This window comes from Agrobacterium sp. 10T429 (genome assembly GCF_056393925.1).
On record NZ_JBFTGV010000009.1, the window covers coordinates 171,012 to 228,682 of the forward strand.

A 57,671-nucleotide genomic window follows, 5' to 3' on the forward strand; every position below is an offset into this window, starting at 1 on the left:
GTCCAGGCTGAAAGAGCCGTCACAATCGCGACGATGACCAGCGGATGCGGCGCCTGCAAAACGTAAAGCAGGGCGTTAATGACGCTTTGGAAAATGAAAGAAAGCCAATCGAAGAAAAAAGCGAGATTGCCGGTCAGCCAGTCAATGGCCTCCTTGGCATATCGGCCGACGGGCAGGCGGTTTTCAGGAGCGCTGAGCCATTCCACGGTAAGACAAGACCTTTCGTGAACCAGAGCAATTCCAGTAAAAATGCGTAACGGTTTTGGGCCCGGAATTGCAAAAAAATAAGAAGAACAGGCATTGAAGGTGATCCCGTTTCACCGGAAATGCCGCTAATGCAGAAACGACGGCCGGCAACAGCATTGCCGGACACCGGGATCGCGCGTGACCCCGGATGCGAGAAAAATTCGCGGACCGAGATCATGCAAAGGACATCGTAATTTCCTGCAGTATCCGGCCTGTTTAAAAGGTTAGGCCGGATACATGCGTTGTCTGCAACCTAGAGGCCCAAGGCCTTCTTGACGGCGGGCAAGGCGTCAGCGCTGCCATCCTTGGTCTTGACGTTGGCAAGCCAGGGTTCGATCGCGGCCGGGTTGGCCTTCAGCCAGGCAGTCGCCGCCGCTTCGCCCTCGAGGCCATCATTCAGGATCTTGCCCATGATCTCGTTTTCCATGGGCAGGGAGAATTCCAGGTTCTTGAGAAAGACGCCAACATTCGGGCATTCCTCGGTGTAACCCTTGCGGACATTGGTGTAGATCGTCGCACCGCCGAGATTGGGGCCGAAAACCTCGTCACCGCCGGTCAGATAGGTCAGCTTGAAATTCGTATTCATGGGATGCGGTTCCCAGCCGAGGAACACGATCGGTTCGCCGGATTTCCCCGCGCGGGCAACCTGCGACAGCATGCCCTGTTCGGAGGATTCGACCACCTCGAAACTCTTCAGCCCGAAGGTGTCCTTGGCGACCATGTCGAGGATCAGGCGGTTGCCGTCATTGCCGGGCTCGATGCCGTAGATCTTGCCGCCGAGATCGCCGCTATGGGCCGCGATATCCTTGAAATCCTTGATGCCGAGTTCAGCACCCTTGGCATTGGTCGCGAGCGTGTATTTGGCGCCGGTCAGGTTTTCACGCAGCGTTTCAACCGACTTGTCGTCGCGGTAAGGCGCGATATCGCCTTCCATGGTCGGCATCCAGTTGCCGAGGAACACGTCGATGTCCTTGTTTTTCAGGGATGTATAGGTAACGGGCACCGAGAGAAGCTTGACGTCGGTTTCATAACCGAGGCTCTTCAGCAGCACCGTGGCAGTCGCTGTGGTGGCAGTGATGTCGGTCCAGCCCACATCGGAAAAACGAACCTTGCCACAACTTGCCGGCTCCGCAGCGCCGGCCGCATTGAACGTTATGACGGAGATTGCTGCGGCCAAAGCCAGACAGCGACTTCTATTTGCAAACATCGCTTGCTCCCTTTTTTTCGTTCCCTTGCCATTATCAATATCTGCCGGACACAATCAACTCGCGTGCATTTGCGTGCTTTGGCCCGCCGTTTGCGACACGACGATGAAAATCTCCGGCTTTTTAGTCCGCGATACGGATAGCTGCGGCATGCGGAAATCTGTGTTTTTCCCGTTGCGGCACTTTTCAACCCGGCCCTTCGCCGTCAAAAGACGCGAAGGTGTACAGGGAGTGGACGATGGCAAAACTCTATTTCAATTATGCGGCGATGAACGCCGGCAAGTCGACCATGTTGTTGCAGGCATCCTATAATTATCACGAGCGCGGCATGCGCACGTTGATTTTCACGGCCGCCTTTGACGACCGGGCCGGCTTCGGCCGGGTCGCGTCGCGCATCGGCCTGTCGTCCGACGCACGGACCTTCGACGCAAACACCGATATCTTCTCCGAAGTGGAGGCCCTGCATGCCGAAGCGCCCGTTGCCTGCGTTTTCATCGATGAAGCCAACTTCCTGTCCGAACACCATGTCTGGCAGCTTGCCGGTATTGCCGACCGGTTGAACATTCCGGTGATGGCCTACGGCCTGCGCACGGATTTTCAGGGCAAGCTTTTCCCAGCCTCCAGGGAACTGCTCGCCATTGCCGACGAGCTTCGCGAAATCCGCACCATCTGCCATTGCGGCCGCAAGGCGACGATGGTCGCCCGTTTCGACAATGAAGGAAATGTGGTCAAGGAAGGCGCGCAGATCGATGTCGGCGGCAACGAAAAATACGTCTCCTTCTGCCGCCGCCACTGGGTCGAAACGGTCAAGGGCGACTGACCGTCTGCGGCCGGTTGCCGCATTTGATTTTTCGCAAGGATGGCTCCCCTGCTCCTGCGCTAAGACCATGCGGACACATTCGCGTGGGATGTGCTTTCTCTCAGGAGCAAAAGATATGCACAACAAAACTGCCACCGTCGCCAGCCTTGCCATCGCTGCTGCCCTCCTTGCCTTTCCCGCCCTGTCGGCCGAAATCGAGGTGAAGATGCTCAACAAGGGCAGCGATGGCCAGGCGATGGTCTTTGAACCGGCAACCGTCAAGGCAGCTGTCGGCGACGTCATTTCCTTCGTGCCCGTCGACAAGGGTCATGATGCGGCTGCCGTCAAGGAAATGCTTCCCGAGGGCGTTGCGGACTTCAAGGGCAAGATGAACGAGACGGTGAAACTGACTGTCGAGAAGGACGGCGCATACGTCGTCAAATGCACGCCGCATCTCGGCATGGGCATGGTCGCCCTCGTTGTGGTCGGCGATGCCGCACCGGCCAATCTCGATGCCATAAAGACCGGCAAGCTGCCGAAAAAGGCGCGGGAGCGGCTGGACGCCGAAATTGCCAAGCTCGGTCTGTAACCGCCTGTCACCTTGTCCGGGCGATACATGCTCCACGCGTAGTTCCGGAACACGGGAACGACCCGCGCGGACCGCAGGTTGAGAAAAGTTTCGCAATCATGTTGTATCCCGGTGGGTAGGGACATATCTGGAAGACAGTAAACGACCGCGGTTGTTGCGAAGCGCCAAAAGGCGCATGGCCGAACCGCGGTTGTTCCTTCCGGCGTTCAGCCCCACGGGCAGAGGAGACTATGACGACATGATCGACCGGATAACCGCTTTGATTCAGGCAGCCTTCAACGCCATCGGCAAGGCCGCCGGTCTCGTCGTCGCCTGGCTTCTGTGGCCTTTCATGGCCGCCCACGGCTGGTACCGCGACCGCAACTGGATCATCAAGGGTCCGATCGCTCTGGTGCTCATCCTTCTGGCCGGCTTTTACGGATACTTCTTCTGGCAAACGCAGGTCTGGACGAATTTCGACCCGGATTATATTTCCCGTTACAAGCTTGCCGAACGCACGGTGCCGCCCGGGCAGGAATTGCCGGCTGCAACACCCACGGCCGCCGCCGGCGCCACCGGTGCTGCCGCAAACACCTCCGCACCGGTATGCCAGCGCTCGGCTATCGTCGATGCCGCCGCCGATCTTACCGATTTTAACGTCAATCAGAATGCATGGATTTCCTCCATGCTGCTCTATCGTCTCGGCCTTTTCGGCATGGACTGGGACAGCACGCCATTTCTGGACAACAAGGCGTCCTTCCAGCGCGGCGTGAACCAGGCGGTGCGCCGCACCGCGGTGGAACTGGTGGATACGCTCGGTCGCGTTCGCGGAACCTCCGGTATCAACAACAATCTCCAGGAAGCGCGCGGGAACATGCAGTTCAGCGAATATTCCTGGTATTTCGGCCTCGATCCGTTTGGCCCCAAAACACCGACACCGAGCTACTATCGCGCCGCCATCCGCAGCTTCCAGGCATTTAACGGTGAACTGACCGCCTGCAAGGCCGTCTTCGATACCCGCGCCGATAACCTCATCCAGTTCATCGACCGCATTGCCGGCGATATCGGTTCGACATCGGCCATTCTGCGCGAGCGTTCGGAAAACTATAATGGCGGCTGGTTCGACACTCGCGCCGACGACCGTTTCTGGTTCGCCTATGGCCAGCTCTATGGTTATTACGGCGTGCTGTCGGCAGCCGGATCGGACTTCGCGCAGGTTATTCGCGAACGCAATCTGACCAATCTGTGGAATGACACCCTGGGACAGACCCGTGCGGCGCTACGCATCCAGCCGGCAATCATTTCCAACGGCGACGAAAGCGGTTGGATCATGCCCTCGCACCTTGCCACCATGGGATTTTATGTTCTGCGCGTTCGCTCCAACCTCGTCGAGCTCCGCTCCGTTCTCGACAGGTAAGTCAACGGCTTGGACGGGCATGAAAATCAGCTTATCAGGCCAAGGCGTATTGTCTTGGCCACCAGCTGCGCGCGGTTGACGCAATCCAGCTTGCGAATGGCGTTGTTCATATAGGTATTGACGGTGTGCTCCGAGATGGACAGAAGCTCGGCAATCTCCACGGAGGTCTTGCCCTGCGCAGTCCAGCGAACCACGTCGAGTTCCCGCTTCGTCAGTGGTGAGGGGAGTTTTGAGCCTGCACGACAAAGCCGGTCATAGGCCTCCAGGGCGTGAAGGGCGATCATGCACAGCTCGTTCAGCGAACCCTGCGACAGGACATCGCAATCGCCTGCGAAATTCATCAGATGCCGGTTTCCGTCCATGCCGTTAACCGGCACCAGAAGACCGGATGTGATGCCCATGCCGCGCAGCAGGGTTGAGACTTCCAGCAGCGAGCCGCAGTTGATGTCCTTATCGTCAAGAGACCAGTATTGCGGCATCATCGATGAAGCGCCGCGCTTTATGACGGGACAATCTGCAAGTTCACCGTCCCGGGTCATCGCATTCACCACCCACACCGGCAGGCTGCTTTCCACCACTATCGGCAGGGCATAGGCATTGCGAATGCTCGGCAGCTTCAGCAACGTCACGTAGGAATAACTGAACGCCTGCATCACCTGCTGCAGCGCCGCCAGCCATTGGGGTCTGTCAATGGCAGCCGAAAGGTCGCGGCAAAGTCTGGCCTGGCGCTCCGTCTTTGGCATTCAGGCGCGACCCGGCGGTGGGTGCAGGACACCCAGAAGCGACGACCCGGCGGCATGGGCAAACAGTGTTGCAACCTTCATATCGGGCGGACCACCTTGACTAAAGTGCCGGTTTTTCGGGTTTATCCTTCGGCTTGGCCATCAATTTCTCCAGGAAACCGAGCATGACCGCCGAGACGACAAAGGCCAGATGGATGATGGTGAACCACATCAACTGGCTGTCCGTATACTGACTGGCGTTGAGGAATATCTGTAGCAGGTGGATCGACGAAATCGCCACAATCGACGATGCGACCTTGATTTTCAGGCTGCCGGCATCAAGCTTGCCCAGAAATGAAACCTCGTCATCCGCCTCATCGAAACGGCTGACGAAATTCTCATAGCCGGAGATCATCACCATGACGATAAGGCTCGCGACCAACGCCGCATCGATCAGCCCGAGCATGGCGAGGATCATGTCCGATTCGTCGTAAGTGAAAACGTTTTTGGCAACCTTCAGGAATTTCAGCACGAAGGAAAATGCATAAACCGCCAGCGCCGCAACGAGCCCGAGATAAAACACGACAAGCAGCCAGCGGCTGGAGAGAATGATCCGCTCGACGAGCAGTTCAAGTGACTTCATTTCCGTATCCGATTACTTTTTTGTATATTGTTGGAGCATGCATTCTTCCGCCATCTAAACTGGCTGCGAATATCCTAGCAAGCGTCAATGTCGGGACTTTGGCCGGAACCCGGCATTTTCGGGCCTCTCCACCGGTCCGGATGCAGTCTCACGGGGCGTCACATTTTTGCCACGCACCGTTATGCTTTAAAACATGATGATAAAAGTCATATATAATATGTTGACAGTTATGATCATGTTTTTTAGTCCTCAGCAATCGGCTTGCCCGTAACAAATCAAAACAGTTTCAGCCGCGACAGCAAGCGCGGCGCGTTTTTGCGCGCCATAGCTTCTGCGCGCGCCTATCCGGGGGTATTTAATGTCCATCTCGCGCACACATTCGGCGCTGGTTTTGTGCACTGCCATGTCTCTTCTGCCCTTTGCCGGACCTGCGCAATCGCAGGATGCCGCGTCGCAGACGAACGACACCACCACGCTGGAGAAGATCGTGGTCAAGGGCAAGCGCGTCAAAAGCGCGAATGCAGCCGCCGACACACCGCTTGCAAGCCAGACGACGGCGGAAGACATCAGGAAGAAAGACATCGGCAGCATCAAGGACCTCGGAAACTCCACCGAGCCGGGTGTCGATTATGTGGATGCCAAGCCCGGCAGGCCCGGCGGCCTGTTCATTCGCGGTCTGGGCGGCGCCCGTGTCGTGACCCTGATCGACAATATTCCCGTTCCCTTCTTCAACAATTTCGCCCGTCAGGGACAGGCCACGACGACCCTGAGTGATACCAGTTCGAGCTTTGATTTTTCATCGCTTTCCACGGTTGACGTTGTACGCGGCGCCGATTCCAGCCGCATCGGTTCCGGCGCTCTTGGCGGCGCACTCGTTCTGCGCACGCTTGAGCCGGAAGACCTGATCGGTGAAGGCAAGGACTGGGGCGGTGTTGCCAAGACCACCTATGACAGCGAGGACAGAAGCGTCGGCGGATCGCTCGCCGTTGCAAAGAAGATCGAAAACACCTCGGTTCTGTTCCAGGGCTCCTACAAGCGCGGCAACGAAACGGACAATAAGGGCTTCGCCGATATCTACGGAACCCGCCGCACCAAGCCCAACCCGGCAGATACCTACGAAAGCAACCTGATGTTCAAGATCCGCCAGGATCTGGAAGGCGGCCACCGCATCGGACTTACGGCCGAGCGTTATTCATTGAGAGATCGCAGCGACATGCGAACCCTTCAAGGCGTCAGCGTATCGGGATCGACTTACCGTATTGGCGACTACAGCGGCTACGAGGATACGGAGCGCGACCGCGTATCGCTCGATTACGAATATGAAGCGCCGTCGACAGACAGCCTGATCGATGCAGCCAATCTGTCGCTCTACTGGACGCGCCTCTCCAAGGAATCCGGCGCTGGCAACCGGCTGACCAACAACTCGCTCTATATCCGCGAAGACAGCATGCGCAACAGCGCTTTCGGCATCGTCGGCGGCCTTGAATCCGGCTTCGAACTCGGCGGCGTGCAGCACACCCTGCGCTTCGGCGGCAACGCCATGACAACCGATTTCAGCCAGGCGCTTTATGCCAACACAGGCGGAGTGACCTCATCGTCGCAGTCGGACATGCCTGACGTGAGCGGCAAGAGCCTTGGCCTCTATCTCGATGACGAAATCGCGTTTGGAAACGGTTTCCGGCTGACCCCCGGCCTGCGCTTCGATTCCTACGATTACGATCCGGATGGCTCGGTATCCAGCAACAGCGGTTACAACACCTTCGGCCTGCCAAGCGGCAATAGCGGTTCGCGCTTCTCGCCGAAGCTGCTCGCCACCTACGACGTGACACCGGAATTGCAGCTCTTTGCGCAATGGTCGATGGCCTATCGCGCTCCGACCATCAACGAGCTTTATCTGAACTTCTCGAATATCAGCTCGGGTTATGCCGTGGTCGGCAACTCCGCACTCAACCCCGAAACCAGCAACGGCTTTGAAATCGGCGCCAATTACGCATCCGGCGATCTGACGGGGAGCCTGACGCTGTTCCACAACAAGTACAAGAACTTCATCGAGCAATACACGACCTCGACGACGCTGTTCCCCGGCTTCGGCGGCAGGGGCAACGGATCGCTCTTCACCTATCGCAACCGCAACAATGTTGAAATCTCCGGCGTGGAAGCCAAGGTCCGCAAGGAACTCGCAAACGGCTTCTTCGCCCATGCGTCGCTTGCTTATGCTTATGGCAAAGACACAGACAGCAACGAATTCATCCGCACGGTGGCGCCGTTCAAGTCCGTCCTCGGCGTCGGCTACGCACAGGAGGCATGGGGCACGGAATTCACCGGCATCTTCTCCTCGCATATGCGTGACGACAAGGTGGCAACAACCTACGACGCACCCGGTTACGGCATCTTCAACCTGACCGGCTGGTGGGAACCGGAACAGACCAAGGGCCTGCGTATTCAGGCCGGCGTCTACAACCTGTTCGACAAGCAATACTGGAACGCCGTCGGCGTTCGTGACGTCAACCCCAATGCCGTCAGCACCGTCAACCAGCCTGTCGACTTCTATACGGAAGCGGGACGCACCTTCAAAATCTCTCTGACCCAGAAATTCTAAACCCGGTCGGAACGTCATCTCCAGTCGGGGCGGCCTTCGGGTCGCCCCCTTTTTATCAGCGGCAGTAGAGATAACCTCCCTTTCGCTCCAGCACGTCGAGATGCAGGTGATCCTGATGGGTCGCGTCACTGCCGGGGGAAAGAACGGTGCGGAAGAACAGGCAGGCGGCGGCTGTAATCGTCCGCTGGAAGGCACCTTCCACCGTTCCATCCTCGCCGCGCGGCTTCATCACCAGCGGATCGCCCTTGTCAAAGGCGATGGTGGAAATATCGACAGCATTGCCCTTGGCATGTTCGGAAATCTTGCCGGTTTCGGCACTGTTGCGGTTGCGGCAAATATAGGTCGAGGCATTGGCAATCGCCGTTACCTTTTTGTCCGGCAGGGCGAGAGCCGCGGCCGGCAGCATCATCTCCTTTGTCCAGCGCGATAGCGCAAGGGCAGTTTCGCAGCGCATGGTGCCAGATGGTTCAAGCTTGATGCCCGGCAGCACCACGGAAAGCTCGATCGGCGCTTCGATACCGCACCCCTGCTCGTCGTCGCGGATCGGCTCGAGCTCTTTGAATTCCGCGCCGATTTCCTTCAATGCGCCAAGGCAGGCCTGAAGCTCTGCCGGGTCTTCCGGCTTCACAGGCTCCGGCGGTTTTTCCTCGGGTTTCGTTGCTTCGACAGCCGGAGCTACCGTCTCACCGCCGTTTTGCCCCTTGTCATCTTTCTTCTTGTCCTCGGCACCCTTCCCTTCCGCGTCGGATTTTCCTTCTTCAGGCGGTTGCGGCTTGGGGGTCGGTTTCGGTGTGTCTTCGGGCGTTTGCGCGCCCTTATCGGCCGGCTTTTCCGTTGTGGCAGGTGCTTGCTGTTCGCCAGGCTTCGGCTGTGGCACCGGCACCTGTGGCGGCGGTTCGGAAGCGGAAATAAGAGCGAGACTCGTCATCAGAAGACACAGGCGATGAAGCATTTTCCGGGGCACTCCTGACTGTTTCGGCAGGACAGGAACGCAACTCGCGCCGGTAAGGTTCATTCCGTCGCCGGAATCCGCTTGCCAAGGCGAATTGTGCAGGCTAACAATTTTCCCATGAACATCGTGTCTATGAACATTGCTAACTGGTGGTGGAGCAGCTTTACGCGGCCTTGACCAGTCATGTCTTCAGACAAAGTCCAAGCCGCCCGAATTTTCAGGCGGCTTTTTTGTTATTCTGCCGCCTGTCATCGGGCCTGAAAAACGGGAAGTGCGAAAGAAATGGTAACGATCATTCAGGATGACGGAGCGGAAACCTACGAGACGAAAGGCGGCATAAAGGTCAGCCGGAAGCGTCGCGCCGCCGAATATGCCAGCGCCATCGACAACTACATCGAAAAGCTCGATGCCCATCGCGGCGCGGTTTTCTCGTCCAACTACGAATATCCGGGCCGCTACACGCGCTGGGATACGGCTATCATCGATCCGCCGCTCGGCATTTCCTGCTTCGGTCGCCAGATGTGGATCGAAGCCTATAACGGTCGCGGCGAAGTGCTGCTCGACTTCATCACCGAAAAGCTGAAGGCGACGCCCGATCTGACGCTGGGCGCATCCTCCGTCCGCCGTCTCGACCTCACGGTCAACGAACCGGACCGCGTCTTTACGGAAGAAGAACGCTCGAAAATCCCGACCGTCTTCACGGCGCTGCGCGCCATCGTCGACCTGTTCTATTCGAATGCGGATTCGGCCATCGGCCTGTTCGGCGCCTTCGGTTACGATCTCGCTTTCCAGTTCGACGCGATCAAGCTTTCGCTCGCGCGCCCGGAAGACCAGCGCGACATGGTGCTTTATCTGCCTGACGAAATTCTCGTCGTGGACCATTATTCCGCCAAGGCCTGGATCGACCGTTACGATTTCGAGAAGGACGGTGTAACGACGGACGGCAAGTCCTCAGAGATCGCGCCCGATCCCTTCAAGACCACCGACACGATCCCGCCCAAGGGCGATCACCGTCCAGGCGAATATTCCGAGCTGGTGGTGAAGGCCAAGGAAAGCTTCCGACGCGGCGATCTGTTCGAGGTCGTTCCCGGGCAGAAGTTCATGGAGCGCTGCGAAAGCAATCCATCGGCGATCTCCCGCCGCCTGAAGGCGATCAACCCTTCGCCCTATTCCTTCTTCATCAATCTCGGTCATCAGGAATATCTGGTCGGTGCTTCGCCGGAAATGTTCGTGCGAGTCTCCGGCCGTCGCATTGAGACCTGCCCGATTTCAGGCACCATCAAGCGTGGCGACGACCCGATTGCCGACAGCGAGCAGATCCTGAAGCTGCTGAATTCGAAGAAGGACGAGTCCGAACTGACCATGTGCTCGGATGTGGACCGCAACGACAAGAGTCGCGTCTGCGAGCCGGGTTCGGTGAAGGTCATCGGCCGCCGCCAGATCGAGATGTATTCGCGCCTCATCCACACGGTCGACCACATCGAGGGCCGTCTGCGCGACGACATGGATGCCTTCGATGGCTTCCTCAGCCACGCCTGGGCCGTCACCGTCACTGGCGCACCGAAGCTCTGGGCCATGCGCTTCATTGAAAGCCATGAGAAGAGCCCGCGCGCCTGGTATGGCGGTGCAATCGGCATGGTCGGTTTCAACGGCGACATGAATACCGGGCTTACGCTGCGCACCATCCGTATCAAGGATGGCATCGCGGAAGTCCGCGCCGGTGCGACGCTTCTCAATGATTCCAATCCGCAGGAAGAAGAAGCCGAAACCGAACTGAAGGCATCCGCCATGATCGCGGCCATTCGCGATGCAAAAGCCACAAACTCGGCCGCTACCAAGCGCGATGCCGCCAAGGTGGGCACCGGCGTCAAAATCCTGCTGGTCGATCACGAAGACAGTTTCGTGCACACGCTGGCGAATTATTTCCGCCAGACGGGTGCCACAGTTTCCACCGTCAGAACGCCCGTCGCAGCGGAGGTCTTCGACCGCTTCCAGCCCGATCTCGTCGTGCTTTCGCCCGGACCGGGCAGCCCGACGGATTTCGACTGCAAGGCGACGATCAAGGCCGCCCGCGCCCGCGAGTTGCCGATCTTCGGCGTGTGCCTCGGTCTTCAGGCGCTGGCGGAAGCCTATGGCGGCGAACTTCGCCAACTTGCGGTACCAATGCACGGCAAGCCCTCACGCATCCGCGTGCTGGAGCCAGGCCTGGTCTTCTCCGGTCTCGGCAAGGAAGTGACCGTCGGTCGCTACCATTCGATCTTCGCCGACCCTTCCACCCTTCCGCGTGATTTCATCATCACCGCGGAAAGTGAAGACGGCACAATCATGGGCATCGAACACGCCAAGGAACCGGTAGCCGCCGTTCAGTTCCACCCGGAATCGATCATGACTCTCGGCCAGGATGCCGGCATGCGCATGATCGAGAACGTCGTGGTGCATCTCACCCGCAAGGCGAAAACCAAGGCAGCGTAAACATCCTGCATCGGCGGCGTCACTTCGGCGCCGCCGGGCAAGCCTCAAACAGCGCGACTTCGAGATCGCCTGCTGCCTAGCTACGCGGCAGCGATGTGGAAATGCACAGCGCGAATTTCTTCAAAAGTTGCATGTCGAAGTGGCCTTCCCGGCGCAACATCCACGTCAGCGCTTCGTTTGCCGTCCACGGCTTCTTGTAGGGCCGAACCGAGGTTACGGCGTCATAGACATCGCAGATCGCCGCAATGCGCGCGTGAAGACTGATCTCGTTTCCGGCGCAGCCGCTGGGATAACCGCCGCCATCAATGCGCTCGTGATGATTGAAGCAGACATCCAGAACCATGGCCGGCATCTGCTCGTTGCGAGACAAGATATCCCGGCCGAACGTTGGATGAAGATTGATGATTTCCCGCTCGGTGGCGCTTAAACCTTCCGCCTTGTTGAGGATCGACGAAGGAATTTCCACCTTGCCGATATCGTGCAGCAGGCCGCTGATGCCGAGCAGATCGACCGTTCCCTTGTCCAGCCCGAGATAATTGCCAAAATGGATCATCAACCCGCTGACGGAAACCGAATGCACGAAGGTCGTCTCGTCCTTCGACTTCAACCGGGTAACGCCGATGAAAATCGCCGGGTTCGACTGGACCGCATCGGAAATCTTGCCGGCCGCCGCTGTCATGCCCTTGAGCGACACGCAGCCACCGGCTTCGGCAACGGCAAATGTCTCGGCAATGGCATCGGCGGCGGAGCGCACGGCATGGGTGATGGCAGCCATGGTTTCGGGGCCATTGTTTAATCGCGGCGGGACGGTTCCAGAGTACGGCCTACCCTCGATATCGTTTCCCTTGGCCGTATTGATGATGATGCTTTCAGCGCCGCTCAATTTCAATTGACGCATCAACTCTTCATGGCGCAGAAGAAATCGATATCGCTGCAAAAATTCGCTGTTCGAAAGCGCTCCCTCGACCGCTTCGATAAACATGCCAACCGTCAATTGCTGGGTAGAAATTCGTTTGAGCATCAGACGCTTTTATTTTCCTTCCCGGGAATGGTAACCTCCGCTGGCAATTGCTGAAAAGACCGGGACCAACCGGTATCCCTCCAAGGGTAAGTTACGCATTCCTAACATTGTTCAATTTTGGAACTTAAACATAAGATAGCACGAATATGAAAATTTTTTACTCTGGATATATTTAAAACACAAAGAATCAATTCGATTAAGTCAAGAAACAACCTAAGAATGTAAATACTGAAAATTCTCGCGAACGACGTAAACCAGGAGCCGAAGAAAAGCCGCATGAATTCGAAACTTGAAACGCGCATCGATCAGGGTACGGGCCGTGAACCGGCAGATATAGTTCTCAAGGGCGGACGATTCTTCGACCTCGTAACTGGAGAACTTGTTGCCTCCGACATCGCCATCTGCGGCGATACCATCGTTGGAACTTGCGAAAGCTACAAGGGTCGCCGGGAAATCGACATTTCGGGGAAAATCGTCGTTCCAGGTTTCATCGATACCCATCTCCACATCGAATCATCGCTGGTGACGCCGCACGAATTCGACCGCTGCGTTCTGCCCTACGGCGTTACTACCGCCATCTGCGACCCGCATGAGATCGCCAATGTTCTGGGCGCGGAGGGGCTTCGGTTCTTCCTGGACAGTTCCATGGAAACCATCATGGACATCCGCGTGCAGCTCTCGTCCTGCGTGCCCGCAACCCATCTGGAAACCTCGGGCGCCGATCTGCCGATCGAAAAACTGCTGCCGTTCCGTGATCATCCGAAGGTTATCGGCCTTGCCGAATTCATGAATTTTCCGGGTGTCATCCACAAAGACCCGGTATGCATGGCAAAACTCGAAGCCTTTCAAGGACAGCATATCGACGGACACGCGCCGCTTCTGTTGGGAACGGCGCTGAACGGATATCTGGCAGCCGGCATCCGCACCGAACATGAGTGCACCAGTGCTGCCGAGGCTTTGGAAAAGATCCGCAAGGGCATGCATATTCTCGTGCGCGAAGGCTCTGTCTCAAAAGACCTGCACGCCCTGATGCCTGTTATCACCGAGCGTCTGTCGCCTTATCTTGCGCTTTGCACCGATGACCGCAACCCACTCGACATCGCCGAACAGGGTCATCTCGATTATATGATCCGCACGGCAATCGCCAACGGCGTGGAACCGCTCGCCATCTACCGCGCCGCCTCGATTTCCGCCGCAAAGGCCTTCGGCCTGCGCGATCGCGGTCTTATCGCACCGGGCTGGCGCGCCGACCTCGTGGTGATCGACACCTTGCAGAACTGCAAGGCCGGCATGGTCTTCTCCGGCGGCCGTATCGTCGATGACGCGCTGTTTGCCACCCGCAAGCCGGTCGCGCCCGTCGGTCTTGACAGCGTCAAGGCAAGACCCGTGCTCGCCGCCCATTTCGGCGTGCCGGTCGCGCAAGGCGAGACCCCGGTGATGGGCGTTCTCCCCGGCAAGATCATCACCGAACATCGCCGCTACACGCTGCCGACGGACGGCAACCAGACGACTGTCGATCTCGCAAACGACATCATCAAGGTCGCCGTCATCGAGCGCCATGGCAAGAACGGCAACCACGCCAACGGCTTCGTGCAGGGCTTCGGGCTGAAGAAGGGCGCCATCGCCTCCACTGTCGGTCATGACAGCCACAATATCTGCGTTGTCGGCGTTAACGAGGACGACATGGCGCTGGCCGCCAACCGGCTCGGCGAAATCAAGGGCGGTTTCGTGGTGGTCGAAGACGGCAAGGTGACGGGCGAGATTGCGCTCCCGGTCGCCGGGTTGATGAGCCTCGAACCTTACGAAACGGTGCGAGACACGCTCCACACCCTGCGAAAGGCAGCCTATGCGCTCGGCACGACGCTCGAGGAGCCCTTCCTGCAGGTGGCTTTCCTGCCGCTACCCGTCATCCCGCACCTGAAGATTTCCGACATGGGCATGGTGGATGTGGATCGGTTTGCACTGATCTGACGATGGAGTTTATCGGCTGGAAACAGCGTAATCTGCTTATGCCGCGTTTCTGAGACGGCGCGAGCCGTCTCAGGTTTTCGTTTCTGCAGGCTAGGTCATGCAATAATATTTGCCCGCGACCCTGCCAAAATAGGCGTGGCGCAAGTTCCCGGATTAAGCAGAAAAGAGCCGAGCGACGTCCACATGAAAATGCCGGTTCAGACAAGGCGAAACGGACGGATTGCTAAATCGGCTGACTTACAGCATCGGCAAGTCATGAATGCGATGGCAGCAGCTTGCGGAAATAAACCACCCGTTCGGTCTCCTCAAACCCCAGCGCCGCATGCATGCGGTGTGAATCGATATTGGCAATATCGGCATCGGAGGCAAGCTCGCTCACGCCCTTGCTGATCGCCCAGCGGGTGACCTCGGCGATCAATGCCGCGGCAACGCCCTGACCGCGGAATTCCTCCTCCACATAAACGCCTTCGAGAAACGCAACAGGCGAGGTATCGCATCCGTTGACATAATCCCACCGGAGGCTGACGTCGGCAAAACCGATGGCCATTCCGACCAGATCATAGGCAATGAAACCGGCGTCGTTGTCGGAAAGGTTCTGCAATTCCGCCCTGTGTTCGGCAACAGAGGCATCGGGCCATAAACGGTGGCGCAAAAGGGACCAGTCATCCAGAGATGCTGCGGCGTGCCTGATGGAAAATTGCAGGCTCAAGCGACGACCCCGCAAAACACGTCCAACCCCTCAAGCTTCACGATCCCGGCGTCGAACAGCGGCTCAAAACTTGGCATCGGCAGGATATCCGTGACCTCCATACCCTTCGGGACAGGAAATTCCACCGCCTCACGGGTCAGGTTGAAAACGAAAAGTAGTTTTTCGTCACCCTTGTGGCGCGTGAAGGCCAGCACATCGAGATTGGTCTTGATGAAGTCCATATCGCCGTCGCGCAATGCTCCATGGGTTTTGCGGAAGGACAAGACCGCGCGGTAGTGGTTAAGAACCGAGTCCGGCTTGCGCTCCTGCGCATCCGCCGCCTGCATGGCGTGGGCATAGGGCACCGGCAGCCACGGCTTTTCCGCGCTTGAAAAACCCGCATTCGGCTTGCCGGTTTCCCACACCATCGGCGTGCGGCACCCGTCACGCCCCTTGAAGGCGGGCCAGAAGCGAATGCCGTAGGGGTCACGCAAATCCTCGAAGGCCAGTTCGGCCTCGGTCAGGCCCAGCTCCTCACCCTGATACAGACATATCGAGCCGCGCAGGCTGGCGAGAACGCAGATGGCGAGCTTCGCAACCTGCGTCTGCTCCTCGGAGCCTTCGGAAAACCGGCTCAGATGGCGCACCACATCGTGGTTGGAAAAGGCCCAGCAAACCCAGCCATCCGTCACCACCTTGCCAAAGGTCTCGACCGAGCCCCGCAGGTGTTTTGCGCTGAAATCCGGGCCAAGCAGATCGAAGGTATAGCACATGTTGAGTTTGTCATTGCCGGATGTGTAGGCCGCGACCGTCTTCAGCGAGCGTGCGCCGTCCCCCACCTCGCCCACGGTGGCGCGGCCCTCATATTCATCGAGAAGCGCGCGGAAGCGCTGGAGGAAGGCCACGTTTTCTGGCCGCGTCTTGTCGTAGAGATGATCCTGCATGCCGTAAGGATTGACGTCGGACGCATCGAGGCCAAAGCTTTCGTCGTCCAAAAGCGGCGGGTTGTCGCGCAACAGCTTGTCGTGGAAATAGTGATTGACGGTATCGAGACGAAAACCGTCCACGCCGCGATCGAGCCAGAACCGTACGGTTTCCAGAAGCGCATCCAGAACATCCGGATTGTGAAAATTGAGATCCGGCTGCGAGGCGAGAAAGCTGTGCATGTAATATTGCTTGCGCACGCCATCCCATTCCCATGCCGGCCCGCCGAACACGGAAAGCCAGTTGGTGGGCGCCGTGCCATCCGGTTTGGGATTGGCCCAGACATACCAGTCCGCCTTGCTGTTGATGCGGCTTGCACGGCTGTCCACGAACCAGGGATGCTTATCGGATGTATGCGAAATCACCTGGTCGATGATGACTTTCAGCCCCAGCCGGTGCGCCTCGGCCATCAATGCATCGAAATCGGCAAGCGTGCCGAACATCGGATCGACATTGCAATAATCGGAAACGTCATAGCCCATATCGGCCATGGGGGAGGTGAAGAAAGGCGAGAGCCAGATGGCATCGACGCCGAGCGAGGCGATGTAGGACAGCCGCTTCGTCACCCCGGCAAGATCGCCGTAACCGTCCCCGGTCGTATCCTGAAAGGATCGCGGATATACCTGATAGATCACCGCCCCCTTCCACCAGTCCGATTGCGCTTGGGATTTGTGGACCGGGGCATGGGTTGTCGGCATGAGCGATCTCCTGATGAGGGTTGGTCCGAGAATATAAAGCAGCTGTCCCTGCGTAAACCGGAACTTCGCAAATGCCCAAAATCACCTCGAAGCGGGCTTGTCAGGCACCTCCTGTCGTCGTAATCCCGAAGGTAAAGTAAGTGGAGGATGACGGCGTGGGCGGACGGTTTCTGTCGATTGGCGAATGTATGGTGGAACTGTCGCAGGCCGGAAACGGGCTGCTGCGCAAGGGTTTTGCCGGTGATACCTTCAATACGGCATGGTATGCACGTGCCTGTCTGCCAGAAGACTGGTCCGTCGATTATTTCACGGCACTCGGCGACGATCCTCTTTCGCAGGACATGCTGGCCTTCATTGCAGATGCCGGTATCGGCACGGAAAAAATCCGCCGCATCAAGGGCGGCACACCCGGCCTTTACCTCATCAACCTCAAGGATGGTGAGCGCACCTTCAGCTATTGGCGCAACGCCGCCGCAGCAAGGCAACTCGCAGCAGATGCGGACCACCTGCGCAAGACGGTGGAAAGCGCCGACGTCATCTATTTTTCTGGCATCACGCTCGCCATTCTCGCTTCGCCCCACGATGTAGATACTTTCCTTGCGGAACTGCGCCGCGCCAAGGCAGCGGGCAAGCCCGTGGTCTTCGACCCGAACATCCGCCCGCGCCTCTGGTCCGACAAGGACACGATGCTGGAGACGATTACCAACGGCGCACGCGCCGCAACGCTGGTAATGCCGAGTTTCGATGACGAAGCCAGCCATTTTGGTGACACATCCGTCGAGGCCACAATCGAGCGTTACCGTGCGCTCGGCGTCGCCAACATCGTCGTCAAGGATGGCGCAAAGGGTGCGACACTCGATTTCAGCGGCGCACGCAGCCACGCTCCGGCGGTAGAAGCCGTGGATGTGGTGGATACGACAAGTGCAGGCGACAGTTTCAACGGCGCGTTTCTCGCCCGATATGTAACCGGCAGTTCGCCGCATGACGCCGCCGTCTTTGCCGCACGGGCAGCGGCAACCGTCATCGGCCATCACGGCGCGCTGATCAGCCCCGAGCTTCTTCCGCTGGTCGGATGATGCCAGACGGAACCGGCTTCCTGATACCTGTGCTTGTCACAGGGATGACCAAGAGAGCGCATTACGGACAAGAGCAAGCTTGTATGTGCAAAGGACACTTCTCTACCCTCATCCGCCCTGACATGATCCTGTAACACGCACGCCGCATATACGGGCGGAAGCCGGGTGGTGGGGAATCGCCCGTGCGCAGTCGAGCAGGATCGGTGTTTCATGACGAGAATCACGATTGTCACAGATGCCTGGCACCCGCAGGTCAACGGCGTGGTCCGTTCCATCGAAAATACCAATACGGAACTCGCGCGGCTGGGCGTGGATGTGCACATGGTGACACCGCAGAGTTTCTACAGCATCCCCTGCCCGACCTATCCGGAAATCCGCCTGTCAGTCGCCGGCTATCGCCGTGTCGCGGCGGAGATTGAAAAAAGCCAGCCCTCCTTCGTCCACATCGCCACCGAGGGTCCGCTGGGTTTCATGGCGCGGCGCTGGTGCGTGAAGAACAGGATGCGTTTTTCCACCAGCTATCACACCCGCTTTCCCGAATATGTCGCGGCGCGCTTCCCCATCCCGGAAAGCTGGCTTTACGCTTTCGTGCGCTGGTTTCACAATGGCGGCAACACCTGCATGGTGGCGACGCCAAGCCTCGAGACCGAGCTTGAGGCCCGCGGGGTTCGCAACTTGAAGCGCTGGAGCCGCGGCATCGATGCCGAACTGTTCCATCCACGTCCAAAAACGTCGCTGCCTTTCGATCTGCCGAGACCGATCTTCATGACGGTCGGTCGTGTGGCGGTGGAAAAGAACCTGCCTGAATTCCTCGACCTCGAGCTGCCCGGATCGAAGGTCGTGATCGGCGATGGCCCGGCCCGCCATGAATTGCAGGAAAAATATCCGGACGTGCTGTTTACCGGCATCAAGACCGGGGAAGAACTCGCGGCTGCCTATGCGCAGGCCGATGTCTTCGTTTTCCCGTCCAAGACCGACACATTCGGCAACACCATTCTGGAAGCGCTGGCGAGCGGTGTGCCGGTGGCCGCCTTCCCCGTTACCGGGCCGATCGACATTCTCGGCGGCAATCCCGGGGCAGGCGCGCTGAATGACAATCTTCGCGACGCGTGTCTTGCAGCGCTCCATTGTTCATCGCAGGAGGCCCTGGCGCTTTCCAAAAGCTACAGCTGGGAAAAGGCATCGCGGCAATTCCTCGACAACGTCATTCACGCCGCCGGAAAATCCCTGCCGCTTTTGTCCCGCTCACGACTTGCCTGACGTTGAGACACATTGATCCCCGACATTTTATCGGGGAACGGTGGACGAAACAAAGCAGGAGTGTCACAAGACGATCTGGACGCGACCGCCGTTATCTTTAGAACGGGGTCGGGCTGCTGATTGACGTCAGGCGGCTGCCGCGAGATCACGCTGGCCGTCCTAATTTCACAAAGACTTATCCCGTCTCAGATCACCACACGCCGACGAGCGCCTGGCCGGAAAGCGGCACCGTCCGCGCCTTGCCGTTCCGCTCCGTGACCGAAAGCGACGGGGACATCTGTTTCGGCGACTTGCGGAACCAGTTTGCGGCGACGCTTGCCAGATCGCCGATCATCGCCTGTTTGTGCCAGTCGGCAAAACGCCGCGCGGTGGCTTCCGGCTCGGAGCGGTAGAAGAAATCGCCGGAATGATCGAGATCGTTGATGGAAGCCGCCATGGCCGATAGCGGACGCTGAAACATCTTCGGGGGCACGGAAAGTTCGCGTGCGCTCTGCGAAAAAGCGGGCGCCATGAAATCGATCGCCCATCCGTCCGCTTCGACCCAGCAATGGAAATTATCGCCAGCGCCCGTTACGTAACCATCGTCACGATGGTCCGCAAAAAGCATGACCGTTCCACCAAGATTATAAGCGGCAAGCCCGCCCTTCGGCACAGCTTTCACCTTGTAATGCTGCTGAAGGATGAAGGCGCCGAAGGTGCTGAAATACATGCAGGCCGTAGCCGGGTCGGCATTGTCGTTGACGAGCAGGCTGTTGATGACGCGGTAAATCCGGTGATAGTCGGTCTGCTTGATCAACATGGTTTTTTACTCGCCGGTTTTATGGTTATCGGAAGGCAACGGGAGAGACCGGTTCACCGTCGATCTCGATATTGGTGAGACCTCGGCCCCACGCGACGTCATCCTCGGGCTTGTCCCGAGGATCTACCTCCCGAGTCGCAAAATCGAAAGTTTGCAGATTCTCGGGACTAGCGCGAGAATAACGGAGGAGAGGTTTTCAGCAGCCGATTACCGCCTCTTCTTCGCCTTGCTCTCGAATGGATTGTCCGAGCCACGATAATGCACGCGGATCGGCACGCCCGGCATGTCGAAATCCTTGCGCAGACCGTTCACGAGGTAGCGCGTGTAGCTCTCCGGAATGGCTTCCGGTCGGGTGCAGGAAATCATGAAGGCCGGAGGGCGCGCCTTTACCTGCGTCATGTATTTCAGCTTGAGGCGGCGGCCGGAAACGGCCGGCGGCGGATGCTGCGTGGTCTGCGCATCGAGCCAGCGGTTGAGCTTGGCGGTCGAGATGCGGCGGTTCCAGATCTTGTCGGTATCGATGATGTTCTGCATCAACCGGTCAAGGCCATAGCCCGTCTGGCCGGACATCGGCACGGCGCGAATGCCGCGGGCCTGCGGCAGAAGCCGCTCGGTCTTTTCACGCAGATCGGCCAGAAACGCCTGCGGATCTTCAACCAGATCCCATTTGTTGAAGGCAAGCACGGCGGCGCGGCCTTCGCGGATAACGAGATCGACCAGCTGCAGGTCCTGCTTTTCGAACGGAATGGTGCTGTCGAACACGATCACCACCGTTTCGGCGAAACGAATGGAGCGCAGGGAATCCGCGACCGAGAGCTTCTCCAGCTTCTCCGTCACCCTGGCCTTGCGGCGCATTCCGGCCGTGTCGAACATCTTGATGGTGCGGCCGCGCCAGTCCCACTCGACGGAAATACTGTCGCGGGTAATGCCCGCTTCCGGGCCGGTTAGCAGGCGGTCTTCACCAAGGAAACGGTTGATGAGGGTGGACTTGCCCGCATTCGGTCGGCCGATGATGGCGACACGCAGCGGCTTGGTCTCGTCATAAACAGGCTCTTCTTCTTCCTCTTCCTCGCTGCCGGGCTCAGTGCGCGGAAGAACGATATCGGTCTCCGCCTCATCCACTTCAGGCGGGAAGGCAACGTCTTCGCCGATCGCCTCGACGATGGCGTCGCGCAGGTCGATCATGCCCTGGCCATGTTCGGCCGAGATGGCGCACGGATCGCCAAGACCGAGCGTAAAGGCATCGTAGAAGCCCGCATCGGAACCGCGCGCCTCGGACTTGTTGGCCACCAGAACCACCGGCTTGCCACGACGGCGCAGCATTTCGGCCAGCGTTTCATCGGCGGGCGTCAGGCCTGCCTTGGCGTCAACGACAAAAAGGGTCACATCGGCTTCGTCGATCGCCGCTTCGGTCTGCGCCCACATGCGGCCCTGAAGCGTCTCCGGCCCGGATTGCTCCAGACCGGCGGTATCGATGATGGTGAAACGAAGGTCGACAAGCTTCGCGTCGCCGGGGCGGCGGTCACGGGTCACGCCCGGCGTATCGTCGACAAGCGCCAGCTTCTTTCCGACCAGACGGTTGAAAAGCGTGGACTTGCCGACATTGGGGCGCCCGACTATGGCGACGGTGAAGCTCATTGATCGTTAATCCTTGGAGGTGGGAAAGCCGTGTTAGACAGCTTTGCCCGAAGCAGTGATATTGTCGAGCATGATCTGCGCGCGGTTCGTCACATTGCGTGGCGCCTGCGCGTCGCTGACGATCTGCTCGAACCATTGTTTGGCCTTGGTGAAATCGCCAGCCTTGTAGGCGGCAAGACCAAGGGCTTCGCGAGCCGATGCACGCATGGTCTGGCCTTCGCCGCTCAACGGCTCCGCAAGTGCAACGACCTGATCATACGTACCGTTGTCAACCAGCAGCCACGCCGCGCGCACCTTCGCCGTATCGCGGAAGACCTGCGGGGCAGACGTGTCGTTGCCGATCGCGGTGAAGGCAGCGATGGCGCCGGCCGCGTCGCCCTTCTGCGAAAGCAGCGTCGCAGAACGGAACTTCGCCAGTACCGGATAATTGCCATGACCGGAGGTTTCAAGATCGGCAAAGGCCTTCAGCGCTTCGTCCGTCTTGTTGTCGGAAGCAAGCTTCAGCGCCGCAATGAACTGGTCGCCGGAATTGGAAGCGCGGCTGGTGTTCCAGTATTCGTAGATGCCAGCACCGGCGGCGCCCACAACCACGAGAACGGCGGCGCCAACGACCACGATACCGTAGCGGCCCCAGAAACGGGAAAGCTGCTCGGAACGGATCTGCTCGTTCACTTCGCGGATAAAGGTATCATTTTCGTTTGCCATCAAATTCTCCGTTACCCGCGCGGAGATCGTCGCCGATCCATCCGTTCGCGGACATACCAAGCCGCTTACCCGGGTCAGCAAAAGTCCGGCCGACGGGTCATGGTCGGCCTTCTAGCCTATTTTGCCTGATATGTAAGGGGGAAACGTTGATTTCCTACATGGCGATGGGCTGAACGCCGATCAACCATTCGTGCAGTTTCAGGATGAAAGCGCCCCAGAGAACGATGCCGCCGACGATGGCCACCAGATCGTAACGGCCCGAGACGAAGGGACGGACCACTTTTTCACCCGCTCTTTCCCGGCGCTTCAGCGAAATCCGCATCACTACACCCCAGGCGAGGAACGATGCAAAGAGAAGAATCGAAGAGGTCTCTCCATTCGCCAGAAGATGGGCGAGCGCCCAGATCTTGACCGCCAGAATGAGCGGATGTTTTGTTCTGGTTGCGATGTGGCCAGCCGGGATGAGGCTGGCGATAAGACAGATCATCGCGGGCAGCATCAGGGTCACGGCGAGGTGGCTCGTCCAGACCGGCGGGTTCCACAGAACGCCGGTTTCCTGTCGCGCCTCGCCAAACGCATAGATGACGAGACCGAGCGTTATGAGGCTTGCGAGAGAATAGACGCCCTTGAACGGTCCTTCTCCCATCTTCGCGATCATCTGCGCGCGAAATCGCGGCGCAAACACCTTCAAAAGATGCGTCAGGAAAAACAAGGCAAGACAGAGTACGAGAAAAAGCATGGAACACGGTCCCCCGGTGGAACGGAATGCGGCCTCATTACCGCGACGCAGAAAAGGAATTAGGCTGAAAGACGTAAAAAAGCCAGTTTATTCAAAGCTTCGCCTTATTCCACCCGCAAAAGGCAGCGGTGTTTCACATGACGGATGCCTGATGTTTCGCCCATTGACTGCTTTTTCCCTGTCGCTATGCCTTGCCCTTCCCGCTTTTGCCGAAAATGCAGAGAAGCCGAAGCAACTCGTCATCGTTTCTTTCGACGGTGCGGGCGACAATTCGCTGTGGGAAAGAAGTCGTGCGACGGCGAAGGAGGTCGGCGCGCATTTCACCTATTTCCTTGCCTGCACGCTGGTGATGGACCGCAAGACCAGCGCTAAGACCTATCAGGGCCCCGGCCAGAAGGCCGGGCGCTCCAATGTCGGCTTTGGCCAGTCGCCGGAAGAGGTGGAGACGCGGCTGCGCAACATCTGGTCGGCCTATCGCGAAGGTCACGAAATCGGCAATCACACCTGCGGGCATTTCGATGGCGGCCAATGGACCGCCGAGCAATGGGACGGCGAGTTCACCACCTTCACCAGCACGCTGGAAAATGCCTGGCAGATGATTGGCAAGAAGGGTGAAGAACCCGAAGGCTGGCGCGACATGGTGAAAAACATCAACGGTTTCCGCGCGCCCTATCTTTCGCAGGGGCCGGCGCTGACCGCGGCTCAGAAGAAACACGGCTTCGTTTATGACGCCACCAGCATCACCAAGGGACCGGAATGGCCGGTGGAGCGCGACGGCATCGAACATTTCGGTCTGCCGCTGGTTCCGGAAGGCCCCGGCAATCGCCCGATCATCGCCATGGACTACAACCTCTTCATCCGCCACTCCATCGGCATCGAGACGCCGGACCGCGCGCAGGAATTCGAGGACCGCGCCTATGCGGCGTTCCGCACCGCTTTCGACAAGCAGTATAATGGCGAACGCATCCCTCTGCAGATGGGCTTCCATTTCGTGAAGATGAATGGCGGCGCCTATTGGAACGCCTATGAGCGGTTGCTGCGCGAAGTTTGCCGCAGCGACGATGTTGCTTGCGTGAGTTACGCCGAGGCCATGCCGATCATCAAGGCGCGCAGGAAGCAGAAGACAGAGGGCTAAGGTCCCCGGATACAATGCAAAAGGGCGGCCAGTCGGCCGCCCTTTTTGTTTTCCGTCAGGGCTTGTTGGCCGCCAGCTCTCCGGCTTCCGCTTCCCGCTGAAGATAACGCTCGTCGATTTCAGGCAGGGGCTTGTCATCGATCGCGGCCTCGAAAGCCACAAGACGTTTGTGGATGGACAGCAGCTCGATGATCGTGGTCCAGGAATTGACCAGATACTGGAACGAATTACTGACCTGACCGAAGGCCGTGGCGATCTGCTGGTAGATACCATAGGTGATCTTGCCCGCCACTATGGTGGGAACAAGCATCAGGAGCAGGAACACGGCATCGGCCTGAATGTAGAAATACCGCGCGACGTTGAAGTAGAGGTAGTGCCAGTACATGCGGAAATAGTTTTTCCGCACATTGGAGTAAAGCTCCTTGACAGTCGGCGGCTGGGCGCGGTCGGCGTGATCCTCACCGTAGACCAGTTCCTTGCGATAGGCCGCTTCCACACGCTGGTTGCGGAAATTCAGGCCGGGCAGCTTGATGCCGACCGTCGCCAGAAGCACGGTGCCGAACACGGACCAGACAATCGCCAGCCAGAACAGCGCGTGCGGCACTTCGCCAAGGATCGGCAATTCGGAGACGTAGGACGACAGCGCAAACAGGATCGGCAGAAACACAACAAGCGTCATGACCGAATTGATCAGGGTAATACCCAATCCCTCCAGCGTGGAGGAGAACCGCATCGTATCTTCCTGAACGCGCTGCGAGGCACCTTCGATGTGGCGCAGCTTTTCCCATTTTGACATGTAGAAGTCGTTCATCGCGGTGCGCCAGCGGAAGATGTAATGGCTGGTGAAGAAATCCGTGAGGATCGACACAGCCATGCTGAGAAAGGCGATCTTGGCGAAGACAATCTGAAGACTGTAAAAATCCCAGACTTCGATACCCGGCTGTTTTGACAGCGCATTTTGCAGGAGATCGCCGAAAGGCCGCCGGAAATTGTTGATGACGACGGAAATCTGAACGCCGAAATAGGTCACCGCGATAATCAGCAGCGATCCCCATATGGACCAGAACTTCCAGGGGTGATCCTTGGCGAGAACGGTCCAGACAGCCCCGAACAACACCAGGCACAATGCCAGATAGGCGTAGAAGAACAGATTGGCGGGAACCAGAAAATAGCTGAGATCGTAAGGTTCTTGCTCGGGCATCACGTAGCCCCAAGACCTGCCTAGCCCTTCAACGATGAAGTACCATCCAAGAATGGCGACAAAAGCCCAGACGATGGCGGAGGTGAAGAACAATTTAGGTTTGGGAAAGAAAGAATGAAACACGTTTCGAACTCACGCGCGTTTGAAGTCAGCCATTATTGGCGAAGCACTAGATGGCCCGAACCTAGGGCAGAAATTTGTGCACAGCAACGAAGAAGCGACGACCTTAACAAGATGTAAGGCGCAAACGGCGGATCGATCCCGCAAGGAACCCCTGAAATCGCCCCTTGTGAGGCGCGAAATGCCCGGGCGGATTTAGCGCCGCCGCTCCGTGGCGAGAACCGGCAGCATCAGGAGAATGCTGGCGACAAGCACGGCAGAGGCGAGAATACTTGGTGCAGTAAAACTTCCCGTCACCTCGGCAATCCAGCCGGCGGCGAGTGGTCCGACGATCTGTCCAGTACCGAAGGCTGCCGTCATCAGGGCAAAGGCGCGGCGTGGGCTTGGGCCTGCGAATTCCCGGCCGAGCTGAAGGCCATAGGCGGTGATGACCATGAAGGTCAGCCCCAGAAGCAGACCGCCGGCAAGCACGCCCGGAACGGGTGGCAGCATGACGGAAGCGAAGACGCCGACGGCTTCCACAGCAAGCACGATCACGAAAGCGCGCTTCAGCCCCTGCGATTTCAAGACTGGCTTCCAGAGGAAAAGCGAAATGGCGGCGGCACATCCCGTCACGAACCAGGCCAGAAACTCCACGAAAGCGCCAGCAGCAGCCATGCGGGCAATCGCAACAATGAAGGTGGCGGTGATGACGTAACCGAAGCCGAACAGCCCATAGGCGAGCGTCGTCAGAAAGAGCGGCTTCGTCCATTTGAGCGGCGGCTCCGACAGCGCAGAGGCATGCCGGGGTGGCCCGGCGGGCATCACCCGCCAGACGAGAAGAAACGTAGCGAAGGAAAAGACGGCACCGGCAATCCACTCCTCCCGCCAGGAGGCACCGCCGCCATCAAAAACGACGCCGATGAGATAGACCACAAGCGAGGAAATCGCGATGCCGGCACCGACGCCGCCATAATGCAGCGCCTGAATATGGTCCTTGCCGGCTTTCATGGCGTGGCCGATGACGATCTGCGACGTGAAGATCATGGTCATCGCACTGGCAACGCCGGCGAAAAACCGGATCAGGGTGAAGGCCGCAACGGAGTTGAAGGCGGCCATGGCAAGCAGCAAGGCGCCCGTGGAAACCAAGCCGCAAAGGGCGACCAGCCGTTCCCGTCCCGAGCCCCATGAATAGGCGGCGAGAACCGCCCCCGCGAGATAACCGGCGAAATTTCCAGCCGCAACAATCCCCGCATCCCCCGCCGATAGCGGAACATCAGCCATCATGCCGGGAAGAATGGGGGTGAAGGAAAAACGGCCGAAGCCCATGGCGGACGCCATCATCAAGGCGCCGGCGAAACCGAGTGCAGTCAGATGTTTGGGGGAAAGTGGCTTGTCGATGCTCATGTACGGCTTATCGCAACCGCACTGCCACGGAACAAGCGAGTTATTTTGATCGGCAGCATAAGCCGTCTTTGTTGGTACGAGATGCAAGATCCCGTCGCCTGCGCATCCCCTCACTCAACCAGCGTCAGCACCAGCGGGCCGTTCTTCGTAGCAACCACGGTATGTTCATACTGCACGGTCGGCGCGCTCGGATCGCTATAGAGCGTCCACGGATCGTCGTCGCCATCTTCGGCCCAATAGGCACCCGTCGACAGGAAGGGTTCAACGGTGAAGACCATGCCCTCCTGCATGATGCGCCGCTCACCCTTGTCCGGCCAGGTCGCCAGTTCCTTCGGCTCCTCATGCAGGGAGCGGCCAATGCCGTGGCTCGCCAGATTGGTGATCAGCGTGTAGCGGTTCTTTTTTGCAAAGGAGCCGATGGCATTGCCGATATCGGCAAAGGGCCGACCGGTTTTCACCTGCTGCAAGCCCGTCCACATGGCGCGCTTGCCATCGCGGCACAGCCGCTCGATCTCCTTTTTCACCGGCGGCACGGCGAAAGACGAACCCGTATCGCCGAAGAAACCGCTCTTCACCGCCGAGACATCGATATTGACGAGATCGCCCGCCTTGATGATGCGCGGGCCGGGAATGCCATGCGCAACCTCTTCGTTGACGCTGATGCAGGTCGCGCCGGGAAACTGGTAGCAGAACTCCGGCGCCGATTGCGCGTCGTTATCCTCCAGTACCTTTCGGCCGATCGCATCCAGTTCGGCCGTGGTGATACCGGGTTCCAGCGCATCCGCCATGGTCTGCATGGCCACGGCGCAGATGCGACCGATATCCTTTAGCAAAACCAGTTCTTCGTCGGTGGAGATGACCATGTTTCTGTCCGTCGTTCTAAATGGCGAGTCTGAAGACGCCCGCCTTGGTAATAATCAGGCCGTGGCTTTCACCGGATCGGCACTCCCCGTCAATTCTTTTCTGACAACAGGCGCGACTTTCGTACCATAAAGCTCGATGCCGCGCATGATCTGGTCATGCGGCATCAGGCCGATTGCCATCTGCAACAGGAAACGGTCGTTCTTGAAAACGCCATGCGCCTTGATGATCTTTTCCGCCACCAGCTCAGGTTCGCCAAGGAAGAGGTTGCCCTCCGGCCCACGCGCCGCATCGAAATGCGCGCGGTTTGTCGGACCCCAGCCGCGCTCGCGGCCGATGCGGTTCATCACCTCTGCCTGCGGTCCGTAAAACTGGTCCGCTGCCTTGTCGGTGGTGTCGGCAATGAAGCCGTGCACGTTGATGCTGGTGCGCAGCCTGGTCTTTTCCTGCCCCGCCCGGCGTGCAGCTTCGTGATAGAGATCGAACAGCGGCGCGAAGCGGCGATATTCGCCGCCGATGATGGCAAGCGCCACCGGCAGCCCCATGGCGCCGGCCCGCGCCACCGATTGCGGCGTGCCGCCAACCGCGATCCAGACCGGCAGACGCTCCTGAAGAGGACGCGGATAGACCCCGCGCCCATTGATGGCGGGGTGTTTGGTGCCGGACCAGGTGACGATTTCGTTCTCGCGCAGCGCCAAGAGCAGATCGAGCTTTTCCGCAAACAGCACGTCATAGTCTTCGAGGTCGTAACCGAACAGGGGGTAGGATTCGATGAAGGAACCGCGCCCGGCCATGATTTCGGCTCGGCCGTTCGACAGGAGATCGACGGTGGAGAATTGCTGGAAGACCCGGACCGGATCATCCGAACTCAGAACCGAGACAGCGCTCGTCAGGCGGATATTCTTCGTCTTCACCGCCGCCGCCGCAAGCACGGTGGAGGGTGAGGACGCGACATAGTCCGGGCGGTGATGTTCACCCAGCCCAAACACATCCAGTCCGACCTGATCGGCAAGCTCGATTTCCTCAAGCAGTTCGCGCAGCCGGCGCGCACCTTCCGGCCCACGGCCATCGGCGGGGTTGGGATTGACATCCGCAAAAGTGTAAAGACCGAGTTCCATAGACGATACCTCTGTTTGATTGTCTGAGAGATAGGCACGGACGGCCCTTCAGACAAATGCAAAATCTGGCGTAAAATCTGGATGCTTAGCTTCGAAAAAGTGGATGGGCGCCGGCGCATTATGCCCCATGCTGGCCTCCCCCGAAATCGCGCCCGAAATCGCGATTGCCAGCCCGCCCCCTTTGGGCATAACCTGCTTAAATATGTGCGAAGTAATGCAAAAAGGGGAAAGCATGCATCGGACAGTTATCGTGACAGGCTCCACAAGTGGCATCGGCCTTGGCATCGCACAGAGATTTGCGAGGGAGGGCGCGAATATCGTGCTGAATGGCTTCGGCGACGAAGACGAAATTGAAAAACTCCGCCTCTTGCTGGAAGCCGAAAGTGGCGGGCGTGTGCTCTACCACCCGGCAGATATGACGAAACCGGACGAGATTGCCGATCTTATCAATTCCGCGCATGAAAAGCTTGGTTCGGTCGATGTGCTCGTCAACAATGCCGGCATTCAGCACATCGCTCCGATCGAGGAGTTTCCGACGGAAAAGTGGGATTGGATCATCGCCATCAATCTGACCAGTTCCTTCCATACGATGCGCGTTGCGATACCGCTGATGAAGAAGGCCGGCAAAGGCCGTATCATCAACATTGCCTCTGCCCACGGTCTCGTCGCCTCGCCGTTCAAATCTGCCTATGTGGCAGCCAAGCACGGCATCATGGGCCTGACGAAGACGGCGGCGCTCGAGCTTGCGCAGACGGGCGTCACCGTCAACGCCATCTGTCCCGGTTATGTGCTGACGCCGCTCGTCGAAAAGCAGATACCGGAAATGGCCAAGGTGCGCGGCATCAGCGAAGAGGCGGTGAAGAACGACGTGATGCTGGAATTGCAGGCGACAAAGCAATTCGTCACCATCGATGACGTGGCGGCAGCGGCGCTGTTTCTGGCAAGCGATGCCGCCAGCAACATTACCGGCACGCATATTTCCGTCGATGGCGGCTGGACAGCGCAATAATCGATGACATCTCTTTCCGTTTTGGAAACAATGAATTGCCAAAACGGAAATCGATATGCGCGCGCGGGCGTGCATAGTTAGCAGATTGGGAACCGGCTCAACCGGACAAAAAGCAAGGCAGTGCATGAACGACGCGATCAGCTTCATCCTCAACAGCGAAACCATTTCGCTTAAGGGTTTCGGACCAACAGACACGCTTCTCGATTATCTCCGCCTTCAAAGACGGCTGACCGGGACGAAAGAAGGCTGTGCTGAAGGTGACTGCGGCGCCTGCACGGTGTTGGTCGGGCGGCTTGTTGATGGCTCGCTGCGTTATGAAGGCGTCAATGCCTGCATCCGCTTTTTGGGCTCGCTGCATGCAACCCATATCGTGACGGTGGAGCATCTGGCCGGCCGCGATGGCACGCTTCACCCCGTGCAGCAGGCAATGGTGGATTTCCACGGTTCCCAATGCGGTTTCTGCACGCCGGGCTTCATCATGTCGCTCTACGGCCTGTGGCTTGCCAGCGAAAACCCGTCCCGCGCCGATATTGAAAAGGCGCTGCAAGGCAATCTCTGTCGATGCACGGGTTACGAGCCGATTGTGCGGGCTGCCGAAAAGATTGCAGCCGCCCGCCCGAGTGCGCTGTTCGACCCGCTGCAACGCGACCGCACCGATATCATGGCAAGGCTCTGGGCGATCCGCGCCAATGAGACCATTACGGTCACCCGCGGCGAAGATCGGACCATCATCCCGGCAACGCTTGCTGAATTGACCGATATCTATGCCGCCGAGCCGAAGGCTACCATCGTTGCCGGTTCCACCGATGTCGGCCTGTGGGTGACAAAGCAGATGCGGGCGCTTAACCCTGTCATCTTCATCAACAACCTCGGCGATCTGCAGGGTATTGCCGTGGATGAGAACGGCGTGACGCTCGGTGCCGGTGTCACCTACAGCCAGGCCTTCAAGACCATTGCAGAACATTTCCCGCCGCTTGCCCGGCTGTTCGATCGTCTTGGCGGCGAACAGGTGCGCAATATGGGAACCATCGGCGGCAACATCGCCAACGGTTCGCCCATCGGCGACACGCCCCCGGCCCTGATCGCGCTCGGCGCCACGCTCACCTTGCGCTCGTCTCCCGGCAGCCGCACCTTGCCGCTGGAAAGCTATTTCATCGATTATGGCAAACAGGACCGGCTGAGCGGCGAATTCGTCGAAAAGCTCTTTATTCCATTCCAGAAACCCGAAAGCCACTATGCCGTCTACAAGATTTCAAAGCGGCGCGACGAGGATATCTCCGCTCTCTGCGCCGCCTTCCATCTGACGCTCGAGGCCGATGGCACGGTCGAAGACATCCGCGTCGCCTTTGGCGGCATGGCCGGCACGCCGAAACGCGCCGCACATCTGGAGGCGGCACTTCTCGGCAAGCCCTGGTCTCAGGAAACGATCGATGCGGCGCGCGATGCGCTGGACGATGATTTCACCCCGCTGACCGACTGGCGCGCCACCGCCGAATATCGGCAACTGACGGCCAAGAACCTGCTGACACGGTTTTTCCTCGAGACATCAGGGGAAAAGCAGGAACTTGCCCGCTTCTCGCTGGAGGAGGCTTGAACCATGGACACGACAAGCTTCGATAAGACCAAGACCGAAATCGACGGCCCTGTACACGCCTCGCTCAGGCACGATTCCGCCCATAAACATGTGACGGGCGGCGCCGAATATATCGACGATATTCCCGAACCCGCCGGCCTCGTTCACGGCGCGCTTGGCCTTTCCGACCGGGCCCATGCCGAAATCGTCTCGATGGACCTTTCCGAAGTGGAAGCTGCGCCGGGCGTGTTATGGGTGATGACAGGCAAAGACGTGCCCGGCGAAAACGACGTCTCCTCCGGCGGGCGTCATGACGAGCCGCTGCTGGCCGAAACGAAGGTTGAATTTCACGGCCAGCCGATCTTCGCGGTCTTCGCTGAAAGCCGCGATATTGCCCGCAAGGCCGCCCGCAAGGCGAAAATCGTCTACAAGGACCTGCCGCATTTCACCGATATCGACACGGCGATTGAAAATGGCGGCGCGCTCGTCATCGATCCGATGACGCTGAAGCGTGGCGATGCGAAGCTCGAAATGGACGTGGCACCCCGCCGCCTGACCGGCACGATGCGGATCGGCGGGCAGGAGCATTTTTATCTCGAAAGCCACATCGCCATGGCCGTACCGGGCGAGGACGATGAGGTGACGCTGTGGAGCTCCACCCAGCATCCAAGCGAAATCCAGCACATTGTCAGCCACATATTGCAGGTACCGTCCAATGCCGTGACGGTTCAGGTGCGCCGCATGGGCGGCGGTTTCGGCGGCAAGGAAACGCAAGGCAACCAGTTCGCAGCTCTTTGCGCCATTGCCGCCAAGAAGCTGAACCGGGCCGTGAAAATCCGCCCCGACCGCGACGAAGACATGACCGCCACCGGCAAACGCCACGATTTCCGCGTCGATTACGAGCTAGGCTTTGATGAGGAAGGCCGCATCCACGCCGTTGACGCCACCTATGCCGCCCGCTGCGGTTTTTCCTCTGACCTTTCCGGCCCGGTCACCGACCGCGCGCTCTTCCATGCGGATTCCAGCTATTTCTACCCGCATGTGCACCTCACCTCGCGGCCGTTGAAAACCCACACCGTCTCCAACACCGCTTTTCGCGGTTTCGGCGGCCCGCAGGGCATGCTCGGGGCTGAGCGTTTCATCGAGGAAATCGCCTATGCCGTCGGCAAGGACCCGCTCGATGTCCGCAAGCTCAATTTCTATGGCGAGACCGGTTCGGGCCGCACCACAACCCCCTATCATCAGGAGGTCGAGGACAACATCATCGCCCGCGTCGTCGAGGAATTGGAAGCCTCCAGCGAATACCGCGCGCGCAGGCAGGCAATTGTCGAGTTCAACAAGACCAGCCCGATCATCCGCAAGGGCATTGCGCTCACCCCGGTAAAATTCGGCATCTCCTTCACCATGACCGCCTTCAATCAGGCGGGCGCGCTGGTGCATATCTATAATGACGGTTCGATCCACCTGAACCATGGCGGCACCGAAATGGGCCAGGGCCTCTACACCAAGGTGGCGCAGGTGGTGGCCGATGCCTTCCAGGTGGATATTGGCCGGGTGAAAATCACCGCCACGACCACGGGCAAGGTGCCCAATACGTCGGCAACAGCCGCCTCGTCCGGTACGGACCTTAATGGCATGGCCGCCTATGACGCCGCCCGCCAGATCCGGGAAAGGCTCATCAAATTCGCCGCCGAGAACTGGAACCTGCCGGAAGAAGAGGTTGTCTTCCTGCCAAACCGGGTGCGCATCGGGCTTGAGGAAATTGCCTTCAACGATTTCATCAAACGAGCCTATTTCGCCCGCGTCCAGCTTTCCGCCGCCGGTTTTTACAAGACGCCGAAAATCCATTGGGATCGTGCCGCCGGCCGCGGCACGCCGTTTTATTATTTCGCCTACGGCGCGGCCTGTTCGGAAGTGTCGATCGATACACTGACCGGCGAATACATGATGGAGCGCACCGATATTCTCCACGATGTCGGCAAGTCGCTAAACCCGGCCATCGATATCGGCCAGGTGGAAGGCGCCTTCGTGCAGGGCATGGGCTGGCTGACGACGGAGGAATTATGGTGGGACGGCAAGGGGCGGCTGCGCACCCACGCTCCCTCCACCTACAAGATCCCGCTTGCCTCCGACCGGCCGAAGATTTTCAACGTTCAACTGGCGGAATGGTCGGAAAACGCCGAGCCCACCATCGGCCGCTCCAAGGCCGTGGGCGAACCGCCTTTCATGCTGGCGATCTCGGTTCTCGAAGCACTCTCCATGGCCGTCGCGTCCATCGCCGACTACAAGGTCTGCCCACGCCTCGATGCGCCGGCAACGCCCGAGCGGGTGCTGATGGCGGTGGAACGGTTGAAGAAGGTGTGAGGGGAGACATAATGACGTCCCTCTCCCGCTTCCTCGCCAGCTCCGGACCTGCAATCCTCGTGGAAATCGAGGCCGTGAAAGGGTCATCGCCGCGCGAGGCGGGAACCTTCATGCTGGTAAGCCGGAAGGCGCTGTGGGAGACCATCGGCGGCGGGCAGTTCGAATATATGGCGATAGACCATGCCCGTGCCATGTTGAAGAACGGTACGACCGAAGACGGCATGGATATTCCGCTCGGCCCCGAAATCGGCCAGTGCTGCGGCGGCCGCACCCTGCTCCGCTTCCGGCTGGTAACGCCGGACATCGCGGCAGCACTCGAGGCAAGGCTTAAGGCTGAAACCGAGCAGCAGCAGGCCGTCTTCATTTTCGGGGCGGGCCATGTCGGCAAGGCGCTGACAGATGCTCTGTCGCTTCTGCCTTTGACACTGACCGTGGTGGAAACCCGTGAAAACGAGTTGCGCGATCTTTCAGCCGGTGTCGTATCCGTGCTGACCCCCATGCCGGAAGCGCTGATCGCGAAAATTCCCGTAAACGGCGCTGCGATCATCGTCACCCACGATCACGCACTCGATTTCCTGATTGCAAAGGAAGCGCTTGCCCGCGACGATCTCGCTTATGTCGGCATGATCGGCTCGAAAACCAAACGCGCCACCTTCGCCCATTGGCTGGAGCGGGGGGGAGAACCCGCCACCCGCCTTCAAAAACTCATCCTGCCGATCGGTGGAAGTAGCGTCAGGGACAAGCGCCCCGCCGTCATAGCGGCCCTTGTGGCAGCCGAGTTGCTGCAAGCATTTTCCGCTGCCGAAACCCGTCGCACCGAAAATCAGCGCGGCCATCCTCAAGACCAAGATCACGCCTGATCCCGTCGGGCAGGCTTTCATCTACCAGATTATCCGGTCGAAGGCTTTCAAGGGAAAACCGTTCCGCGGTCCGCAGACCCGCGCGCAGGCGGGACCACGCGCGCAAGAGTGCTGTGCGCATGTTCGTCTCCATTTAAAAAATGTCAGAAGCTCAGTTGATGAATTGAGCTAAAAATGCTCTGTTTTCAGGATAAAAACCAATGAAACCTTTGGCAGTTGGCATAAAGAGAACTTATCCATAAAAATGTCCCGCCAGTTCCCCCTGAATGCCCTGCGCGTGTTCGAAGCCGCCGCCCGGCATCTCAGCTTCACCAAGGCCGGTGAGGAACTGGGCATGACGCAGACGGCGGTCAGCTATCAGGTGAAACTGCTGGAAGAGAATGTTGGCGAGCCGCTCTTCATCAGAAAGGCGCGGCAGGTTGTGCTGACCGAGGCCGGGCAGAAACTGGCGCCGAAAGTTGCGGAAGCCTTCAACACTTTACGGGAGGCCGTCGACAATGTCCGTGACACCTCTGACACCACCCTGACCATTCACTCCACCGCGACTTTCGCATCGCGCTGGCTTTCGCGGCATCTGGGAGCTTTCCAGCTTGAACATCCCTCGATCGCCGTGCGGCTCGACACATCAAGCGCATTGATCGATTTTACGCAGTCCGATTGCGATGTCGCCATCCGCTGGAGCAGCGACGATGGCAAAGGACTGATCTATCATCAGTTGCTGCGGGGCGTTTACACGCCGATGCTGCATCCGAACCTTGCCGAAAGCATCGGTGGATTGAAAAAGCCGGAGGATCTTCTGCGCCTGCGCATCATCGATCCGGGTGACATCTGGTGGAGCCAATGGTTCCGGGAAGTCGGCATCGAAAATCCGGGCCTCGACCGTTATCCGCGCAGCCGCCTCAGCGTGCAGGCTTTCGAAGCCGCAGCGGCAATTGCCAGCCAGGGGGTAGCCATGCTCACCCCTGAACTTTATGCGGACGAGATTGCCCTCGGCCGCCTTTATCAACCCTTCGAGCACCTCAGCAACGAAGGTAAGAACTACTGGCTCGTCTACCCTGAAAACCGCAGGAACATTCGCAAGATAAGGCTGTTTCGCGACTGGATACTGAAGCGGATCGACGAAAACCGGCCGCAAACATCTCAATACCCCATATCAGGCGCATAAAAGCAGCGCGGCGTGTCCTCGTCCGGGAACAGACAGAGATGATATTCTCCATCCTCGGATCGTCTTGCCTCACGCTGCGACCAGCTGAAGACATGGCGCCGCGTCACCAGACGATGATCGCCGGGCGCAAGCGAGACCTCGTAACCATCCTGCGTGACACGAACACTTCGCGTAGGGATCATCTGGCAATCGCCGGTTTCGGCGTCGCCATTGCAGCAGTAGCTTTCATATTTGAACCCCTTGTGGGATTCATGCGCAAGCGCCGTGGCGTTGAACGCCATCAGCAGGAAAAGAACTGTCAGAACAAGGCGCATCGGCACGGTCTCCGTTGAAAACAACGGCGGCTGCCGGAAGGTCATTGCGTCACTTCATTCAAAATCCAAGCATAAACGCATACCCGGACGCAACGGCACCGGGAACTGCAACACCTGCCCCTGATCTGCCCCCGCCCCCAGGGTTCGCAGCACCCGCTTTCGGAATGAACCGCCAGCGAAAACATGTCATTGAAGCCCTGCGCCTCTGACCGAAAACCGGAAAGAACATGCGCAACATAAATGTGTCAGAGTGCCCTTCGAAGCGTCCATTCGGACGCAGGTCGCTCCAAGGCCCCGCAGCCCAATAGTTTTGCACATCAGCAGACTGCTCAACGGATAATAGCTGAGTCGCGTTAGCCAGCTAAGCACAAACTCAGCAGCAGAACGGCTCCTTGACGATTGGGCGGAGCCGGAAGCGGGGCGTCGCCGCGCCTGCGCCAAAGTTGTGGACACGAGCGTACGGGATTGTGAACAATCATGGTGCGGTGTTTGCTTTTCCCTTTCCTAACGGTCAAATTTCTCGCAAGGTGCGCTGCACAAGGATCAGGGGAACCGAATGTACGAATATGCCATTGCGTGGGAATGGATGGCCTTTGCCGTCCGCTGGCTCCACGTCATCACCGCCATCGCCTGGATCGGCTCGTCCTTCTATTTCATCGCGCTCGATCTTGGGCTGGTCAAACGGCCGCATCTGCCGCCGGGGGCCTATGGCGAGGAGTGGCAGGTGCATGGCGGCGGCTTTTACCACATCCAGAAATATCTGGTCGCCCCGGCCCAGATGCCCGAACACCTGACATGGTTCAAATGGGAAAGCTACGTCACCTGGCTGTCCGGCTTCGCCATGCTGTGCATCGTTTATTACGGCGGCGCCGACCTTTTCCTCATCGACCATTCGGTGCTGGCGCTCACTCAGTTCCAGGCCATCTGTCTGTCGCTGGCATCGCTTGCCGTCGGCTGGCTGTTTTACGATTTCCTCTGCAAATCGCCGCTTGGCAACAACACCTGGGGCCTGATGGTGGTGCTTTACGTCGCGCTGGTGGCGATGGCGTGGGGCTATACGCAGGTCTTCACCGGCCGCGCCGCCTTCCTGCATCTCGGCGCTTTTACCGCCACCATCATGTCGGCGAATGTGTTCTTCATCATCATTCCCAATCAGAAGATCGTCGTTGCCGACCTGATCGCCGGGCGCACGCCGGACCCGAAATATGGCCGCATCGCCAAACAGCGCTCATTGCACAACAACTACCTGACGCTGCCCGTCATCTTCTTCATGCTGTCGAACCACTATCCGCTGGCCTTTGCGACCGAGTTCAACTGGATCATCGCAGCACTCGTCTTCCTGATGGGCGTCACCATCCGCCACTGGTTCAACACCACCCATGCCCGCAAGGGCAAGCCGACATGGACCTGGCTGCTGACCGCGCTCATCTTCATCGTCATCATGTGGCTTTCCACCGTGCCGAAGGTGCTGACCGGCGAAGAAGAACAGAAGGCGGCAACGCTTTCGCCGATGCAGCAGCAATTCGTCAGCGACGCCCATTTCGCGAGCGCCCGCGATGTCGTTCAAGGTCGCTGTTCCATGTGCCACGCCGCCGAGCCGGTGTGGGAAGGCGTGCCCTTCACACCGAAATCTGTGAAGCTCGAAACCGACGCGCAGATCGCCGCACACGCCCGCGAAATCTATTTGCAAGCCGGCCGCAGCCATGCCATGCCTCCCGGCAACATCACCGCCATCACCCCGCAGGAGCGCAAAGTGCTGACCGCATGGTACGAAAGCGCCGTTTCCTCGGGCAAAGACGCCAAGGAAAAAACCGAATGAGCATGGTTCTGCTGCGTGGCCGCCTGTTAAGCTTCCGCCGCGCGCCGCTCGCAATCGACGATACGCAAAGCTATCTCTACATCGAGGATGGCGGCCTGCTTATCGAAAACGGCAAGATCGCCGCCATTGGCGACTATGCCGATATTCGCAAGCAGGCACCTGATGACATTGAGGAGAAGGACCACCGCCCTCATCTCATCGTGCCGGGCTTGATCGACATGCACCTGCATTTCCCGCAGATGCAGGTCATCGGCTCCTATGCCGCCAACCTTCTGGAATGGCTGAATACCTATACTTTCCCGGAAGAATGCCGTTTCGTCGAAAGCGCGCATGCCCAGCGCATCGCCACACATTTTTACGATGAGCTTCTGCGCCACGGCACCACCACGGCTGTCGCCTATTGCTCCGTGCACAAGACCTCAGCCGATGCGTTTTTCACTGAGGCCCTGAAGCGCGGCATGCTGATGGTGGGCGGCAAGGTGATGATGGACCGCAACGCCCCGCAGGGCCTGCTGGACACGCCGGAAACCTCCTATGACGAGACCCGGGCCGTGATCGCCGACTGGCACGGCAAGGGCCGCAACCACGTCGCCATCACGCCTCGCTTCGCCATCACCTCTACGCCGAAACAGATGGAAGCAGCCGAGGCGCTGGCGCAGGAATTTCCCGATCTCTTCATCCAGACGCATCTTTCCGAAAATCTGGACGAGATCAAATATACCTGCGAGCTCTACCCGGAAGCGACCGATTACACCGACATCTATGTGCGTTACGGCCTGATGGGCAACAAGACCCTGCTCGGCCACGCCATCCACCTCTCGGAACGTGAGGCGGACGTGCTGTCGGAAACCGGTGCGGTCGCCGTGCATTGCCCCACATCGAACCTCTTCATCGGCTCCGGCCTCTTCCCGATGAAAAAGCTGCAACGGCGCGAAAAGCCGGTGCGCATCGCAGTCGCGACCGATATCGGCGGCGGATCGAGCTATTCCATGCTGCGCACCATGGATGAGGCCTACAAGATCCAGCAATTGCTGGGCGAACGCCTGAACCCGCTGGAAAGCTGGTATCTGATGACGCGGGGCAACGCCGAAGCGCTTTCCATGGTCGACCGCATCGGCACGCTGGACGCAGGCACGGATGCCGACATCACGGTTCTCAACGCCTCTTCCACGCCCGCCATGGCGCTGAAGATGGAAGTGGTGAAAAGCCTGACCGAAGAACTGTTCCTGATGCTGACCATGGGCGACGACCGCACAGTCGTCGAGACCTACGTCGCCGGCAAGGCGATGAAAAGCGCGCTTGCATAGTTCGGTTTAGGCCGAAACATCAGGTCGTCGCCTCATCTATATCAGTACATATTCAAACGAGCGGGCGTCGCCTGTTTTTCTCTCCCCGCCGGGGAGAAGAAACAGGCCGCACTCGCCCGTTTCATATGATTGCCTGACAGCCCAAGTCAGCCGAAATGCGAATGACCTCTGGAGTGTGCCGTGCCGGATTTTGAGACAACCACAACGCTCATGATTGTCGCGACATTCATCGTCGCGGGCGTCGTCAAGGGCGTCACCGGCATGGGCCTGCCGACCGTTGCCATGGGCGTTCTCGGCCTTTTCATGCCGCCGGTCGTTGCCGCTGGCCTGCTCATTCTGCCCTCCTTCATCACCAATATCTGGCAATTGCTGGCCGGACCCGATTTCAAGGCGATCGTCTCGCGACTATGGCCGATGATGATCGCCATTGCCGTCGGCACGCTTCTCGGCATCCGGCTGATGACATCAGGCACCGGCGTCTGGACCACCTCGGCGCTCGGATTGTGCCTCGCGGCCTACGCAGCCTACAGCCTTCTTGCAAAGCCCTTCGCCGTTCCCGCAAGGCTGGAACCGAAACTCTCCCCGGCCGTCGGGCTGGCGACCGGCCTTCTGACCGGCGGCACCGGAATTTTCGTGGTCCCCGCCGTGCCCTATATCCAGTCGCTTGGCTTCAGCCGCGACGATCTCGTGCAGGCGCTTGGCCTGTCCTTCACCGTTTCCACCGTTGCGCTTGCCGCCGGCCTTGCCTCTCAGGACGCCTTCCGCGTCGAGCACATGTCGCTTTCCGCACTCGCCGTCCTGCCAGCGCTTCTCGGCATGTGGCTTGGCCAGAATATCCGCCGCATCGTCACTCCCGCGACATTCAGGCGCTGGTTCCTCATCTGCCTGCTTATGCTAGGTGGTGAATTGTTCCTGCGGGCTTTCTGGAGTTGATTCAAGCGCAGTCGAACCGTCACTGCTTCAGAGGCGCAATCAGATTATAGGCGACAATTTCTTCGTCTTCCGTCCCCTCATCGTAAATCTTCGCCACCGTGGCGCGCAGATCCGGCGAATAAACCGCTGTCCATCGTTCTTCCTCTTTGCCGTTTTTACGAATGTCGTAGGTCACATAAAACACCTCGTAATTGCAGAATTTAATCGGAAAGGCGCGCCGCTTCGTAACTGCAAGGGTCAGTGACCACTTATCCTCGATTTTGGTAGTTTCGAGGGGCAGAAATTCAAAAGTGCGTCGAGCGCCAACTTTCAGAGGCCAGAATGCTTCCAGATTTGACGTAAAGTGCTGGCTGTAATTGCCGTCATCGCCCGAACGCGCCAGCTCGATTAACCCCCGAAAGAGAAAAAGCCTCTGTTTGCCTGCGCCTTGAAAATCATTCTCCACCAAGACGATCGGTCCGGATCGCCTGAATTCGCTGCGCACCTGACCGTGGGCAAGAACAAACTCATCTCCATCATTTTTACCGGAGGGGCACTCGGCGGCGAAAACAATCGCGGGCGAAATAAGAACTGCGATAAATAATCTGAGTAAATAATTTAACATATTAAAATACGCTATTACTTGAGAAACCATCTGAATTATTATCGAAATACAGTATATTTCAAGCATAATTCCTAGCCATTTGCGAGTGCAAAAAGCACTGCTGCAAAGACGATTGCCATCGCGTAAACGCGATTACCATGTTATGTGAAGCCATCATTCAAATGTGAAGGCTTTATCCATGGGCAAAATCCTCACCATAGCGGACCTGAAGAAACAGGCTCAGTGCCGTGTGCCGAAGATGTTTTTCGACTATGCCGATAGCGGCGCCTGGACGGAAGGCACCTACCGCGCCAATGAGGAGGATTTTTCCAAGATAAAGCTACGCCAGCGTGTGCTGGTGGATATGACCGACCGGTCGCTCGCCACCGAAATGATCGGCCAGAAGGTTTCGATGCCGGTGGCGCTCTCCCCCACTGGACTAACCGGCATGCAGCATGCCGATGGCGAGATGCTGGCGGCAAAAGCGGCGGAAGAATTCGGCGTGCCTTTCACGCTTTCCACCATGAGCATCTGCTCCATCGAGGATGTCGCCTCCGTCACCTCCAAACCTTTCTGGTTCCAGCTTTACGTGATGAAGGACCGCGACTTCGTCAATAATCTGATCGACCGGGCGAAGGCAGCGGGATGCTCGGCGCTGGTGCTGACGCTCGACCTGCAAATTCTCGGCCAGCGCCACAAGGACCTGCGCAACGGCCTCTCCGCCCCGCCGAAATTCACCCCGAAACACATCTGGCAGATGGCGACACGGCCAAGATGGTGCCTCGACATGCTGCGCACGCAACGCCGCAGCTTCGGCAATATCGTCGGCCACGCCAAGAACGTCTCCGACCTCTCGTCGCTCTCCTCCTGGACGGCCGAGCAATTCGATCCGCGCCTGTCGTGGAAGGATGTCGAATGGATCAAGGAGCGTTGGGGCGGCAAGCTCATACTCAAGGGTATCCTTGACGAGGAAGATGCGCGCGCCTCGCTCGATACTGGCGCGGACGCCATCATCGTCTCCAACCATGGCGGTCGCCAGCTCGACGGCGCGCATTCCTCGATCGCCATGCTGCCGAGGATCGTCGATGCCGTTGGCGACAGGGTGGAGGTGCATATGGACGGCGGCATTCGCTCCGGCCAGGACGTGCTGAAGGCAGTAGCACTCGGCGCCAAGGGAACCTACATCGGCCGCCCGTTCCTCTACGGCCTCGGCGCGAATGGCAAGCAGGGCGTGACGACGGCGCTCGAGATCATCCGCAAGGAAATGGATATCAGCATGGCGCTTTGCGGGAAGCGGCTGATTACGGACGTCGATCGCAGCATTCTGGCGTGATGGTGACGACACGGCATACAACGTAAAGATCGAAGCCGATGCTTCGGTAAGAATATCGCCTTTACGCCGCCTCCCTCAGTCCTGTGCTTGTCACAGAGATCCAGCGAGCCCAAGCCCTTGGGCTGAAAGGACTATTCTCGTCGCGCAGACGCGCGCCGGCTGGATTCCTGTGACAAGAACAGGAATGAGGTGGAGAAGTCCGCTCAATGCCCCACCGTCTTCGAAAACACATTGACGATCACCACCCCGGTTACGATGAACCCAAGACCAACCACCGCAGCAATATCGAGCGTCTGGCGGAACACGAAATAGCCAATGCCGGAAATCAGCACGATGCCAAGCCCGCTCCAGATCGCATAGGCAACGCCGACCGGCAGCGCCCGGAGCGTGAACGACAGGAGATAAAAGGCCGCACCGTAAAACAGCGCCATCAGCACCGTCGGCAACAGCTTGGTGAATTGCTGCGATTGCTGCAGAAAGGAAGTTGCGATGACCTCGCAGACGATAGCCGCGACAAGCGCCCCATAAGTCAAAACAGCCGCGTTCATCGTTCCACTTCCTTTTTCGTCTGGGCGATCATCCGGGCCCTCAGAGCCGCCCTGTCGCCACCCGCTTTACCGTCGTCGGCCAGTAGATCGGCAAACCAGATGCCGTCAGCCGCAAGCCGCACCATCTCCAGGACCACCCCGTCATCCGTTTCTTTATGACGGGCAAGGCGCCCCTCAATCCAGCTGTTCCACATGCGCCGAAGCGACGGTTCACCGACCATGGAAACCGAGATCGCTGCCCATTGCCTGCCCGAATCCCTGCCCCGATCCGAGAAAACCGCGTTCACATAGGCCCTTGTGAAGCTCCCAAAAGCTTCACAATCCTGTGAGATGAGGTCGTCGATCTCAGCGTCCAGAGCCGCCAGAAGGTCAGTCATCACCGCTTCCAGCAGCACCTGCTTGGAGGGAAAATGATGAAACAACCCACCCTTCGTCACCCCGGCGGCATCGGCCACTGCCTGCACGGAAAGCGCCGCAACCCCCTGCTCGGCAGCGAGTTTCGCCGCGCAATCGAGAAGATTGCGGCGCACGATCTCAGGCTGCTTTTTGCGTTCATGTGCATTTGTCATGGTCTCAAACATACCGGATGGTTGGTTTCTTTGCAAGGAAATTGTGAGGGCGACGGCCGACTTGAATTTCATACTTAATTAAGCATGAAAGCGATCTCTAAAGTTTTAGCGGTTTTGTTGCCGGAAAGTGTCAGTAAAACTTCGCCCATCGCGGCGATCGAACAAAAAGGGGTGGACCATGTCGGGAACGATCAAACGGGGAATGGCGGGCGCATGGGTATTCGCACTCGCCTTCTTTTGCGCGATCCTCTCATTGCAGGCATCGCCTGCGCAGGCCGGTTATGCCCATTTCATCATGGATGCCAATACCGGCAAGGTCCTCGCCGCGCAGAACGCCGATGTGCTGAACCACCCGGCATCGCTGACCAAGATGATGACGCTCTATATGACCTTCGAGGCGTTGCACGCCGGCCGAATTCGCTGGGACCAGAAGATAAGGATGTCCAGGAACGGCGCAGCCGTCATCCCCTCGAAGCTTTATGTGCGTGAGGGCCAGACGTTTACGGTCCGCGAAGCCGTCTACGGCATGATCGTCAAATCCGCCAATGACATGGCGGAAGGCATGGGTGACCATCTCGGTGGGTCCGAGGCACAATTTGCGCAGATGATGACCCGTAAGGCCCGCCAGCTTGGCATGACCAAGACGGTTTTCCGTAACGCCTCCGGCCTGCCCAGCAAATCGCAGGTGACGACGGCGCGCGACATGGCGAAACTCGGACTTGCGCTGCAGCGCGACTTTCCGAAAGAATACGGCCTCTTTGCCATGGAATCTTTCAGCTTCCGGGGCAAGCGCATCCGTGGCCACAATAATCTGATGTATCGCTATCAGGGCATGGACGGCATCAAGACCGGTTACACCAATGCGTCGGGCTTCAACCTCGTCAGCGCCATCAATCACAATGGCCGCCGTGTCGTTGGCGTCGTGCTGGGCGGCAAGACCGCGCGCAGCCGCGATGCGCAGATGGCTGCTCTGCTGGACAAGGCGATACCGCAGGCCTCGAGAAGCCGTAATACCGAACAGCTGGTGGCAAGCGCCAATGTCAGCCGCACCTTCGATGTGCCGCCCGCAGCCGTCCCTCCGGCAGCCGTACCATTGCCGATGTTTGCCGAGCGTCGCGCCGATCCGATCGCCATGCAGATCGCCACGGCGAACAGCCAGATGGCGGATATGATCCAGGTCTCTGCCATTCCGAAACCCGCACCAGCTGCACAAATGACCGGCCAACGCAGCCGCTGGGAAGTACAGATCGCCGCCACCGACAGCGAAGCTGCCGCCCGCTCGCTGCTCGCCAATGCGCGCTCCAACATCGCCGGCAGCTACTCCGGCATCGCGCCCTATACCGAAGCGGTGCAAAGCGGATCGGCAACGCTCTACCGCGCCCGCTTTACCGGCTTTGAAGACCAGTCCTCGGCGGTTTCCGCCTGTAAGGAGTTGAAGGCGCAGTCTTATGCCTGCGTTGTCATGAACAGCGAAGGGTGAGTTCTACCGCTTGAGCCAACCGTTTTCCAACGCATCGGCCAGATACGGAATGCCGTTGACCTTCGCCATCTCGGCCATGGCAAGATTATCGTAGCGTATCTGCCGGAAATAGACCTGCCAGCCGCGTGCGGTTTCTTCGAGCACGGCGTAGCTGGCAAGCGGATGACCGACTTCGACATGATGGTCGAACGGCGTGCCATCCTTCCAGCCGGGGCAGCCGACGCTGCCGGGATTGACAATCAGGCGGCCATCGGAGAGCTGCACGGTGCGGGCGATATGTGTGTGGCCGCACAACATCAGCGGCTGGGTGATGCCATCAGCCATGGCCTCGATTTCGGAAAGCGGTCGCAATTTCAGCACCCCTTCCGTCGAAAGCGTTTCCAGCCAGTATTCCAGATCACCGCGCGGCGAGCCGTGGCAGCAATAGGCGACGTCCTTGAAAACCATGCTGAACGGCAGGGTGTGCAGCCAGTCCAGATGCGCGGCGGTCAGCTGCGCATGCGCCGGCCTCTCCCAGCTGCCCATCTCTTCCGGCGCGCGCTCGATCAATTCGCGATCATGATTGCCGAGAACGCTGGGTATCCAGTTGCCAACCAGCACATCGCCGGTAAAACCCGCTTCCAGCGGACCACTGAAGCAATCGCCGAGATTGACGATGTCCTTGATGCCCAGCCTCGCGATATCCTCAAGCACGGCCTCCAGTGCGGCGCAGTTTCCATGAATATCGGCAATGGCGGCAAAGATCATGGCGGTCAGCTTCCTCGATAGGTGGAGTAACTATAGGGCGAAAGCAGAAGCGGCACATGGTAATGGCCGCTCTCGTCGGCAATGCCGAAACGGATGGGGATGATGTCGAGAAAGGCGGGTTCCGCCAGGGTGACGCCCTTGCCACGCAGATAATCGCCCGCAAGGAAAACCAGCTCGTATTCCCCTGCCTTGAAACTGTCGCCCACAAGTAGCGGCCCGCCATCAACGCGGCCATCGCTATTGGTCTTAACCGTCTTAATCTTCTCGCGACGATCACCCGAGAGCCGGAAAAGTTCGATCGTCAGCCCTTCGGCGGGCGTGCCATGGGCGGCATCGAGGACGTGGGTGGTCAAACCGGTCATAGGCTGGGCTCCGCGATCATGTAGGGCGCATCGAAAAAATGCTCTTCCAGATTGTTACCCGGCCCCTCGCGATCGGCAATCAGAAAATCCGAAACCGCCAACAACGGCATCAACGGGTAATGCCATACGTTGCGGCGGTAGTTCACGCCCTGATCGCCGCGCGCCAGAAAAGCCTGCGGCCGACCAGGCTTACCGCCCTCGTCCTCGGCAACGACGACAAGGAAAGGCCTGCCGGACAGCGGCGAGAAACTCTGGCTGCCGAGCGGATGCCGCTCCATCATCTCGATTGTATGGGGAAAGGTACGCGGCTGTCCGCGGAAAATATTGAGGATGATGCGCGCACCCTCGCCCGCGGCCTCGGGTGCCGCAAGCGCATGATGCCGCTCGGTCTGGCCGCCATTGATGTGGCGCATGGAAGAGGGTGTAATTTCGATCACATCACCGAAGGATGCGAACGCCTCTTTGGTGAGAGGCTTGATCTCGAGAAAATCAGTCAAATGTCATTCACCTTGGGCATGCCAGTTTCGGAGGAGTGAGAGACGCGCCTGCAAATCCGGAATGCTCTGCGTTATCGTTTTCCAGAACACCGAGAGTTCCGCCCGAAAATAATCATGCACTACCAAATTGCGCATACCCTTCATCTTTATCCAGGGGATTTCCGGGTGCTGCTGTAAAAACGCGGGGTAATGTTTGTCCAGTTTTGCGACCGCCTCGCCAATCAGGGCAAGGCACATCATCACCGCCATCTGGGTTCGCGTATCGGAAGAAAAAGTGGCCTCATCCATATCCTGAATGAAATCCCGTATTCGGGAGGCGGCAACATCCATCTCCTTCAGGTAGAGCAGAAGTCGATCCGTACTCATACTGCTTTGGCTTCCATCAGAACACGCGCCCGGATATCCGAGTGCAGGCCGCCTGAGGTGACGACGTCAACCTCGACACCGAGGATAGTCTTCAGTTCCTCCAGCAATCCGCCAAGATCAAACAGCGTCGTGCCCGGCAACGCATCCACCAGAATATCCAGATCGCTGTCCGGCATGTCTTCGCCACGGGCGACGGAACCGAACACGCGCGGGTTTGCCGCGTTGAAGCGCTTCGTCGCTTCGCGGATCGCTTCCCTGTTCTTTTCCAGCACCTCGGAGGGTCTCATGGCCTCAATCTCCAGATAGCACGAGTATAGCGGAACGACCGCCGCTCGCCAATTCAACCCTCGGGCAGCATCGAGGAAAGGCGCAGCCAGGCGATCTTTTCCACCTGCGCCGTCGCCGTCGCAAATTCTGTCGCCGCATCATTGCCGATACGCGTCTCGAAGGCGGAGAGAATATCGTGCCTGTTCAGCCCCTTGACCGCAATGATGAATGGAAAGCCGAATTTTTGCGTATAGGCGGAGTTCAGCTCGGTGAAGCGCGCATGCTCCTCGGGCGAAAGCCGGTCGAGCCCTGCGCCCGCCTGTTCATTGCGGCTATCGGCGGTCAACTCACCTGCTATTGCGAGCTTGCCGGCAAGATCAGGATGCGCGCGCAAAACACCCAGCCGTTCCACTTCGGAGGCGGCACGAAACTGCGCGCATAATGCGCCATGAACCGCCTTCGCCGTTAACTCCAGACCTGCGCCTCCGACATCATAGGCCCGTTCGGCGATAAAAGGCGAATGTTCGAACACACCGCCGAAACGGCTGACAAATTCATCCCGCGTCAGCATCAGAGCGTTCCCGGCTTGTGGTTTTCATGCCAGTGACGAGCGATCTCGATACGCTGCGGGATCCACACCTTTTCATGGCCCAGCACATATTCGATGAAACGGCGAAGGGCTGCGGCGCGGCCGGGACGGCCGACGAGACGGCAATGCAGGCCGACGCTCATCATCTTCGGCGCGCCTTCAAGCCCTTCCTGATAAAGAACGTCGAAAGCGTCTTTCAGATAGGCGAAGAACTGGTCGCCGGAATTGAAACCCTGCGGCGTGGCGAAACGCATATCATTGGTGTCGAGCGTGTAGGGAATGATCAGGAACGGTTCATCCTGCAATCCCTTCACCCAATAGGGCAGATCGTCGGCATAGGAATCGGACGAATAGAGAAAACCGCCCTCTTCCATGACGAGACGCAACGTATTGTCGGAAGGCTTGCCCTGATACATGCCAAAGGGGCGCTCGCCCGTCAGCTCCGTATGCAGGCGCACGGCTTCGGCAATATGCTTGCGCTCTTCCTCCTCGGAAAAATCCTTGTATTCCAGCCAGCGATAACCGTGGCTGGCGATTTCCCAACCCGCTTCCTTCATTGCCGCAACGGCTTGCGGGTTGCGCGCCATGGCAGCGGTCACGCCATAAACAGTTGTGGTGACGCCGAGATCGGTGAACATGCGCCACAGCCGCCAGAAACCGGCGCGGGAGCCATATTCGTAGATCGATTCCATGTTCAGGTTGCGCTGGCCGGGCCAGGGCTGCGCGCCGACGATTTCCGACAGCAGCGATTCCGACGCCTTGTCGTTGTCGAGAATGCAGCTTTCGCCGCCCTCTTCGTAATTGATGACGAATTGCACGGCGATGCGCGCGCCGCCCGGCCATTTCGGATCGGGACTATTGCGGCCGTAGCCCACCAGATTGCGGGAGTAATTCTCGGAAATCATTCAGCCACCCAAAACACCTCTCCCGACGCGGAACCCGCTTCTGGAAGACATGAGCAAAACAACCATCCGAAGGTGTCTGCCCGACACGGGTAAACACGACACGCTTCAGACATGCGATGCACGGACGGTAGCATCCGCATTCGGAATGTCGAGAGCAATTTTGCCGACATTCCGATGCTTTTTTGTGTACGATTTCTGCGGGGCGCTTCTCAGGCGATCTTTCGGGCGGAAACACGACCCATGGGGTGCAGCGAGTGCACCCGGAAAGGCGCACCGGGTTCATCCTCGATGAAAAGCGCAAGGCTGGAAAATGACAGAGGCCGAGTGAGCAGCGGCTCGAAAACCTTGCGCACGGCACGCTCGATCCTCTGGCTGCTGGAAGGCTCGACACCGCCCGTCAGCGACATCTGAAAACGGAACTCGTCCATCACATGCGGACTGCCCCAGCGATGCAGATTGGTCAGCTGCGAAGCCGAAAGCCGGTCGGGATCCGCCCGCTCGATTTCCGCCTCGGAGAGCGGCGCGCGGTAGCGGTCGAATTCCTGCACCACACGGGCTGCGAAAAAATTCAGCACTTCGCAGGGGCGCTCGGGAACGAGGCTGAAGACATTGTCATGCCGCGCTACTATAAGTTGTGGCAGCGTGAAGGGGTCCTGCCTGCCGGAAAAATACATCAGGTCGCGCAACAACGCGGCCTCGGAATGACCTTCGGCAAGACGGAACGGGGCTTTTATGGTGCCGTGGAAACCATAACGGCGCGGCAGGGCGGTATGGTAGGAAATCTCCTGCATGCCGAGATCGATCGTGCCCGGCGGCTCCACCGCATGGCCTGAATAGGCATCGCGTCCCAGCCACGCGGCAGCCGCCTGCGTCAGCGGGTCGTTGGGGGAAGGCGTGAAATGGATGGCGTATCGCATGCGCTATCACCTCGCCGCAAATGCGGCCAAACGGGGCTCTTTGCAGGCCAGCAAGTAAGCGATTTGCGTGACAGATTAACGACGTGGACCAAACTAATCAGAAGTTTCTAAAGTCCGGACAGCAATACTCACGTGTTCTTGAAGGCGAAAACCGGAAGGCACGTCCGGCGTGTGGCCACATACGGCCTGCAACGCAGCATCGGCAAGACAGTGGGCAAGGCCGAAGCTGACCTTGAAGCCGCCCGATAACGCCACGAGCCGCGGATATTCGGAAAGTGCCCCCACCATCGGGTCCCGTCCAACCGCCTTCGGCCGCAGTCCGGCCCAGCGTTCGATCACCGGCGCACGGCCAAGCGACGGCACCACGGCGCATGCATCCGCGAGCAATTTTTCCAGCTTTTCGTCGGTGCTGAATGGATCGGAAAAACAATCTTCGCTGGTACTGCCGATAGCGACAGTGCCATCCTCATGCGGCACGATGTAGAGACCGTTCAGAAACACGACCGGCATGGCCGGATCGGCCGCAGCATCCAGAAGGGCGGCCTGCCCCTTCACCGCCTGTCCAAGCACAATGCCGGGTTCCAGACCGATGGCATCGCGGATTAGCGCGAAGGAACCATGGCCGTTCGCGACGATGACATGATCGAAGGCGACCTCGTCGCCCGACGACAGCACCGCCCGCCCTTTATCCGGATCGAGCGAGACGACGCGGCACTGTTCCGCCACCCGCACATGCCGGGCGTTGCGGAGGAAAGCCGACAGAAGGGCGATCATCGCCCGGGGAGAAACCCGTGCGGCCAGCGTATCCAGCACGAAGCCCGCTTGTCCCGCCGCATCGTCCACCCATCCGGCAACGGAAGGGCTGTCACCGACATGCCAGTGGAACCGGCGCCCGTCTGAAAACCAGTTTTCCCCGGCATCCCGCTGGTGCCGTTCGGCAATGCTGCGCAAATGTGGTTTCGGCAGGGGAATGATCCGGCCGCAACGCCGGTAACCGGCGGAAAGCCCGGTCTCGGCTTCCAACTCGGCGATCTGTTTTTCCAGCGCAACGAGAGCGTCGAACTGGAATTGCTTCTTGTCCGACCAGCGGTCCGGCATATGCGGCATCAGTGCGCCCAACAGCCCGCCGCTTGCACCATCTCCAAGACAGCCCGCTTCCAGCAGCAGGGCGTTTATGCCCATCCTCTCTGCCTTGACGGCAGCCCACAGTCCCATAATGCCGCCACCGACGATGAGGAGCGGCACCGAGCCAGGCAATCTTGGCGCTCGCAATCTTGGTGATTGACCAGATTCGAAAGCGGGACTATCGGCATTAGTCATGACACATTCCAAGGAAAACACCGCAGATATCGGTTCGGCAGCCGACAATCCGCCCGCCGCGCTCGACTGGCGTGAGGGGGATATGCCCTATTCGCTAGCCTTTGACGATCATTTTTATTGCCAGACGGATGGCAGGCTGGAATGCGGCCATGTCTTTCTGTCCGGAAACGGCCTGCCGCAGCGCTGGCTTGAGCGAGAGAGCATCTTCCGCATCGGCGAACTTGGCTTCGGCACCGGTCTCAATCTCTGCGAGACCTGGCGTAAATGGAAAGAGGTGCGCAACGGTCACTCCAAGCTGCATTTCATGTCCTTCGAACTCTACCCGATGAAGGCGGACGAGATCGACCGGGCGCTTTCCCGCTGGCCGGAAGTTGATACCGAACGCAAGGCACTGGTCGCCCGCTGGCCGGCGGACCCGAAAGGCGAGGTCGATATCGAACTGGACGACCAGACGCGCCTGACAGTGGTGTGCGGGGAAGCGCTCACCGGCATTTCCGGCAGAAGCGAAGGCTTCGACGCTTGGTTTCTGGACGGTTTCGCCCCTGCCCGCAATCCCGACATGTGGTCGCTGGAAATCATGCAGACGCTGTTCGGCAAAACGGTACCGGGGGGCACATTCGCCACCTATGCCGCCGCTGGCTTCGTCCGCCGCAACCTCATAGCCGCCGGTTTTGAACTGGAGCGCCGCAAAGGGTTTGCCGGAAAGCGTGAGATGCTGTGCGGCACCAAGCCATCCCACTGAGACGGCTCCCACAGCAGCAACCGGCCTTCACTGTCAGGCGGTCGGCACGTCGCGGCGTGGCATCGCGTCTCCCAGCCATTGCGCGATCTTGTCCTCGAGAATTTCGGGGCTGATGGGCTTCGACAGATAATCATCCATGCCTGCTGCGATGCAGAGCTCGCGGTCCGCGTCCTGTGTATGCGCGGTAACGCCGATGATCGGAACATGCCGGCCGTCGGCAGCCGCCTGTTCGGCGGCGCGGATTGCCAGTGTCGCCTGATGCCCGTTCATCACCGGCATCGACACATCCATAAGGATGACGGCGGGATTGTGCTCCTCCCACGCCTGAACGGCCTTCTTGCCATTGCCGACGATCAGGAACCGCAAACCCGCCTGCTGCAAGATCTGGGTAAAGACGATCTGGTTGACGTCGTTGTCCTCGGCCACCAGCACATCCACAAGGCAGGGTCGGCGCCGGTCTGGAACCGTCGTCGGCGGTGACACAACCCGCCGCTTCTTGTCCGTCGGGCCATTGTCTGGCCGCACCGGCGCATCGCTGCCGCCTGACCCCAGCCCCTGCGGATCCTGCCGGGCGCGTTTCTGCCGCACATCCCGCACCACATCGAACAGGGTGGAACGCAACAGACGCGCCCGCGCCGGCTTCATCAGATGTGCCTGCACGCTGAGATCGGTGAACAGGCTCTCGTCACCCACGACATCCATAGACGTCAGGAACACGATGGCGATATCGTCGAAACGGCTATCCGCCCTGATCCGCTCGACCACATCCAGCCCGTTCATGACAGGCATGTGATAATCGAGAATGATGGCGTCGATGGCAAAACCGAGGGACGCAGCCTCCTGCAGCACGGCAATGCCCGATGGCCCGTCCTGCACAGCATGGCCGTCGATTCCCCAAGTCTTCAGTTGCTCCGTCAATATGCGGCGATTGACGTCGTTATCGTCGATGACGAGTACGCGTATATCCTCGATCGCCATGGCAAGAAGCGGAGCGTCGCGCCGTTTTTCCGTAACGTGAAACGGAATATTGACCTCGAAGGTCGATCCCTTGCCGACTTCGCTCACCACATTGATCGTACCGTCGAAAAGACCGACAAGACCGACCGTGATCGCCAGTCCCAATCCCGTTCCCTCGTGCCGCCGCGTCGCTGAACCGTCGACCTGGCTGAATTTGTCGAAGATGGTTTCTAGCTTGTCTGCAGGAATGCCGATGCCGCTATCTTCGACGCGCAGCGACAGAATGGTCTCCGACGCTTCCGCCGACTGCGCCGAAAGTTCGATCAGCACATGCCCCATTTCCGTGAACTTGACGGCGTTTCCAACAAGATTGGTGACGACCTGGCGGAACCGCCCGGCGTCCCCCATGACCTTGCCGAAAACCGATGGATCGATCCGGACGACAAGTTCTATGTTCTTTTCCAGCGCCGCTGAGGACAGGAGGGAAACGACATCCTCCACCGCTTCCGCCGGATCGAAAGGCACGCTGCGCAGCTTCATCTGCCCGGCCTCGATCTTGGAGAAGTCGAGAATGTCGTTGATGATCGTCAGGAGCGCATTGCCGGATTTGACGATGATATCGGTGAAGGTTTTCTGGCGTGTATCCAGATTGGATTTGGCCAGAAGTTCCGCCATGCCGAGCACGCCATTCATCGGCGTGCGGATTTCATGGCTCATATTGGCAAGGAATTCAGATTTGGCGCGATCTGCCGCTTCCGCGCGGGAAAGCAGCCGCTGCAACTCCTCCTCGCGCATCTTCATCTCGGTGACGTCGGTGACGATGATGAGCCAGTAATTGCCGGAACTGTTGGTCGCTTCCAGATTAAGCCACGTCTTTCCGGCAATATGGATCAGCCAGGAGAACGGCCTGTTGGCGGCTATGTGCTCTCTCCAGGCGGTCAGCGTCGCGGCCGCCTCCTCTTTGGTGCCAAAATCTCCGCGCCCGGCACAATGGGCAAAAAACCCCGACCAGTTGCAGCCCTTTTCCAGCAGCTGCGGCGGCACGTCGAACATTCGCGCCACAGCCTCGTTGGACATGATGATGGTTCCCTGCTCGACCAGCACCAGCCCCTGCGCCATGGCGCGCGTGGCGCCCTGCATATATTCGCCGACACGCTCAAGTTCGGCCTTTGCCTCACTGATCTCGGCGTCGCGCATGCGCACGTCGGTCACATCGGCATAGGTGCTGAGGATTTTTCCGCCGTCGAGGCGGGTCTTGGAAATGACGGTGACCTTGCCGCTTTTGCTGCGCACCTCGCGCGGCGTGAAGACCTTGTCGTTGAGCAGCCGTTCTGCGCGCTGGTTGTAGAGCTCCTCGAAGGGTATATCGCCATAGTCATAAAGGCCGCTTTCGAAATTCGCCTCCATGAATTCGCGATAGCTTTTACCGACAAGCGACTTCTCGCCGCCGATTTCGCCCCATAACGTGTCGAAGCACGGATTGACATATTCGATGACGAGATCCGCGTTGAGGAGCAGTACGCCAACCGGCAGGGCATGAAGAACCGTTTCGAACTGGCGATGCAGCGCTTCGGCCTGCGCCTGCGCCGCGATCAGCGCATTTTCCCGCTCCTTCAGCAGGCTGACATCGGTGACTGAACCCACCAGATAATATTCGTCATCGGGCGTCGTGACCCGGCCGAGCCGGGTTATGACCGGAACGGCGCCGCCATCCGAAAGCGGAATGGTTCCCGTCTTTTCAATCGCCTCTCCGGTTTGCAGGATATGCTCGTTTTCCCGCTGGAACTCTGCGCCCTCCTCCGGAAACATCTCGCATTCGGTCTTGCCCAAATAGTCGGCGAGGCTGCCGCCCCGGAATTTCTCAAAGGCCGCATTGGCAAAGGTCAGCCGCCTGTCCTGGTCCCGCAGGAACACGCCCACGGGCAATTGCTCAAGCGCGGCGCGCAGCAGCCAGGTCTCGCGGATCTGCTTGCTAAGCAGGGTCTCATGCGCCTTGAACTCCGTCACATCGACGCGAAGCCCCACCAGCATGCCGTTTTCCAGCCGCTTGTTGACCATACGCACCCAGCGGCCATCGGCAAACTGCTCCACCCTTTCGAGATAGGGCAGGGAAAAATCCCGCAACTGCTTCTGCAGCCATGCCTGGTAATCCGGATCGTCCGATTTCACGCTGCGGTAGCCGCTCGAGAAATAGACCGCCTCCATTAGCGTCTCAAGCCGGGTGCCGGGCTTTAGCTGGAGGTTGAAATCGCTGTAGAATTCCACAAAACGCGCATTGCAATAGACGAGCCGGTTTTCACGGTCATAAATCACGATGCCGGCATCGATGAGGTCGATAACGCCGCTGTCGAACAGCAGGTCGGCGCTGCCGCCGTCCGAAACACCCTTCACGACAGAGGGCATTTCTTCGAACACCTCAAACAGGAACAGACTGCCGTCATCGCCGGTGAAACGTTCGCAACGCAGCTTGTAAGGCCCTGAAGACGCTGCACCATGGCATGAAATCACTTCGTCCGTGGCAAAGACCAGCGAGCGGCGCTCCCTGTCCTCGCGCTCGGCATCGCGAATATCGGCGGAAAGGGCAAGGCTGGTGTGGCCCGTGAACGCGGCGGGCGGACGCCCCATGACCCGGCCATAGGCTGCATTGACCATGAGGTAGCGAAGCTCGCTGTCCTTGATGCACGCGGGCAAATCCAGGGCGGCGATTGCCCCGTAAGCTTTTTCCAGCAACCCGCATCCTTGGGTCAAGCGATACTCCACACCGTGCAGTTCCATCCTTGTCGAATCAAATATTTCCAGACGTCGTTGCAAAAACGTTATGTGAGAAAACCGCTATTTGCTATGTGCGGAATGGTCGCTTTACCCTTTTTTAACCATAATTATTCGCAAGCCTCCGCGCCTCGCCGGCAATCGCCAGCCTGCCTTCTGCATGGCAGCCATGCGCCGCGAGACGGCAGCGTTACAAAACTATTGCTTGACTTTACGCCATAAAACGCCCACATGCCGGTCAAGCTTTCACCTTCGGCAGCCGCGTGAGCTGCAGCACATGACCAAGATGACTTGGCCCGCATGAAGGAAAAGCGCAACGAATACAGAAGACGGCGTTTTGCCGCACTGATGCGCAGAAAGTTATTCCAACCCACAAGTTCCCAATTCACGCGGGGTTCTTGACGCCGAAACCGCCGGACAGCAGCAACTGCTCCGGACGATTGGTTTTTGGCGCCCCGAAAGGCATTACTATTGACCAGTTTTAGCGAACTCGGCCTCTCTGAAAAGATTGTGGCCAGCGTTACCCAGCTCGGCTACACAACCCCCACCCCCATTCAGGCAAAGGCCATTCCGCTGCTGCTTGAAGGCCGTGATCTCATCGGCCTCGCACAGACCGGCACGGGCAAGACGGCAGCATTCGGCCTGCCCATCATCGAAATGCTGATGAAGCAAGCCGACCGCCCGGCAAACCGCACCACCCGCACCCTCATCCTTGCACCGACCCGCGAACTGGTGAACCAGATCGGCGAAAACCTGCGCTCCTTCGTGAAGAAGACGCCACTGCGCATCAACCAGGTTGTCGGCGGCGCGTCGATCAACAAGCAGCAGCTTCAGCTCGAAAAAGGCACGGACGTCCTGGTGGCGACACCCGGCCGTCTGCTGGACCTCATCGCCCGCAACGCGATCTCGCTTTCCAAGGTCACCTATCTGGTGCTTGATGAAGCCGACCAGATGCTCGATCTGGGCTTCATTCACGATCTGCGCAAGATTTCCAAGATGGTTCCGGCCAAGCGCCAGACCCTGCTGTTTTCGGCAACGATGCCGAAGGCGATTTCCGAGCTTGCCAGCAACTTCCTGACGGACCCGATCAAGGTCGAGGTAACACCTCCGGGCAAGGCCGCCGACAAGGTCGAGCAGTACGTGCATTTCGTCGCCGGCAAGAACGACAAGACCGACCTTCTGAAGAAGTCGCTCAACGAAAACCCGGATGGCCGCTCTATCGTTTTCCTGCGCACCAAGCACGGCGCGGAAAAGCTCTACAAGCATCTGGAACATATCGGCTTCAAGGTCGCTTCCATCCACGGCAACAAGAGCCAGGGCCAGCGCGAGCGGGCACTGAAGGGCTTCAAGGACGGTGAGATCAAGGTTCTGGTCGCAACCGACGTCGCTGCCCGCGGCATCGATATTCCGGCCGTGACGCACGTCTTCAACTATGACCTGCCGGAAGTGCCCGACGCCTATGTCCACCGCATCGGCCGTACCGCCCGTGCCGGCCGCGACGGCATTGCCATCGCGTTCTGCGCACCGGACGAAACACGTCTGCTGCACGATATCGAAAAGCTGATGAAGATCGATATCCCGGTTGCATCCGGTGAACGTCCGGCCGGTCTTGCCAGCCCGACGCGCCCGAACAACAACAACCGTGGTCGCAACAACAATGGCGGCCAGCCGCGTGGACCCCGCGAAGGCGGACGCCACAATGGCGAGCCCCGTCCCTCGCGTCACCACGCCCCGCGTGATGCGGACAATGATCTGGAAGTCACGTCAGACTTCAAGCGCGTGAAGACGGCGGAAGGTGACGCAGGTCGCCCGGCCGGCCCTCGCAAGCAGCGCCGCCCTGCCCGCAAGCCCGGCGGCAGCGGTGGCAACCGTCACGCTCCTGCTGGCGGCAACGGTCAGGAAAAGCGCGCTTCCGGCAACGGAAACGGCAATCGCGGCCGTAACCGCTAAGTAACTTAACTCTGCGCGAGCCGATTCCCCGGTATCGCGTGTCTACCTTCAAACCCCGCAAGCGCAGGCTTGCGGGGTTTTCTTTTTGCTCTCAACCGCCCTGCGCCAACGACCGGCGCCGCGACGGCAGGGTCATGGCCAGCACTCCGGCAATCACGCAGACAAGACCCACCCACATGGCAGGCGTCGGCACTTCTCCAAGAAACACCATGCCAATGGCGACACCGATCGGAACCCGCAGATACGCCTGCGACGTGGTACCGACCGAACCGAGCGTCTGCATCAGCCGGAAATAGACCATGAAGGCGAGCGCGGTTGAAAAGACGCTGAGGCACACAAGTGCGGTGAGCGACGCCGGAGATGGCGACAATGTCCAGGGCCGGTCAACGATCACGCTCACCGG

The 57,671-nt window shown here is 58.9% G+C and carries 52 protein-coding genes (2 of these 52 cut by a window edge); 21 read left to right on the forward strand and 31 right to left on the reverse strand.

Features of this window, described 5'->3' with window-relative positions:
* A protein-coding gene (choW, locus tag AC1DCP_RS19825; protein WP_003513593.1) for a choline ABC transporter permease subunit crosses the window boundary here: on the reverse strand, positions 1-206 show its 5' end (the start). The gene continues 646 nt to the left of window position 1, outside the view; 206 of the gene's 852 nt are visible here — the first part of the coding sequence; it begins with the start codon at positions 204-206; its stop codon lies off the left edge, out of view.
* A 293-nt stretch (positions 207-499) separates the two neighbouring features.
* Positions 500-1,453, reverse strand: a complete 954-nt coding sequence (locus tag AC1DCP_RS19830) for a choline ABC transporter substrate-binding protein (RefSeq protein WP_065687133.1) — start codon at positions 1,451-1,453, stop codon at positions 500-502.
* 236 nt (positions 1,454-1,689) lie between these two features.
* Here AC1DCP_RS19830 and AC1DCP_RS19835 point away from each other — a divergent pair, with 236 nt between their 5' ends.
* From AC1DCP_RS19835 to AC1DCP_RS19845, 3 genes are all read left to right on the forward strand, one after another.
* The gene (locus AC1DCP_RS19835; RefSeq protein ID WP_003513599.1) at positions 1,690-2,271 is read left to right on the forward strand and encodes a thymidine kinase; all 582 of its coding nucleotides are present in this window, start codon (positions 1,690-1,692) and stop codon (positions 2,269-2,271) included.
* A gap of 115 nt (positions 2,272-2,386) precedes the next feature.
* Positions 2,387-2,839, forward strand: coding sequence for a pseudoazurin (locus AC1DCP_RS19840; RefSeq protein ID WP_003513601.1), 453 nt, complete (start codon positions 2,387-2,389; stop codon positions 2,837-2,839).
* Between the two features lie 238 nt (positions 2,840-3,077).
* Positions 3,078-4,235 carry a DUF2333 family protein gene (locus AC1DCP_RS19845; protein WP_013636632.1) on the forward strand — a complete coding sequence of 386 codons (1,158 nt, stop codon included), beginning with the start codon at positions 3,078-3,080 and terminating at the stop codon, positions 4,233-4,235.
* Between the two features lie 26 nt (positions 4,236-4,261).
* On the opposite strand, the gene AC1DCP_RS19850 is transcribed toward AC1DCP_RS19845, so the two are convergent.
* A complete protein-coding gene (locus AC1DCP_RS19850) occupies positions 4,262-4,978 on the reverse strand; it encodes a helix-turn-helix transcriptional regulator (RefSeq protein ID WP_013636633.1) in 717 nt (238 codons plus the stop codon).
* Positions 4,979-5,078: 100 nt separating this feature from the next.
* On the reverse strand, positions 5,079-5,600 hold the full coding sequence (locus AC1DCP_RS19855; RefSeq protein ID WP_013636634.1) for a TIGR00645 family protein: 522 nt from the start codon (positions 5,598-5,600) through the stop codon (positions 5,079-5,081).
* A gap of 358 nt (positions 5,601-5,958) precedes the next feature.
* Here AC1DCP_RS19855 and AC1DCP_RS19860 point away from each other — a divergent pair, with 358 nt between their 5' ends.
* On the forward strand, positions 5,959-8,199 hold the full coding sequence (locus tag AC1DCP_RS19860; protein WP_476774580.1) for a TonB-dependent hemoglobin/transferrin/lactoferrin family receptor: 2,241 nt from the start codon (positions 5,959-5,961) through the stop codon (positions 8,197-8,199).
* Between the two features lie 55 nt (positions 8,200-8,254).
* On the opposite strand, the gene AC1DCP_RS19865 is transcribed toward AC1DCP_RS19860, so the two are convergent.
* Positions 8,255-9,151, reverse strand: coding sequence for an extensin-like domain-containing protein (locus AC1DCP_RS19865; protein ID WP_065687131.1), 897 nt, complete (start codon positions 9,149-9,151; stop codon positions 8,255-8,257).
* A 282-nt stretch (positions 9,152-9,433) separates the two neighbouring features.
* Between AC1DCP_RS19865 and AC1DCP_RS19870 the strand changes: the two genes are divergently transcribed.
* Positions 9,434-11,623, forward strand: coding sequence for an anthranilate synthase (locus tag AC1DCP_RS19870; RefSeq protein WP_003513614.1), 2,190 nt, complete (start codon positions 9,434-9,436; stop codon positions 11,621-11,623).
* Between the two features lie 76 nt (positions 11,624-11,699).
* On the opposite strand, the gene AC1DCP_RS19875 is transcribed toward AC1DCP_RS19870, so the two are convergent.
* Positions 11,700-12,644, reverse strand: coding sequence for a cyclic di-GMP phosphodiesterase (locus AC1DCP_RS19875; RefSeq protein ID WP_025594203.1), 945 nt, complete (start codon positions 12,642-12,644; stop codon positions 11,700-11,702).
* A gap of 276 nt (positions 12,645-12,920) precedes the next feature.
* On the opposite strand from AC1DCP_RS19875, the gene ade reads away from it, so the two are divergent.
* A complete protein-coding gene (gene ade, locus AC1DCP_RS19880) occupies positions 12,921-14,615 on the forward strand; it encodes an adenine deaminase (protein ID WP_065687130.1) in 1,695 nt (564 codons plus the stop codon).
* 253 nt (positions 14,616-14,868) lie between these two features.
* On the opposite strand, the gene aac(6') is transcribed toward ade, so the two are convergent.
* Together aac(6') and bglA are read right to left on the reverse strand one after the other, a co-directional pair.
* Entirely contained in the window at positions 14,869-15,324 is a 456-nt protein-coding gene (gene aac(6') / locus AC1DCP_RS19885; RefSeq protein WP_065687129.1) for an aminoglycoside 6'-N-acetyltransferase, read from the reverse strand.
* Complete coding sequence (gene bglA / locus AC1DCP_RS19890) at positions 15,321-16,985, reverse strand: beta-galactosidase BglA (RefSeq protein ID WP_065687128.1); 1,665 nt, start codon at positions 16,983-16,985, stop codon at positions 15,321-15,323. The genes aac(6') and bglA overlap by 4 nt, the downstream gene beginning before the upstream one ends.
* A gap of 155 nt (positions 16,986-17,140) precedes the next feature.
* Between bglA and AC1DCP_RS19895 the strand changes: the two genes are divergently transcribed.
* Together AC1DCP_RS19895 and AC1DCP_RS19900 are read left to right on the forward strand one after the other, a co-directional pair.
* Positions 17,141-18,061 carry a sugar kinase gene (locus AC1DCP_RS19895; protein WP_003513625.1) on the forward strand — a complete coding sequence of 307 codons (921 nt, stop codon included), beginning with the start codon at positions 17,141-17,143 and terminating at the stop codon, positions 18,059-18,061.
* A 210-nt stretch (positions 18,062-18,271) separates the two neighbouring features.
* On the forward strand, positions 18,272-19,321 hold the full coding sequence (locus AC1DCP_RS19900) for a bifunctional monoglucosyl/glucuronosyl diacylglycerol synthase (protein WP_013636642.1): 1,050 nt from the start codon (positions 18,272-18,274) through the stop codon (positions 19,319-19,321).
* 190 nt (positions 19,322-19,511) lie between these two features.
* Here AC1DCP_RS19900 and AC1DCP_RS19905 read toward each other — a convergent pair whose 3' ends face one another.
* From AC1DCP_RS19905 to AC1DCP_RS19920, 4 genes are all read right to left on the reverse strand, one after another.
* The gene (locus AC1DCP_RS19905; RefSeq protein ID WP_003513629.1) at positions 19,512-20,120 is read right to left on the reverse strand and encodes a DUF2026 family protein; all 609 of its coding nucleotides are present in this window, start codon (positions 20,118-20,120) and stop codon (positions 19,512-19,514) included.
* Positions 20,121-20,327: 207 nt separating this feature from the next.
* On the reverse strand, positions 20,328-21,758 hold the full coding sequence (gene der, locus AC1DCP_RS19910) for a ribosome biogenesis GTPase Der (RefSeq protein ID WP_003513631.1): 1,431 nt from the start codon (positions 21,756-21,758) through the stop codon (positions 20,328-20,330).
* 33 nt (positions 21,759-21,791) lie between these two features.
* Complete coding sequence (locus AC1DCP_RS19915; protein ID WP_013636645.1) at positions 21,792-22,463, reverse strand: tetratricopeptide repeat protein; 672 nt, start codon at positions 22,461-22,463, stop codon at positions 21,792-21,794.
* Between the two features lie 154 nt (positions 22,464-22,617).
* A complete protein-coding gene (locus AC1DCP_RS19920; RefSeq protein ID WP_003513633.1) occupies positions 22,618-23,202 on the reverse strand; it encodes an NnrU family protein in 585 nt (194 codons plus the stop codon).
* Positions 23,203-23,353: 151 nt separating this feature from the next.
* Between AC1DCP_RS19920 and AC1DCP_RS19925 the strand changes: the two genes are divergently transcribed.
* On the forward strand, positions 23,354-24,337 hold the full coding sequence (locus AC1DCP_RS19925) for a polysaccharide deacetylase family protein (RefSeq protein ID WP_013636647.1): 984 nt from the start codon (positions 23,354-23,356) through the stop codon (positions 24,335-24,337).
* 55 nt (positions 24,338-24,392) lie between these two features.
* Here AC1DCP_RS19925 and sbmA read toward each other — a convergent pair whose 3' ends face one another.
* The 4 genes from sbmA to AC1DCP_RS19945 form a co-directional block, all read right to left on the reverse strand.
* Complete coding sequence (sbmA, locus tag AC1DCP_RS19930) at positions 24,393-25,661, reverse strand: peptide antibiotic transporter SbmA (RefSeq protein ID WP_003513636.1); 1,269 nt, start codon at positions 25,659-25,661, stop codon at positions 24,393-24,395.
* Positions 25,662-25,853: 192 nt separating this feature from the next.
* Positions 25,854-27,044 (reverse strand): MFS transporter, encoded by a 1,191-nt coding sequence (locus AC1DCP_RS19935; protein WP_065687127.1) that lies wholly within the window; start codon positions 27,042-27,044, stop codon positions 25,854-25,856.
* Positions 27,045-27,154: 110 nt separating this feature from the next.
* Positions 27,155-27,907, reverse strand: coding sequence for a type I methionyl aminopeptidase (gene map / locus AC1DCP_RS19940; protein WP_003513640.1), 753 nt, complete (start codon positions 27,905-27,907; stop codon positions 27,155-27,157).
* Positions 27,908-27,961: 54 nt separating this feature from the next.
* Positions 27,962-29,023, reverse strand: coding sequence for an LLM class flavin-dependent oxidoreductase (locus AC1DCP_RS19945; RefSeq protein ID WP_003513642.1), 1,062 nt, complete (start codon positions 29,021-29,023; stop codon positions 27,962-27,964).
* A 232-nt stretch (positions 29,024-29,255) separates the two neighbouring features.
* On the opposite strand from AC1DCP_RS19945, the gene AC1DCP_RS19950 reads away from it, so the two are divergent.
* The 5 genes from AC1DCP_RS19950 (at position 29,256) to AC1DCP_RS19970 (ending at position 35,994) form a co-directional block, all read left to right on the forward strand.
* Positions 29,256-30,032 (forward strand): 3-hydroxybutyrate dehydrogenase, encoded by a 777-nt coding sequence (locus AC1DCP_RS19950; RefSeq protein WP_025594214.1) that lies wholly within the window; start codon positions 29,256-29,258, stop codon positions 30,030-30,032.
* 124 nt (positions 30,033-30,156) lie between these two features.
* The gene (gene xdhA, locus AC1DCP_RS19955; protein WP_112153290.1) at positions 30,157-31,626 is read left to right on the forward strand and encodes a xanthine dehydrogenase small subunit; all 1,470 of its coding nucleotides are present in this window, start codon (positions 30,157-30,159) and stop codon (positions 31,624-31,626) included.
* A gap of 3 nt (positions 31,627-31,629) precedes the next feature.
* Positions 31,630-33,969 (forward strand): xanthine dehydrogenase molybdopterin binding subunit, encoded by a 2,340-nt coding sequence (gene xdhB / locus AC1DCP_RS19960; protein WP_065687124.1) that lies wholly within the window; start codon positions 31,630-31,632, stop codon positions 33,967-33,969.
* Between the two features lie 11 nt (positions 33,970-33,980).
* Entirely contained in the window at positions 33,981-34,829 is an 849-nt protein-coding gene (gene xdhC, locus AC1DCP_RS19965; RefSeq protein WP_065687123.1) for a xanthine dehydrogenase accessory protein XdhC, read from the forward strand.
* A gap of 238 nt (positions 34,830-35,067) precedes the next feature.
* Entirely contained in the window at positions 35,068-35,994 is a 927-nt protein-coding gene (locus AC1DCP_RS19970; protein WP_003513655.1) for a LysR substrate-binding domain-containing protein, read from the forward strand.
* Here AC1DCP_RS19970 and AC1DCP_RS19975 read toward each other — a convergent pair.
* The gene (locus AC1DCP_RS19975) at positions 35,970-36,308 is read right to left on the reverse strand and encodes a hypothetical protein (protein ID WP_003513656.1); all 339 of its coding nucleotides are present in this window, start codon (positions 36,306-36,308) and stop codon (positions 35,970-35,972) included. The two genes, AC1DCP_RS19970 and AC1DCP_RS19975, sit on opposite strands and share 25 nt — an antisense overlap.
* A gap of 556 nt (positions 36,309-36,864) precedes the next feature.
* Here AC1DCP_RS19975 and puuD point away from each other — a divergent pair.
* The 3 genes from puuD to AC1DCP_RS19990 all read left to right on the forward strand — a co-directional run bounded on the left by puuD (position 36,865) and on the right by AC1DCP_RS19990 (position 40,367).
* Positions 36,865-38,127, forward strand: coding sequence for a urate hydroxylase PuuD (puuD, locus tag AC1DCP_RS19980; protein WP_019565166.1), 1,263 nt, complete (start codon positions 36,865-36,867; stop codon positions 38,125-38,127).
* Positions 38,124-39,434 carry a guanine deaminase gene (gene guaD / locus AC1DCP_RS19985; protein WP_065687122.1) on the forward strand — a complete coding sequence of 437 codons (1,311 nt, stop codon included), beginning with the start codon at positions 38,124-38,126 and terminating at the stop codon, positions 39,432-39,434. Before puuD ends, guaD begins: the two co-directional genes overlap by 4 nt.
* A gap of 210 nt (positions 39,435-39,644) precedes the next feature.
* Entirely contained in the window at positions 39,645-40,367 is a 723-nt protein-coding gene (locus AC1DCP_RS19990) for a sulfite exporter TauE/SafE family protein (protein ID WP_019565164.1), read from the forward strand.
* 19 nt (positions 40,368-40,386) lie between these two features.
* Here the strand turns inward: AC1DCP_RS19990 and AC1DCP_RS19995 are convergent, their stop codons facing one another.
* Positions 40,387-41,001, reverse strand: a complete 615-nt coding sequence (locus AC1DCP_RS19995; RefSeq protein WP_245260776.1) for a hypothetical protein — start codon at positions 40,999-41,001, stop codon at positions 40,387-40,389.
* Positions 41,002-41,149: 148 nt separating this feature from the next.
* On the opposite strand from AC1DCP_RS19995, the gene AC1DCP_RS20000 reads away from it, so the two are divergent.
* Positions 41,150-42,283 carry an alpha-hydroxy acid oxidase gene (locus AC1DCP_RS20000; RefSeq protein ID WP_065687121.1) on the forward strand — a complete coding sequence of 378 codons (1,134 nt, stop codon included), beginning with the start codon at positions 41,150-41,152 and terminating at the stop codon, positions 42,281-42,283.
* Positions 42,284-42,486: 203 nt separating this feature from the next.
* Here AC1DCP_RS20000 and AC1DCP_RS20005 read toward each other — a convergent pair whose 3' ends face one another.
* Both AC1DCP_RS20005 and AC1DCP_RS20010 read right to left on the reverse strand, forming a co-directional pair.
* Positions 42,487-42,831 carry a DMT family transporter gene (locus AC1DCP_RS20005; protein WP_025594230.1) on the reverse strand — a complete coding sequence of 115 codons (345 nt, stop codon included), beginning with the start codon at positions 42,829-42,831 and terminating at the stop codon, positions 42,487-42,489.
* Positions 42,828-43,412 (reverse strand): TetR/AcrR family transcriptional regulator, encoded by a 585-nt coding sequence (locus AC1DCP_RS20010; protein ID WP_081308396.1) that lies wholly within the window; start codon positions 43,410-43,412, stop codon positions 42,828-42,830. Before AC1DCP_RS20010 ends, AC1DCP_RS20005 begins: the two co-directional genes overlap by 4 nt.
* A 190-nt stretch (positions 43,413-43,602) precedes the next feature.
* On the opposite strand from AC1DCP_RS20010, the gene AC1DCP_RS20015 reads away from it, so the two are divergent.
* Positions 43,603-44,880: a D-alanyl-D-alanine carboxypeptidase gene (locus AC1DCP_RS20015; RefSeq protein ID WP_065687119.1), complete on the forward strand. Its 1,278-nt coding sequence runs from the start codon at positions 43,603-43,605 to the stop codon at positions 44,878-44,880.
* A gap of 3 nt (positions 44,881-44,883) precedes the next feature.
* Here AC1DCP_RS20015 and AC1DCP_RS20020 read toward each other — a convergent pair whose 3' ends face one another.
* The 9 genes from AC1DCP_RS20020 to AC1DCP_RS20060 all read right to left on the reverse strand — a co-directional run bounded on the left by AC1DCP_RS20020 (position 44,884) and on the right by AC1DCP_RS20060 (position 50,850).
* Positions 44,884-45,627, reverse strand: coding sequence for a metallophosphoesterase family protein (locus tag AC1DCP_RS20020; RefSeq protein ID WP_003513672.1), 744 nt, complete (start codon positions 45,625-45,627; stop codon positions 44,884-44,886).
* Positions 45,628-45,632: 5 nt separating this feature from the next.
* On the reverse strand, positions 45,633-45,989 hold the full coding sequence (gene uraH / locus AC1DCP_RS20025) for a hydroxyisourate hydrolase (RefSeq protein ID WP_065687118.1): 357 nt from the start codon (positions 45,987-45,989) through the stop codon (positions 45,633-45,635).
* Positions 45,986-46,486, reverse strand: coding sequence for an ureidoglycolate lyase (locus tag AC1DCP_RS20030; protein WP_065687117.1), 501 nt, complete (start codon positions 46,484-46,486; stop codon positions 45,986-45,988). Before AC1DCP_RS20030 ends, uraH begins: the two co-directional genes overlap by 4 nt.
* Positions 46,487-46,489: 3 nt before the next feature.
* On the reverse strand, positions 46,490-46,852 hold the full coding sequence (locus tag AC1DCP_RS20035; protein WP_065687116.1) for a HepT-like ribonuclease domain-containing protein: 363 nt from the start codon (positions 46,850-46,852) through the stop codon (positions 46,490-46,492).
* Positions 46,849-47,139: a nucleotidyltransferase family protein gene (locus AC1DCP_RS20040; RefSeq protein WP_065687115.1), complete on the reverse strand. Its 291-nt coding sequence runs from the start codon at positions 47,137-47,139 to the stop codon at positions 46,849-46,851. Before AC1DCP_RS20040 ends, AC1DCP_RS20035 begins: the two co-directional genes overlap by 4 nt.
* Before the next feature lie 53 nt (positions 47,140-47,192).
* Positions 47,193-47,690: a 2-oxo-4-hydroxy-4-carboxy-5-ureidoimidazoline decarboxylase gene (gene uraD / locus AC1DCP_RS20045; protein ID WP_065659114.1), complete on the reverse strand. Its 498-nt coding sequence runs from the start codon at positions 47,688-47,690 to the stop codon at positions 47,193-47,195.
* Positions 47,690-48,613 carry an allantoinase PuuE gene (puuE, locus tag AC1DCP_RS20050; RefSeq protein WP_003513682.1) on the reverse strand — a complete coding sequence of 308 codons (924 nt, stop codon included), beginning with the start codon at positions 48,611-48,613 and terminating at the stop codon, positions 47,690-47,692. Before puuE ends, uraD begins: the two co-directional genes overlap by 1 nt.
* A gap of 209 nt (positions 48,614-48,822) precedes the next feature.
* Complete coding sequence (locus tag AC1DCP_RS20055; protein WP_003513684.1) at positions 48,823-49,530, reverse strand: DUF1045 domain-containing protein; 708 nt, start codon at positions 49,528-49,530, stop codon at positions 48,823-48,825.
* Between the two features lie 93 nt (positions 49,531-49,623).
* A complete protein-coding gene (locus AC1DCP_RS20060) occupies positions 49,624-50,850 on the reverse strand; it encodes an NAD(P)/FAD-dependent oxidoreductase (protein WP_112153311.1) in 1,227 nt (408 codons plus the stop codon).
* Between AC1DCP_RS20060 and mnmC2 the strand changes: the two genes are divergently transcribed.
* Positions 50,849-51,592, forward strand: a complete 744-nt coding sequence (gene mnmC2 / locus AC1DCP_RS20065; RefSeq protein WP_065687114.1) for a tRNA (5-methylaminomethyl-2-thiouridine)(34)-methyltransferase MnmC2 — start codon at positions 50,849-50,851, stop codon at positions 51,590-51,592. The genes AC1DCP_RS20060 and mnmC2 overlap by 2 nt on opposite strands.
* A 33-nt stretch (positions 51,593-51,625) precedes the next feature.
* On the opposite strand, the gene AC1DCP_RS20070 is transcribed toward mnmC2, so the two are convergent.
* On the reverse strand, positions 51,626-55,324 hold the full coding sequence (locus AC1DCP_RS20070; protein ID WP_065687113.1) for a response regulator: 3,699 nt from the start codon (positions 55,322-55,324) through the stop codon (positions 51,626-51,628).
* Between the two features lie 465 nt (positions 55,325-55,789).
* Here AC1DCP_RS20070 and AC1DCP_RS20075 point away from each other — a divergent pair, with 465 nt between their 5' ends.
* On the forward strand, positions 55,790-57,268 hold the full coding sequence (locus AC1DCP_RS20075) for a DEAD/DEAH box helicase (RefSeq protein WP_003513690.1): 1,479 nt from the start codon (positions 55,790-55,792) through the stop codon (positions 57,266-57,268).
* A 91-nt stretch (positions 57,269-57,359) separates the two neighbouring features.
* Here the strand turns inward: AC1DCP_RS20075 and AC1DCP_RS20080 are convergent, their stop codons facing one another.
* Positions 57,360-57,671 carry the final stretch of a DMT family transporter gene (locus AC1DCP_RS20080; RefSeq protein ID WP_013636669.1) on the reverse strand. Its footprint extends 597 nt past the window's final position, so the window shows 312 of its 909 coding nt (coding positions 598-909); the start codon falls outside the window, past its right edge; it ends in the stop codon at positions 57,360-57,362.

Coding starts and splice junctions, on each gene's coding strand:
- AC1DCP_RS19840 (WP_003513601.1), top strand. CDS start 2,387: ATGCACAACAAAACTGCCACCGTCGCCAGCCTTGCCATCGCTGCTGCC.
- AC1DCP_RS19865 (WP_065687131.1), bottom strand. CDS start 9,151: ATGCTTCATCGCCTGTGTCTTCTGATGACGAGTCTCGCTCTTATTTCC.
- AC1DCP_RS19915 (WP_013636645.1), bottom strand. CDS start 22,463: ATGGCAAACGAAAATGATACCTTTATCCGCGAAGTGAACGAGCAGATC.
- AC1DCP_RS20035 (WP_065687116.1), bottom strand. CDS start 46,852: ATGAGTACGGATCGACTTCTGCTCTACCTGAAGGAGATGGATGTTGCC.
- AC1DCP_RS20055 (WP_003513684.1), bottom strand. CDS start 49,530: ATGCGATACGCCATCCATTTCACGCCTTCCCCCAACGACCCGCTGACG.
- AC1DCP_RS19950 (WP_025594214.1), top strand. CDS start 29,256: ATGCATCGGACAGTTATCGTGACAGGCTCCACAAGTGGCATCGGCCTT.
- xdhB (WP_065687124.1), top strand. CDS start 31,630: ATGGACACGACAAGCTTCGATAAGACCAAGACCGAAATCGACGGCCCT.
- AC1DCP_RS19990 (WP_019565164.1), top strand. CDS start 39,645: ATGATTGTCGCGACATTCATCGTCGCGGGCGTCGTCAAGGGCGTCACC.
- AC1DCP_RS20070 (WP_065687113.1), bottom strand. CDS start 55,324: ATGGAACTGCACGGTGTGGAGTATCGCTTGACCCAAGGATGCGGGTTG.
- AC1DCP_RS19870 (WP_003513614.1), top strand. CDS start 9,434: ATGGTAACGATCATTCAGGATGACGGAGCGGAAACCTACGAGACGAAA.
- uraH (WP_065687118.1), bottom strand. CDS start 45,989: ATGACCGGTTTGACCACCCACGTCCTCGATGCCGCCCATGGCACGCCC.
- AC1DCP_RS19835 (WP_003513599.1), top strand. CDS start 1,690: ATGGCAAAACTCTATTTCAATTATGCGGCGATGAACGCCGGCAAGTCG.
- AC1DCP_RS19995 (WP_245260776.1), bottom strand. CDS start 41,001: ATGGTTTCTCAAGTAATAGCGTATTTTAATATGTTAAATTATTTACTC.
- bglA (WP_065687128.1), bottom strand. CDS start 16,985: ATGCCGACAACCCATGCCCCGGTCCACAAATCCCAAGCGCAATCGGAC.
- ade (WP_065687130.1), top strand. CDS start 12,921: ATGAATTCGAAACTTGAAACGCGCATCGATCAGGGTACGGGCCGTGAA.
- AC1DCP_RS19945 (WP_003513642.1), bottom strand. CDS start 29,023: ATGGAACTCGGTCTTTACACTTTTGCGGATGTCAATCCCAACCCCGCC.
- AC1DCP_RS20000 (WP_065687121.1), top strand. CDS start 41,150: ATGGGCAAAATCCTCACCATAGCGGACCTGAAGAAACAGGCTCAGTGC.
- AC1DCP_RS19845 (WP_013636632.1), top strand. CDS start 3,078: ATGATCGACCGGATAACCGCTTTGATTCAGGCAGCCTTCAACGCCATC.
- AC1DCP_RS19900 (WP_013636642.1), top strand. CDS start 18,272: ATGACGAGAATCACGATTGTCACAGATGCCTGGCACCCGCAGGTCAAC.
- AC1DCP_RS20010 (WP_081308396.1), bottom strand. CDS start 43,412: ATGTTTGAGACCATGACAAATGCACATGAACGCAAAAAGCAGCCTGAG.
- guaD (WP_065687122.1), top strand. CDS start 38,124: ATGAGCATGGTTCTGCTGCGTGGCCGCCTGTTAAGCTTCCGCCGCGCG.
- AC1DCP_RS19935 (WP_065687127.1), bottom strand. CDS start 27,044: ATGAGCATCGACAAGCCACTTTCCCCCAAACATCTGACTGCACTCGGT.
- AC1DCP_RS19875 (WP_025594203.1), bottom strand. CDS start 12,644: ATGCTCAAACGAATTTCTACCCAGCAATTGACGGTTGGCATGTTTATC.
- AC1DCP_RS19830 (WP_065687133.1), bottom strand. CDS start 1,453: ATGTTTGCAAATAGAAGTCGCTGTCTGGCTTTGGCCGCAGCAATCTCC.
- AC1DCP_RS20020 (WP_003513672.1), bottom strand. CDS start 45,627: ATGATCTTTGCCGCCATTGCCGATATTCATGGAAACTGCGCCGCACTG.
- AC1DCP_RS19975 (WP_003513656.1), bottom strand. CDS start 36,308: ATGCGCCTTGTTCTGACAGTTCTTTTCCTGCTGATGGCGTTCAACGCC.
- AC1DCP_RS20005 (WP_025594230.1), bottom strand. CDS start 42,831: ATGAACGCGGCTGTTTTGACTTATGGGGCGCTTGTCGCGGCTATCGTC.
- AC1DCP_RS19860 (WP_476774580.1), top strand. CDS start 5,959: ATGTCCATCTCGCGCACACATTCGGCGCTGGTTTTGTGCACTGCCATG.
- uraD (WP_065659114.1), bottom strand. CDS start 47,690: ATGCTGACGCGGGATGAATTTGTCAGCCGTTTCGGCGGTGTGTTCGAA.
- AC1DCP_RS20040 (WP_065687115.1), bottom strand. CDS start 47,139: ATGAGACCCTCCGAGGTGCTGGAAAAGAACAGGGAAGCGATCCGCGAA.
- xdhA (WP_112153290.1), top strand. CDS start 30,157: ATGAACGACGCGATCAGCTTCATCCTCAACAGCGAAACCATTTCGCTT.
- der (WP_003513631.1), bottom strand. CDS start 21,758: ATGAGCTTCACCGTCGCCATAGTCGGGCGCCCCAATGTCGGCAAGTCC.
- AC1DCP_RS19920 (WP_003513633.1), bottom strand. CDS start 23,202: ATGCTTTTTCTCGTACTCTGTCTTGCCTTGTTTTTCCTGACGCATCTT.
- AC1DCP_RS20015 (WP_065687119.1), top strand. CDS start 43,603: ATGGCGGGCGCATGGGTATTCGCACTCGCCTTCTTTTGCGCGATCCTC.
- puuE (WP_003513682.1), bottom strand. CDS start 48,613: ATGATTTCCGAGAATTACTCCCGCAATCTGGTGGGCTACGGCCGCAAT.
- xdhC (WP_065687123.1), top strand. CDS start 33,981: ATGACGTCCCTCTCCCGCTTCCTCGCCAGCTCCGGACCTGCAATCCTC.
- puuD (WP_019565166.1), top strand. CDS start 36,865: ATGTACGAATATGCCATTGCGTGGGAATGGATGGCCTTTGCCGTCCGC.
- mnmC2 (WP_065687114.1), top strand. CDS start 50,849: ATGACACATTCCAAGGAAAACACCGCAGATATCGGTTCGGCAGCCGAC.
- AC1DCP_RS20060 (WP_112153311.1), bottom strand. CDS start 50,850: ATGACTAATGCCGATAGTCCCGCTTTCGAATCTGGTCAATCACCAAGA.
- AC1DCP_RS19850 (WP_013636633.1), bottom strand. CDS start 4,978: ATGCCAAAGACGGAGCGCCAGGCCAGACTTTGCCGCGACCTTTCGGCT.
- map (WP_003513640.1), bottom strand. CDS start 27,907: ATGGTCATCTCCACCGACGAAGAACTGGTTTTGCTAAAGGATATCGGT.
- AC1DCP_RS19855 (WP_013636634.1), bottom strand. CDS start 5,600: ATGAAGTCACTTGAACTGCTCGTCGAGCGGATCATTCTCTCCAGCCGC.
- AC1DCP_RS19925 (WP_013636647.1), top strand. CDS start 23,354: ATGTTTCGCCCATTGACTGCTTTTTCCCTGTCGCTATGCCTTGCCCTT.
- AC1DCP_RS19905 (WP_003513629.1), bottom strand. CDS start 20,120: ATGTTGATCAAGCAGACCGACTATCACCGGATTTACCGCGTCATCAAC.